This window comes from Kiloniella sp., assembly GCF_965205715.1.
In the GTDB taxonomy this organism is placed as follows: domain Bacteria; phylum Pseudomonadota; class Alphaproteobacteria; order Kiloniellales; family Kiloniellaceae; genus Kiloniella.
In genome coordinates this window covers 2,250,001-2,305,833 of record NZ_CBDBHW010000014.1, presented here as the reverse complement: position 1 = coordinate 2,305,833, position 55,833 = coordinate 2,250,001, and the positions used below count along the sequence as shown (strand labels likewise).

The 55,833-nt window shown below is 47.0% G+C and carries 46 protein-coding genes and 1 pseudogene; 28 read left to right on the top strand and 19 right to left on the bottom strand.

The features are described 5' to 3' along the window. From ACOGW3_RS28150 to ACOGW3_RS28125, 6 genes and pseudogenes are all read right to left on the bottom strand, one after another. Nucleotides 1-525 (bottom strand): hypothetical protein (locus tag ACOGW3_RS28150; protein ID WP_419905943.1); only part of this gene is annotated, 525 nt, incomplete at its 3' end. Between the two features lie 23 nt (nt 526-548). After that, nucleotides 549-2,603 (bottom strand): annotated as a pseudogene (locus ACOGW3_RS28145) (TonB-dependent hemoglobin/transferrin/lactoferrin family receptor). Between the two features lie 139 nt (nt 2,604-2,742). Next, nucleotides 2,743-2,853, bottom strand: coding sequence for a hemin uptake protein HemP (gene hemP / locus ACOGW3_RS28140; RefSeq protein WP_419906015.1), 111 nt, complete (start codon nt 2,851-2,853; stop codon nt 2,743-2,745). Between the two features lie 241 nt (nt 2,854-3,094). Continuing rightward, the gene (gene cobT / locus ACOGW3_RS28135; RefSeq protein WP_419905942.1) at nt 3,095-4,948 is read right to left on the bottom strand and encodes a cobaltochelatase subunit CobT; all 1,854 of its coding nucleotides are present in this window, start codon (nt 4,946-4,948) and stop codon (nt 3,095-3,097) included. A 33-nt stretch (nt 4,949-4,981) separates the two neighbouring features. Then, complete coding sequence (gene cobS / locus ACOGW3_RS28130; protein WP_419905941.1) at nt 4,982-5,977, bottom strand: cobaltochelatase subunit CobS; 996 nt, start codon at nt 5,975-5,977, stop codon at nt 4,982-4,984. 50 nt (nt 5,978-6,027) lie between these two features. After that, nucleotides 6,028-6,633: a J domain-containing protein gene (locus ACOGW3_RS28125; RefSeq protein WP_419905940.1), complete on the bottom strand. Its 606-nt coding sequence runs from the start codon at nt 6,631-6,633 to the stop codon at nt 6,028-6,030. A gap of 170 nt (nt 6,634-6,803) precedes the next feature. Between ACOGW3_RS28125 and ACOGW3_RS28120 the strand changes: the two genes are divergently transcribed. Together ACOGW3_RS28120 and ACOGW3_RS28115 are read left to right on the top strand one after the other, a co-directional pair. After that, a complete protein-coding gene (locus ACOGW3_RS28120; RefSeq protein WP_419905939.1) occupies nt 6,804-7,187 on the top strand; it encodes a BolA family protein in 384 nt (127 codons plus the stop codon). Nucleotides 7,188-7,323: 136 nt separating this feature from the next. After that, complete coding sequence (locus tag ACOGW3_RS28115; RefSeq protein WP_419906014.1) at nt 7,324-7,578, top strand: ribbon-helix-helix domain-containing protein; 255 nt, start codon at nt 7,324-7,326, stop codon at nt 7,576-7,578. Between the two features lie 40 nt (nt 7,579-7,618). Here ACOGW3_RS28115 and ACOGW3_RS28110 read toward each other — a convergent pair whose 3' ends face one another. From ACOGW3_RS28110 to ACOGW3_RS28095, 4 genes are read right to left on the bottom strand one after another with little or no spacing between them, the layout of a single operon-like run. Then, entirely contained in the window at nt 7,619-8,206 is a 588-nt protein-coding gene (locus ACOGW3_RS28110) for a DUF2889 domain-containing protein (RefSeq protein WP_419905938.1), read from the bottom strand. 28 nt (nt 8,207-8,234) lie between these two features. Continuing rightward, complete coding sequence (locus tag ACOGW3_RS28105; RefSeq protein ID WP_419905937.1) at nt 8,235-9,503, bottom strand: HlyC/CorC family transporter; 1,269 nt, start codon at nt 9,501-9,503, stop codon at nt 8,235-8,237. Between the two features lie 34 nt (nt 9,504-9,537). Then, nucleotides 9,538-10,674, bottom strand: coding sequence for a 3-dehydroquinate synthase (gene aroB, locus ACOGW3_RS28100; protein WP_419905936.1), 1,137 nt, complete (start codon nt 10,672-10,674; stop codon nt 9,538-9,540). Between the two features lie 56 nt (nt 10,675-10,730). Beyond that, nucleotides 10,731-11,282 carry a shikimate kinase gene (locus ACOGW3_RS28095; RefSeq protein ID WP_419905935.1) on the bottom strand — a complete coding sequence of 184 codons (552 nt, stop codon included), beginning with the start codon at nt 11,280-11,282 and terminating at the stop codon, nt 10,731-10,733. A 446-nt stretch (nt 11,283-11,728) separates the two neighbouring features. Here ACOGW3_RS28095 and ACOGW3_RS28090 point away from each other — a divergent pair, with 446 nt between their 5' ends. The 5 genes from ACOGW3_RS28090 (at nt 11,729) to ACOGW3_RS28070 (ending at nt 17,898) form a co-directional block, all read left to right on the top strand. Next, nucleotides 11,729-12,517 carry an SDR family oxidoreductase gene (locus ACOGW3_RS28090; RefSeq protein WP_419905934.1) on the top strand — a complete coding sequence of 263 codons (789 nt, stop codon included), beginning with the start codon at nt 11,729-11,731 and terminating at the stop codon, nt 12,515-12,517. A 289-nt stretch (nt 12,518-12,806) separates the two neighbouring features. Continuing rightward, nucleotides 12,807-14,624 (top strand): hypothetical protein, encoded by a 1,818-nt coding sequence (locus ACOGW3_RS28085; RefSeq protein ID WP_419905933.1) that lies wholly within the window; start codon nt 12,807-12,809, stop codon nt 14,622-14,624. 3 nt (nt 14,625-14,627) lie between these two features. Further along, entirely contained in the window at nt 14,628-15,551 is a 924-nt protein-coding gene (gene xerD, locus ACOGW3_RS28080) for a site-specific tyrosine recombinase XerD (RefSeq protein ID WP_419905932.1), read from the top strand. Nucleotides 15,552-15,739: 188 nt separating this feature from the next. Further along, nucleotides 15,740-16,729 (top strand): HpcH/HpaI aldolase/citrate lyase family protein, encoded by a 990-nt coding sequence (locus ACOGW3_RS28075; protein ID WP_419905931.1) that lies wholly within the window; start codon nt 15,740-15,742, stop codon nt 16,727-16,729. Nucleotides 16,730-16,941: 212 nt separating this feature from the next. Beyond that, a complete protein-coding gene (locus ACOGW3_RS28070; protein WP_419905930.1) occupies nt 16,942-17,898 on the top strand; it encodes an acetyl-CoA carboxylase carboxyltransferase subunit alpha in 957 nt (318 codons plus the stop codon). Nucleotides 17,899-17,997: 99 nt separating this feature from the next. On the opposite strand, the gene ACOGW3_RS28065 is transcribed toward ACOGW3_RS28070, so the two are convergent. Both ACOGW3_RS28065 and ACOGW3_RS28060 read right to left on the bottom strand, forming a co-directional pair. Next, nucleotides 17,998-20,046, bottom strand: a complete 2,049-nt coding sequence (locus ACOGW3_RS28065; protein ID WP_419905929.1) for a molybdopterin-containing oxidoreductase family protein — start codon at nt 20,044-20,046, stop codon at nt 17,998-18,000. Between the two features lie 162 nt (nt 20,047-20,208). Beyond that, the gene (locus ACOGW3_RS28060; protein WP_419905928.1) at nt 20,209-21,102 is read right to left on the bottom strand and encodes a LysR family transcriptional regulator; all 894 of its coding nucleotides are present in this window, start codon (nt 21,100-21,102) and stop codon (nt 20,209-20,211) included. A 125-nt stretch (nt 21,103-21,227) separates the two neighbouring features. Here ACOGW3_RS28060 and acdA point away from each other — a divergent pair, with 125 nt between their 5' ends. Both acdA and ACOGW3_RS28050 read left to right on the top strand, forming a co-directional pair. Beyond that, entirely contained in the window at nt 21,228-22,508 is a 1,281-nt protein-coding gene (acdA, locus tag ACOGW3_RS28055; protein WP_419905927.1) for a 3-sulfinopropanoyl-CoA desulfinase, read from the top strand. Nucleotides 22,509-22,631: 123 nt separating this feature from the next. Next, nucleotides 22,632-24,245 carry a thiamine pyrophosphate-binding protein gene (locus ACOGW3_RS28050; RefSeq protein WP_419905926.1) on the top strand — a complete coding sequence of 538 codons (1,614 nt, stop codon included), beginning with the start codon at nt 22,632-22,634 and terminating at the stop codon, nt 24,243-24,245. 16 nt (nt 24,246-24,261) lie between these two features. On the opposite strand, the gene ACOGW3_RS28045 is transcribed toward ACOGW3_RS28050, so the two are convergent. Beyond that, nucleotides 24,262-25,020 (bottom strand): hypothetical protein, encoded by a 759-nt coding sequence (locus ACOGW3_RS28045; protein WP_419905925.1) that lies wholly within the window; start codon nt 25,018-25,020, stop codon nt 24,262-24,264. A gap of 142 nt (nt 25,021-25,162) precedes the next feature. Beyond that, entirely contained in the window at nt 25,163-27,835 is a 2,673-nt protein-coding gene (gene secA, locus ACOGW3_RS28040) for a preprotein translocase subunit SecA (protein WP_419905924.1), read from the bottom strand. 233 nt (nt 27,836-28,068) lie between these two features. Between secA and ACOGW3_RS28035 the strand changes: the two genes are divergently transcribed. The 5 genes from ACOGW3_RS28035 (at nt 28,069) to ACOGW3_RS28015 (ending at nt 32,614) form a co-directional block, all read left to right on the top strand. After that, nucleotides 28,069-29,367, top strand: a complete 1,299-nt coding sequence (locus ACOGW3_RS28035) for a peptidylprolyl isomerase (protein WP_419905923.1) — start codon at nt 28,069-28,071, stop codon at nt 29,365-29,367. Nucleotides 29,368-29,488: 121 nt separating this feature from the next. After that, nucleotides 29,489-30,430, top strand: a complete 942-nt coding sequence (locus ACOGW3_RS28030) for a foldase protein PrsA (protein ID WP_419905922.1) — start codon at nt 29,489-29,491, stop codon at nt 30,428-30,430. Between the two features lie 87 nt (nt 30,431-30,517). Continuing rightward, nucleotides 30,518-31,750, top strand: coding sequence for a bifunctional glutamate N-acetyltransferase/amino-acid acetyltransferase ArgJ (gene argJ / locus ACOGW3_RS28025; RefSeq protein WP_419905921.1), 1,233 nt, complete (start codon nt 30,518-30,520; stop codon nt 31,748-31,750). A gap of 37 nt (nt 31,751-31,787) precedes the next feature. Continuing rightward, on the top strand, nt 31,788-32,225 hold the full coding sequence (gene mutT, locus ACOGW3_RS28020) for an 8-oxo-dGTP diphosphatase MutT (protein WP_419906013.1): 438 nt from the start codon (nt 31,788-31,790) through the stop codon (nt 32,223-32,225). 119 nt (nt 32,226-32,344) lie between these two features. Then, the gene (locus tag ACOGW3_RS28015) at nt 32,345-32,614 is read left to right on the top strand and encodes a ribbon-helix-helix domain-containing protein (RefSeq protein ID WP_419905920.1); all 270 of its coding nucleotides are present in this window, start codon (nt 32,345-32,347) and stop codon (nt 32,612-32,614) included. A 49-nt stretch (nt 32,615-32,663) separates the two neighbouring features. Here ACOGW3_RS28015 and ACOGW3_RS28010 read toward each other — a convergent pair whose 3' ends face one another. Then, on the bottom strand, nt 32,664-33,563 hold the full coding sequence (locus ACOGW3_RS28010) for a methyltransferase domain-containing protein (RefSeq protein ID WP_419905919.1): 900 nt from the start codon (nt 33,561-33,563) through the stop codon (nt 32,664-32,666). Nucleotides 33,564-33,717: 154 nt separating this feature from the next. Here ACOGW3_RS28010 and ACOGW3_RS28005 point away from each other — a divergent pair, with 154 nt between their 5' ends. The 3 genes from ACOGW3_RS28005 to ACOGW3_RS27995 all read left to right on the top strand — a co-directional run bounded on the left by ACOGW3_RS28005 (nt 33,718) and on the right by ACOGW3_RS27995 (nt 35,731). Then, nucleotides 33,718-34,470 (top strand): ComF family protein, encoded by a 753-nt coding sequence (locus ACOGW3_RS28005; protein WP_419905918.1) that lies wholly within the window; start codon nt 33,718-33,720, stop codon nt 34,468-34,470. Nucleotides 34,471-34,646: 176 nt separating this feature from the next. Further along, on the top strand, nt 34,647-34,916 hold the full coding sequence (gene grxC, locus ACOGW3_RS28000; protein WP_419905917.1) for a glutaredoxin 3: 270 nt from the start codon (nt 34,647-34,649) through the stop codon (nt 34,914-34,916). Beyond that, a complete protein-coding gene (locus tag ACOGW3_RS27995; protein WP_419905916.1) occupies nt 34,913-35,731 on the top strand; it encodes a carbon-nitrogen hydrolase family protein in 819 nt (272 codons plus the stop codon). The genes grxC and ACOGW3_RS27995 overlap by 4 nt, the downstream gene beginning before the upstream one ends. Before the next feature lie 51 nt (nt 35,732-35,782). Here the strand turns inward: ACOGW3_RS27995 and ACOGW3_RS27990 are convergent, their stop codons facing one another. Further along, nucleotides 35,783-36,295, bottom strand: coding sequence for a class I SAM-dependent methyltransferase (locus tag ACOGW3_RS27990; protein ID WP_419905915.1), 513 nt, complete (start codon nt 36,293-36,295; stop codon nt 35,783-35,785). Nucleotides 36,296-36,450: 155 nt separating this feature from the next. Between ACOGW3_RS27990 and ACOGW3_RS27985 the strand changes: the two genes are divergently transcribed. Continuing rightward, complete coding sequence (locus ACOGW3_RS27985) at nt 36,451-36,870, top strand: DUF1178 family protein (protein ID WP_419905914.1); 420 nt, start codon at nt 36,451-36,453, stop codon at nt 36,868-36,870. Nucleotides 36,871-36,967: 97 nt separating this feature from the next. Here ACOGW3_RS27985 and ubiG read toward each other — a convergent pair whose 3' ends face one another. Beyond that, nucleotides 36,968-37,762, bottom strand: coding sequence for a bifunctional 2-polyprenyl-6-hydroxyphenol methylase/3-demethylubiquinol 3-O-methyltransferase UbiG (gene ubiG / locus ACOGW3_RS27980; RefSeq protein WP_419905913.1), 795 nt, complete (start codon nt 37,760-37,762; stop codon nt 36,968-36,970). A 209-nt stretch (nt 37,763-37,971) separates the two neighbouring features. Between ubiG and ACOGW3_RS27975 the strand changes: the two genes are divergently transcribed. The 9 genes from ACOGW3_RS27975 (at nt 37,972) to ACOGW3_RS27935 (ending at nt 50,188) form a co-directional block, all read left to right on the top strand. Then, nucleotides 37,972-39,195 carry an aspartate kinase gene (locus tag ACOGW3_RS27975; protein ID WP_419905912.1) on the top strand — a complete coding sequence of 408 codons (1,224 nt, stop codon included), beginning with the start codon at nt 37,972-37,974 and terminating at the stop codon, nt 39,193-39,195. A gap of 110 nt (nt 39,196-39,305) precedes the next feature. After that, the gene (gene ptsP / locus ACOGW3_RS27970) at nt 39,306-41,603 is read left to right on the top strand and encodes a phosphoenolpyruvate--protein phosphotransferase (protein ID WP_419905911.1); all 2,298 of its coding nucleotides are present in this window, start codon (nt 39,306-39,308) and stop codon (nt 41,601-41,603) included. A gap of 118 nt (nt 41,604-41,721) precedes the next feature. Beyond that, nucleotides 41,722-42,930, top strand: coding sequence for a RodZ domain-containing protein (locus ACOGW3_RS27965; protein WP_419906012.1), 1,209 nt, complete (start codon nt 41,722-41,724; stop codon nt 42,928-42,930). Between the two features lie 279 nt (nt 42,931-43,209). Next, on the top strand, nt 43,210-44,343 hold the full coding sequence (ispG, locus tag ACOGW3_RS27960; RefSeq protein ID WP_419905910.1) for a flavodoxin-dependent (E)-4-hydroxy-3-methylbut-2-enyl-diphosphate synthase: 1,134 nt from the start codon (nt 43,210-43,212) through the stop codon (nt 44,341-44,343). 145 nt (nt 44,344-44,488) lie between these two features. Further along, the gene (gene hisS, locus ACOGW3_RS27955; protein ID WP_419905909.1) at nt 44,489-45,733 is read left to right on the top strand and encodes a histidine--tRNA ligase; all 1,245 of its coding nucleotides are present in this window, start codon (nt 44,489-44,491) and stop codon (nt 45,731-45,733) included. Between the two features lie 62 nt (nt 45,734-45,795). Then, a complete protein-coding gene (gene hemA, locus ACOGW3_RS27950; RefSeq protein ID WP_419905908.1) occupies nt 45,796-47,154 on the top strand; it encodes a glutamyl-tRNA reductase in 1,359 nt (452 codons plus the stop codon). 2 nt (nt 47,155-47,156) lie between these two features. Continuing rightward, nucleotides 47,157-48,233 carry a peptide chain release factor 1 gene (gene prfA, locus ACOGW3_RS27945; RefSeq protein ID WP_419905907.1) on the top strand — a complete coding sequence of 359 codons (1,077 nt, stop codon included), beginning with the start codon at nt 47,157-47,159 and terminating at the stop codon, nt 48,231-48,233. 76 nt (nt 48,234-48,309) lie between these two features. Further along, on the top strand, nt 48,310-49,152 hold the full coding sequence (prmC, locus tag ACOGW3_RS27940) for a peptide chain release factor N(5)-glutamine methyltransferase (protein ID WP_419905906.1): 843 nt from the start codon (nt 48,310-48,312) through the stop codon (nt 49,150-49,152). Nucleotides 49,153-49,432: 280 nt separating this feature from the next. Next, on the top strand, nt 49,433-50,188 hold the full coding sequence (locus ACOGW3_RS27935) for a DUF4167 domain-containing protein (protein ID WP_419905905.1): 756 nt from the start codon (nt 49,433-49,435) through the stop codon (nt 50,186-50,188). 42 nt (nt 50,189-50,230) lie between these two features. Here the strand turns inward: ACOGW3_RS27935 and ACOGW3_RS27930 are convergent, their stop codons facing one another. Beyond that, on the bottom strand, nt 50,231-50,986 hold the full coding sequence (locus ACOGW3_RS27930) for an MOSC domain-containing protein (RefSeq protein WP_419905904.1): 756 nt from the start codon (nt 50,984-50,986) through the stop codon (nt 50,231-50,233). Between the two features lie 579 nt (nt 50,987-51,565). Between ACOGW3_RS27930 and clpB the strand changes: the two genes are divergently transcribed. Continuing rightward, entirely contained in the window at nt 51,566-54,157 is a 2,592-nt protein-coding gene (clpB, locus tag ACOGW3_RS27925) for an ATP-dependent chaperone ClpB (protein WP_419906011.1), read from the top strand. Between the two features lie 127 nt (nt 54,158-54,284). Here the strand turns inward: clpB and ACOGW3_RS27920 are convergent, their stop codons facing one another. Continuing rightward, nucleotides 54,285-55,718: a M23 family metallopeptidase gene (locus ACOGW3_RS27920; protein ID WP_419905903.1), complete on the bottom strand. Its 1,434-nt coding sequence runs from the start codon at nt 55,716-55,718 to the stop codon at nt 54,285-54,287. Nucleotides 55,719-55,833 lie beyond the last annotated feature (115 nt).

The window sequence follows — 55,833 nt, the reverse complement described above, 5'->3', positions numbered from 1 at the left end:
CAATACTTCTTTGGGTGAAGAAGACGGACTTGTTTTTACGGCTTGTACAGGGGAGGGCAACGTCTTCTGTCCGGGCTGGCTATCTAGTACGGCAATAGAAGGTGTTTTTGTTTTTACCTTTGGTAAGGGTGTTTCGACCTTATTGCGTACAGGGGGCAGGGCTTTCCGTTTGGGTCTAATTTGGATCTGTTTTAGCGTGGACTTTGTTATTTTTGCGATAACTGGTTTTGCTGTTATCTGCTTTTTTTGTGGTTCTGGTGATTCGTTAGATTCCGGCTGAGTTACGTGTTCCCGCTTCATTATTTGAGGGGAAGGTAAGACCGGAAGTATAGAAGGTGGGGCTAGGTTTTCCTGATTTACAGGAGCCAATTTTGATGAAGTGATCTGGTTTGTTGCAATCGTAATTGCTAGACGCTGAGATCGTTGGCTTTCTGAAATGTCAGGGGGCAGGATCTGATCAGCCCAAAACCAACATACGGCATGCAATATTATTGCTGTCAGTACGCTGCTTGACCATCTGATCATTGTTGCCCCCTTCATGGCTCGTCCTAAAACTTTAAACTGGCAGTAACTTTGAAATTTCGGCCGGGTTCATCAAGAACGGCTGCACCGCGTCGATAATTCGTGTCCAGAATGTTATCGATACCGGCATTAATCTTTAGCCCAGGGACGTAGTCATCTGCATTCCAGGTACTAAAGACATCGAAAGTCGCATAGCCATCAATTTCATCATCCCCATCGGGGACACGGTTTTGCCCACGGACAAATAAGCTCCGACCACCGACATCAAGTCCGATATCATTGAAGTGGTAACCGAGAGATACGGACGCTTTATCCCCGGCAATGCCGGAAAGAGGTTCGTTGGTGTCGGTGTTCTTTCCACGTATACGGGCCGCGGTTAGAGATCCGAAGACGGTTTTAGTGTCGTAGTGAACCTCAGCTTCAAAGCCTTAAATTCTGGCTTTGGTTACATTGCTGCTCGTGGTTGTTCCGGCTGCGACATCAACATCAAGGGCAATAAAATCATCGACATTATTTCGGAAATAGGAAACCTTTGCCCGTAAGGCGTCATCCTCTGTAAAGAGGCCGTCGTGTTTAAAGTTTGTCCCGATTTCCCAGGTTTTTGCCGTTTCAGGTTTAAGGTTCGGGTTTGCGACAAAAAAGTTGTTTGGAATGGGGCCACCGCCAGGAAAGTGAAGGCCTGTCGCATATGTTTCAGAAAGGGATGGTGCTCTGAACGCCTCGGCATAGCTTACATATGGCTGCATAAACGGAAGGAGGCGATAGCTTGCTGCAAAGCGAGGGGAAGTAGAGGTTTCGTCGGTATCATTTTGTCCGTCGGCTTCTAGCGAGTATGAATCATATCTCAAGCCAGCGGTAAGTTCTAAATCATCAAATAGTGTCAGGGTGTTATCGATATAAACACCGTATATATTTCTTTCGGCATCAGGATAGCCCCCGATGGCGGCACCATCGCGCTTGCCTTTTTGGGTGTCTTGGAATATTTCACCGCCGAGTGTCAGGGCCAGTTTAGCATTATCGTGAAAATCAAAGCGTGAAGTGTTGAAAGCTTCAAGGCCAAGGGTCTGTAAATTTCTTTCATCGTGCCGACCATCGGTAATTCTGACCTCGTCGATGTCTGTCTCATCGTAGTAAGCTTTTACTGATGAATCGAACCATGTGTTCTCGGGATTTTCATAATCGTAATCGAGAACGATACTGTTTTCTTTGCTTTCTCGTTCAACAATGGAACTGGTGCTAAGTCCATCGGGAGTGGCGGGAAGGTTATGGTCATCGTTATAGACGCGGTATGATAAACCCACCCTGTGAAAATCTGCGATATCAATGCCACCCTTTACCAAGCCTGAAACCAAATCATCATCTGTGTAAGCGCGCTTTTTTCCATCGCCAGCATCATAATCATCGGTTTTCCGGCGCGTGATACTGGCCATAAGATCGATGTTTTCCAGAGGACGTGCATAGCCCGTTAGATTGCCGTGAACCCCGTTATCTACCGAGCTAAATCCAGTGGTAACTTGTGCGCCGTACTTTTCTCCTTCTTCCAGGAAATCATCGGCCCCTTTGGTTTCAAATGCGACCACACCGCCTAAAGCTCCGGTTCCATGGATTGTAGAGGCGGGTCCACGAAGAACCTCGACCTGCTTAAGAAGGGCGGGATCGATAAAGAGGCCGCCTTTATGGCCAACATTAAAATTGTGACGGGCTCCATCGATTCTGGTTACAACACGCTGTCCACCCAATCCACGAATAGAAGGGGTCATAACTGTATTTCTCGTGCCTCCTTCTAACTCTACTCCAGGAAGGTCCTTGAGCAGGTCGTGTACGGTTTCTGCCTGTCGTCGTTCTATTTCTTCTTCGGTAACAATGGAAATTGATGCAGGTGTATCAATAGCTAACTTCTCATCATGAGAAGCCGTTACAGAGATCGTATCAAAACGAAAAACAGGTGACTTGGTATCCTCTTCGGCATTCTTTGTTTTGGTTGTATCAGGAGACGAAACATCCTGCGCATAAAGAGATGTTGCCGAAAGGAAAGTTGCTACCCCGGTTATGAGGAAACATTTAAACGTGTTGTATTGCATGATGCATGCACCTTGTCTTTGAACCGAACCTGTGAATGTTGAATTAACATTGCTGGCTGGCTGGCTAAGTGCCTTAAAGGCAAGGTGGCGAGCTGGCTGGCTTCCTGCCCCGCTAAATAATAGGGGGAAGGTATCTTCTTTACTTAGTTAGTATCAGCTTTTCGTTAGATGTTATGCGTAAACGGTAGTCATTTCCCTGATATTCAATCACAATTTCCCGACTATTCTGCATGAGGTCTTTTGCAGAAATGCGTGGAGTTTGAGTTTGATGGTCCTGACCTTCCTAGTCTGGATGTGTAATGGAGATCATAATCTCTAGCCGATATTGAAAATCATTCGCAACAAATAATCGAGCAATTGATCAAAGTCAATAGCTATGCGAACGATTCTCAATAAATATGGAAAGTAATGAATATTAAAATATGAGTAATGGGAATTTGTATTGATTAAGGTGTTGTAGGGGATCTTAATCAATACAAATTATGCGTGCATTACTTTCTGCCGATTACTTCCTGATGTTTGTCGCCACTTCGAGGCGTTTCGGCAAAAAGTTCGGCAAGTTTCTCCATCATGATTCCACCAAGCTGTTCGGCATCGCTGATTGTGACCGCGCGTTTATAATAGCGGGTGACGTCATGGCCGATACCAATGGCAAGTAACTCTACTGGGGAGCGTTTCTCGATGTGCTCAATTGCATCCCGCAGATGCTCCTCCAGGTAACTACCACTATTTACAGATAGAGTTGAATCATCAACAGGCGCACCATCGGAAATGACCATTAAGATCCGGCGATGCTCAGTTCTGCTCATCAAGCGGTTGTGGGCCCACAACAATGCTTCGCCATCGATATTTTCTTTAAGAATGCCTTCACGCAGCATTAGACCAAGATTTTTTCGGGATCGACGCATAGGGGCATCGGCTTTTTTATAAATGATGTGACGAAGATCATTAAGCCTGCCGGGATTTGTAGGTTTTCCCTGTTCAATCCATTTTTCGCGAGACTGCCCACCTTTCCACATCTTAGTTGTAAAGCCAAGGATTTCGACCTTAACGCCACAACGTTCCAGTGTTCGTGCAAGAATGTCCGCACTCATTGCCGCGATGGTGATCGGGCGTCCTCGCATAGAACCTGAATTATCGATGAGAAGTGTGACAACAGTATCTTTAAACTCCGTGTCACTCTCTTGTTTGAAGCTTAGGGAATGTAACGGGTTGGTTACAACCCGGGTAAGGCGCGCGGTATCCAGAAGGCCTTCTTCGAGATTGAATTCCCAGTTTCTGGTCTGCTGAGCCATTAAGCGTCTTTGTAATCGATTGGCAAGTTTGGAAATTACACCTTGTAAATGGGATAATTGTTTGTCGAGAAGCTCGCGCAGACGCGTTAGCTCTTCATCTTCGCAAAGGTCCTGTGCTTCAATGGTTTCATCAAAATGAGTGGTGAATGTTTTATAGCCATGAACAGCATTAAAGTTATGATTGGGGTCGAATTCAGGTGACTGATCAGGGGAGCCCGCAGAATCCTGCCCCTGGCCGTCCATCTGTTGGCCTTCACTATCCCCGCCATCATCAGGCGCACCTTCAGCTTCTCCCTGATCACTGCTATCAGCTTCCATTGGAGCTGATTTTTCCGAAGTTTGCTGTTGCTCCTGGTCATCAGAATTTTCATCCTGCTGGTCTTGATCTTCTTGCTCTTCGGTCTCAGCTTCGTCGTTATCTTCTAACTCAAAATCGAGTTGTCCGAGAAGGTCCTGTAACGTTTTTGCAAACTTGGCCTGATCGGCGATATGGTCGCCGAGGCTATCGAGAGTCTCAAAAATCTCAGGGCTAAGGTTGGGGCGCCAAATCTGAGCAACTTTTGAGGATGTGTTTTCTGCTGCTCTCCCGGTCAATGCTTCCCTTGCCAGTATGGCCATAGCTTCGTTAAGGGGAACATCGTCTGATGTTATGGCGTGGTTGTAGCCCAACTGAACCAAACTTTCTTCGTGCAGGGCTTCGAGGTTTTGGGCCACACCTTCCATCCGTCGCATGCCAAGTGCTTCGCAGCGTGCTTGCTCTACAGAATCAAAAATCGCAGCAGCTTGAGTGTCGATAGGTTTCAGTTTTTGGTGAGATTTGGCATTGTGATAACGAAGTCGTAAGGCTGTAGAGTCAGCATGGCCACGGATGCGTTGAACATCTTCAGCCGGAAGATCCCTTGCCGGTGTCGGTAGTCGTAGCTCATCACCGTTTAACCCCCTGCCATTGGCAGAAAAAACGACACTAAGCTCGCCGTTTTTTGCCATTGCTCTCGCTGTGGACGAGGTCGCTCTTTTGAACTGCTCTAGGGGTGTTTCAGCCTTACTCATACTCGTTACTTACCGTAAATTTACCTGGTCAACCTAAGCTGCAGGCTTTGCCGCACCATCAACTAATTCCCGCCCGAAACACCTTTGGAAATATTCAGCAACAAGAGGGCGTTCCATTTCATCACATTTGTTTAGGAATGTAAGGCGGAAGGCAAAATCAATATTGTCGAATATTTTGGCGTTTTCTGCCCAGGATAGAACTGTACGTGGGCTCATCAAAGTAGAGATATCCCCATTGATGAAACCGCTCCGTGTCAAATCAGCAAGGGAGACCATATTGGCGATTAGCTCGCGATCTTTTTCGTTATCGTATTCCGGGTGTTTAGCCAGAACGATGTTCATCTCATCCTGATGGGGCAGGTAGTTCAGGGTTGCAACAATGTTCCAGCGGTCCATCTGGCCTTGGTTCAGTTGCTGTGTTCCATGGTAGAGGCCTGTTGTATCGCCCAAGCCAACGGTGTTTGCGGTAGAAAACAAACGGAAAGAAGAGTGGGGTGTTATCACTCTGTTTTGATCGAGTAGGGTCAAGCGACCTTCGACCTCAAGAATACGCTGGATAACAAACATTACGTCGGGACGACCGGCATCGTATTCATCAAACACGAGAGCAACGGGACGCTGTAGCGCCCACGGCATTAATCCTTCGCGGAATTCGGTAACCTGCTTGCCTTCTTTTAGAACGATGGCATCTTTACCGACGAGATCAATACGGCTGATATGACTGTCGAGATTGACCCGTATACAAGCCCAGTTCAAGCGCGCAGCGACTTGTTCAATGTGAGTTGATTTACCAGTGCCATGATAACCTTGGATCATCACGCGTCGGTTAAAAGCAAAACCAGCTAGAAGTGCCAATGTTGTATCAAGGTCGAATTGATATGTTGGATCAACTTCAGGAACATACTCATTTCTAGTGCTGTACGCAGGGACCTGCATATCGCTATCAATACCAAAAACTTCGCGTGCTGAAACCGTTGTGTCGGGGCCACTCATGATCATTTCACCGTGGCTGATTACTTTAGAGGACATCGTCGCATCCGTACTGCTGTTTGGGTGTAGTTAATTTCTTGGACGTTACACTATGACGTCAGTTCCGTTTCTTGAAGCGTTTCTTTTACAAAAGTGCTTTTTTTAAGAAGGCTATAGGCCAAGTTGACCTTTTTTAGCCGATCTTCCGCGCTTTTTAGTCCGCCGTTGGTGTCTGGATGGAGCTCTTTCACCAATTCCAAATAACGTTTTTTGATAATTTTCCACGATTCTAATGATTGGAGTCCCAGGTCGTGAATAGCCTGACGTTCAGGCTCGGGGATGTATTTTTGAGATTGTTTAGCCTGTGCCTCGTCTTTGCCGGCAAAGTTTTGCCATGCCTTCCCTAGTTCATCCATTCTGTGAGCATAAGTTCCTTGACTGGCGCCGTTTAAAGGCCAAGTTGGCTTGCCCCAAACCGCGTCATTTCGACGAAGGTTATCGACTTCTTCAATTCCCATGTCCTTACAATAATTCCACTTGGCATTATATTCGCGGACATGATTAAGGCAGAACCAGTAATAACTATTTAAATTTAACCGGGATTTGGGTGCTCTGAATTCACCTGCATCAGGACAACCTTTTACATCGCAACAATTCTGTCTTTTTTTGCTGTCCCAAGGAGTTTCTAAGTGATGATCAAAAGCGGTTTTTTTCATTCTTCAATTATGGGGGGGATAGCTGCAGGTTACAAGAGGGGGAAGGGGGGCAGAGCGTGTGAAAAAAAAGATGGAAGCGGGCATATGTTCCTATGATCGTCCTCGTGTCATGAAAGCACCCCTTGTGATAATGGGTTGGCCTCGGGAGTGTGAATTTATCGTGAAAAAGGGTGCGCAGTGTTCAAATCCTACAAAATTGGTTGGAAAAGCAGAAGTTTGAACGTTACTATGATCGCTATCCGAAAAGAATGACTATGGAAAGTATAGGTAGTACCATGGGAATGGCGGAAATAATTGATGATAAGCTCCAAGTCGGTTTATCACCTGTAAAATTAGTTGTAGTTGATGATTCTCATCATCATGTTGGGCATGCTGGCCACAGAGAAGGCGGCGAAAGTCATTTTTCAGTTACGGTAGTTTCAGAGAAATTTACGGGCGTTAATCGTGTTAACAGACAACGAATGGTCCATGAATTGTTAAAGGATGAACTGGCTTCAACTATCCACGCATTACAGATCAAAGCAAACACACCCGACGAGGTGGTTTCTAGATGACGGAAGAAATTGATAATGTGTCATTTCTTTCTCAAAGTCGGCGGGATCTCCATCGGGAGCTGAAACGTCTCGACGGAAAGAATGGGCTCGTCCTTAAAAATGTCATTATCTCGGGGCGTAGAACTTCAAAAATGTCATTATCTCGGGGCGTAGAACTTCACTGCGTCTTGAACCAATGATGTGGAAAGGGTTGTCTGAGATATGTGCTCGTGAGGGCCTGGCCTTGAACGAGGTTTGTACGTTAGTGGAAAATCGGCGTGTTCAGTCTAGTTTGACTGCGGCGATTCGAGTTTTCACTTTGTCATATTTTCGAACAGCAGCTCAGGAAAGACGCGGCTGGAAAACTTTCTCACTGGCTCAAGTTTCTAATATTTCCAAGACGAAAAACTAACTCAAAGTCTAATATTGCGCATAGAATGCCTTCGTAGACTTCAGTCTTGGCCCGTGAAAAAGTCTGGCCATTCGGATCGAACGATCTCTCCTTCAGAACTATAAGCGTGACATGTATCAATAATGCCAGGGCGTTTTCTCTCTTTTGCAGAGGTTTCCCCATCGATTGATTTTTGTTTAGCTCTTTCTTCCTGACGCTTAATCATTGCAGGATATAATGTTTGAAAAGTGACCGTTGCCATTGCACCCAGCATTTCGACCAAATGGGTACAGCCCTCGGTACCACCCACGGCACGTCGGACGGCTGCGCGCCAACCAGGGCCAACCTTTAACCCGATAATTTTTTTGAAATTAGGGGTTATCGAAGGGCAAATGCCATAGGGACTTTCATCAATACTGGCCTCGATGTCTTGTACAATAAAATCGAGATCTACGGTAAGGCGAATAGACATGTCATGCAACGCTTCCCCTGCCTCGATCTGTCCTCGATATTGATTGGGGAAAGAATAAGACTTTACGTCAGTAATTCGGCCTTCAATGTCCCATAAATCATCCTCCCGCTCATACCCCTGGAAGTCGTAAAGCCGTTGATGCAAGTGTTTCCGGCTTCCCGGAGGAGATAAAGGCATGATCTTGGTCTCGATTGATCTTGTAAAATTATTCAGACAGCGAGGATACGCGAATTGATGTTAACTGATGCCGCTTCCGTTCCAATATTTCAAAGCGCATGTTGTGGAAAACAAACGCCTGGCCAACTTGTGGGATCTGCCGAGCTTCAAAAAGAATTAATCCGGCAAGGGTTGCGGCTTCGTCGTCTGGCAGCTTCCATTCAAACTGTCGGTTAAGGTCACGAATTGTAACTGTACCGTTTATAACAAACTCATTCTCGCTGATAGTTTGGACACCTTCAATATCCACATCGTGTTCATCTGAAATGTCACCCACGATCTCTTCCAAAATGTCCTCAAGGGTTACGATACCTTGAACCTCACCATATTCATCGACCACAATCGCAAAGTGAGCATGTCGATCACGAAAGGCATGGAGTTGTGATAAAAGACTGGTTGATTCTGGAATGAACCATGGCTCACTGGCGATGGATAGCAATGTTTCCCTGTCGAGTTCCCCTTCTTGGGCGCGGAGGGCGCGCAACAAACCTTTGGCGTGCAGAACGCCCACAATGTTATCTGGTCGCTCCTGCCACAAGGGAATGCGGGTGTAGGGACTTGAGAGGACATCCTTGATAATTGCAGCAGGGTCCTGATCAATGTCGCTGGAATTGATATCCTGACGATGGGTCATGATTTCATCAACCTCAACATCATCAAGATCAAGGATAGACCTGAGCATAGCCCGTTCATGCTTTACTTCTTCGCCTTCTCCTTCGTGTAAATCAATCGCACCCCGAAGCTCTTCTTCGGCAATGTCACTGTTATCTAAGTCACGTTCTTTTGCCGTAAATAAAGTGAGTAAGAGATGTACGATTGTTTCAACGGCTAGGGCGATTGGGCCAAGGATAAAAACGATCGGGCGTAGTATAGGTGCAGAAGCTAGTGCAGCTTTGTCTGAATGTCGCAAGGCATAGGTTTTTGGCAGTACTTCGGCAAAGATCAGAATTAGGGCCGTCATTGCCAGTGTCGCGTAAATCACGCCTGCTTCACCGAATGTTCTAATCAGGACGGAGGTGGCAAGTGCGGAAGCCAGAATGTTGACAAGATTGTTCCCCAGCAAGATCGAGCCGATCAAGCGTTCCTTGGCACTCCAAAGCTTGTTCACAACTTTGGCTTTGTTATCGCCACTCTGTTCGAGTGTGTGCATGCGGGGTTTCGAAGATGCAGTCATTGAAGTCTCTGCACCTGAGAAGAAGGCGGATATGATCAACAGAACCACAATGGCACTGATAGAGAGTATTAACTCGGTTTCCATGGCCCTTTCAGGGGTTGCGAATAGGGCATCGATATCACTTCGTTACTGCGCGTTCTAAAAATTCAGTAACGGTAGTCATATCTACTGCGTTATCCAGATAAGCCTGACCAATACCTTTTGTCATGACAAAGGTCAGACGTCCATCACTCACTTTTTTATCTCTGCTCATGTGATCCATCAACCTTGATACTTCAAGTCTTTTTCCACCGAGCGCATTAGATGACACAAACGAAGTTTCGACAGGTAAACCGATTTTCTCAAAGTGTGACCTAACAATTTTGGCATCTTCTGGAGCACTAAGCCCAAGCTCAACAGAGATGTCGTGTGCCATTACCATACCAATAGAAATAGCTTCCCCGTGCAAAAGAGAACCATTGTACCTGGCTTCGGCTTCAAGAGCGTGACCAAAGGTGTGGCCCAGATTGAGCAGGCCACGTGCACCAGATTCTTTTTCATCTAACGCAACTATGTCGGCTTTTGCCTGGCAACTTGTTATCACGGCTTTGGTTTGGGCAGAGAGGTCACCCTTAATGACATGCTCTCCATTTTCTTCGAGCCATGTAAAGAAAGCCAGATCATTAATTAATCCGTATTTCACGACTTCTGCATATCCAGCAAGGAGTTCTCTATGGGGCAGAGTTTTGAGCATCCCTATGTCAGCGAGGACAATGCGGGGTTGGTGAAAACTCCCGACTAAGTTTTTCCCACGAGAGGTGTTAATGCCTGTTTTCCCCCCGACGGAACTATCGACTTGAGAAAGAAGTGTTGTGGGGATTTGGATGAAATCAACACCACGCATTACGACGGCTGCAGCAAACCCTGCGAGATCCCCGATCACACCACCACCAAATGCAATGATTGTCGCTTTGCGGTCGATTTTGTTTTCCAACAGGAAGTCGATAACTTTTTCAAGCTGATTAAAGCTTTTTGTCTGTTCACCACTCTCAAGGGTTATTGATTTAGAGGTGACACCCTCAGATGAAAGCGCGTCTTCCAGTGTGTTCAAATGATGCCGGGCCACATTTTCATCTGTAATGATGAAAGCCCGTTTTTGCCTCAAGAAAGGCTGAATAAGTTTACCAGCATTCGCGACCAGATTTTCTCCGACTAGAATGTCATAGCTGCGATCATCGAGATCTACAGTTAGGCGTTCAAAAGTCTCTTTATTCATGTGTTGTTTCTTCTTTGTTCAAGGCCGTCTATTCGATTATCAATCTGGTGATATCGTTAACTCGTGGGGTTGCCACAGAAATCTCTTATTCCCTGGAGAGCATGCTCCGTAGTGATATCGGCAGAGCCTTCAGCCGATTCTGTTGTGATATCTGCTTTGGCATAAATAGGATATCGCTCATCAATTAATCCGGAGAGGATCTCACGGTGATTACCGTTTCTGAGCAAGGGGCGGTGGGTTCGGCGCGATGTTCTCTCAACCAGAATGTCCAAATCAGCTCTGAGCCAGAGAGATATTCCTTTTTCCAATATCGTCGTCCTGGTGCCTTCATCCATGAAGGCGCCTCCCCCGGTGGATAAAATTTGCACGGGATCTTCGAGCAATCGTTGAATCACCATTCTTTCGCGGTCCCGGAAATAAGTTTCTCCGTGTTCCTCAAAGATTTCGGCAATAGAGCATCCAGCAGCCTTTTCGATTTCAGCATCAGCGTCAACAAACGGCAAATTCATGGCTTGTGCCAATTTTTTGCCGATGCATGTTTTACCTGCGCCCATTAAGCCAACAAGAACAACAGTTTTGGGGATGGAAAAATTCCCGTTTATGGACATAGTACCTTTTACCGAATCACATTACGTATCTTGGCTTAGCCTATAGAAATGATATCGGTGAAACAAAAAGAAAAGTCATGAAACCATAAACTAACCTATGGATTGGGCCTTACCTGAGTCTTCTGACCTTTGTAATTGAGGGCAAGTTAGCCTTGCGGGCGTTCCTTCGTCCGAACTTTCATGTATAGCGACTTATCATTTTGCGTATTTTTGAAGAGGGAATATTCAATGTACTTCTTTGAATATATTGTGATTTTAACGTTCTATGCTGTCGAAAGGCGTTTGAGTTAATTCACGCTGTTTATACTTTCATTTACCGGTTTGATGAAACTGACGTTTTTTGTTTTTAATTGCAGGAATTATGTATCGTTTTCGATTTTGAAAACCCTAAGCTTGGAAGCTAATGATAATAAAATCTTGCTTGTGAATTATGGGAGTTATGAGCAATGGGAAATGAACTTGATAACTGCAGAGTATTGGTAACTGCAGGTGCCGCGGGTATTGGACGGGCAACCGCAGAGGCTTTTCTTCAAAAGGGAGCGAGAGTTCATATCTGTGATATTGATCAGACTGCTCTGGACGAATTCGAACCTCAAGGTGAAACGGGCAATCGTTTAACGAAAACTCTTCTGAATGTTACAGATGAAGAAGGCGTGGCTAATCTGTTTGAGGAGGTGTCCAAGGAATTTGGGGGGCTGGATGTTCTGGTCAATAACGCAGGTATTGCTGGACCTGCAGGGGCACTGGAAACTTTGAATTATGGCGAGTGGCAAAAGTGTGTTTCGGTAAATATCGATTCACAATTTCTTTTTTCTCGGGGGGCAATCCCAATGATGAAAGAACAAAAAAGCGGATCGATTATCAATCTTTCCTCAACAGCAGGGATGTTTGGCTTTCCGCTAAGAACCCCTTATGCCGCAGCAAAATGGGCGGTCGTTGGTTTGACCAAGAGTATGGCGATGGAGCTTGGTCCCTATGGAATTCGTGTGAATGCAATAGCTCCGGGATCCGTGTCAGGTCCCCGCATGGATCGGGTAATAGAGGCGACGGCGAAGGCACAAGGCCTCTCCGATGATGAGGTTCGTTCCCAGTTCGAAAGCCAGGTGTCGATGAGGACATTTGTCTCGCCAGAAGACATTGCAAACATGATCGTGTTCGCCAGTTCTCCTAATGGAAACAAAATATCGGGCCAGGTTCTGGCCGTAGACGGGCATACCGAAGGGCTGTCGAGTTAGGGGCCGGGCCCTGGATAAACTTTATCAAAGGGGTATGAATTCAACAGGTTGTTTACAGATTGGGGGACAAGGTTTTAGACTGTCCCAATCTTGCCACACTCTAGTGATAGATCTGGGGCAGTGTGATGAATTTTTTTGACCCCTTAGATAGAGTTAATCTAGCGCTCCATGCAGAAATTTGCCCTTTTCCTATTTGTCGTTCTTATCGGTGCCTTACTCGCAGGAGGGGTATTCCTTCTGACGTGGGACATTCCTGCACCTTCTTCCAAAGTGGAAAAGGTTATCCCCAATGACCGCCTTACGAATTAGTATGATCAGGCGTATTTCAAAATATTTTCTTATGGGAACTGCGCTGACGCTTTCCATAGGGACGTCGGTCGGTTTTATGGGATCTGCCTTGGCGCAGACGCAATTGATCACAGAGCAACCGACAACTGTTTTGCCTCTGGCGGGGACCGGTTCTAATGATATTCCGAGTTCAACAATAGATACGGAAACCATTAGCTCTGGCGGCATTCAGGTAAATAGCCTTGGTGGGCTCGATCTCGATACCATTGGCACCCTTGGTCTTGGCCAGGGCGGTCTCGGGTATGACATGTGGCGGCAGAGTTCGCTTCAGGATGTATACTCTCTGATTTCTCAGATGCCTGTCCGCTATAGTTCTTCAGTAGGGAACTCACTCGCGCGGCGGCTTTTGCTTTCTAGCGCCGGCCGCCCTATTGATGACAGGCCGTTGAAAGGGGAGCAAAGTTTGCTCTCTCGACGGCTGCAGAAATTGGCTGAACTCGGTTCTTATAGCGATCTTGAAAATCTCTTTCAGCGTGTGCCCTCTCGTTCCGACAGTGAGCAGCAAGCAAAACTCCGCAGCGATAGTCTTTTAATGACAGGCAAGTCTACGGAGGCTTGTCAGGTAATCCAAAATATGGCTTCGACTGGAAGTGATAATTTTTGGATACAGGGAATGATTTATTGTCATTTCCTGCAAAAACAAACGGATCAAGCCCTCCTTGGTCTCGACCTGTTGAGTGAAACAGGAGCGGTCTCGGATCCGCTATTTGCTGAACTCGTGCTCGCCGCTTCCGGTGTTGATGTGAAGTTCAGTGGTACCAGTGCAGGTACAGTTGAGCCATTGCATTGGGCCTTGTCCCAGTTATCAAATTCATTGATCCCTGTTGAGTTAGATAATTTTCTTAATCCCGGTGTTCGTATAGGGGTAATTGCCTCTGAAGATTATCCTCTTGAACGTCGAATTTCAGCGGCAGAAAGCGCTGTGTTTAGCGGGGAAATCGACGCGATTAATCTGGTTAACCTCTACAGTCGATATGAATTTGAACCTGAAGAGTTGGATAGTGTTGTAGGAGGGCAAGTTAGCCGTGAGGGTGCAGAAGCGCGCGCCCTGTTTTTGCAGGCTGCCCAGTTGCAATCCGTTCCGGCCGCACGTGCTGAAATAATCAAAGCAGCGCTAGACCACGCTGGAAATGACGGACTTGCCTTGTTGATGACACGTGTTATCGCTGGCTTGGTAAAAGAAATCCCTCCTTCAGCAGATTTAACCTGGTTTGCGTTGCCTGCAGGTCGGGTGTTGTATGTAACAGGAAATGCAGAAAGAGCGGATGCCTGGTTGATGCTCGCTCGCCAGTATATGCTGAGTGAGCAAACGGCAGCGGCGAGTATTACAGCTCTGTGGCCCTATGCGAGATTGGCGGGTCTTGAAGGTGGTGAGCGTTATGGCACTCTCAAGGGATGGGCTTCCGCACAAAGTGATGTTGGGCCCGAAGTCATCAACCAGCAATTGGTGCTGCTGCGTAGTTGTATGCAGGCTCTTGGAGAGAATGTACGGTTGAGTTGGGGTGAGTTAGCTTCTCTCGAGATCTCTACACCTGGTTTGGCTCCTTCTGCAGCTCTTCTCTATGCCCTCAAAGATGCCCAAAATGGCAGCCGATTAGCTGAAGTTGTCTTGTTAAGTTTGATCATACTCGGCGAAGAAGGGCCGGGTGATACCCATAGCCTGGCTCTTAGTAGTGTTGTCGAGGCGCTTTATTCTGTGGGTCTCCAAGATGAAGCAAGGGCACTTGCAATAGAAGCAACGGTGCTTAGTGGTATTTAGGTAATGGTCGGTTCGTCCAGGATTTCTCTCTTTCTTGAGATGATGGCAGCGGAACGAGGCGCAAGCTTAAACACTCTGCAGGCCTATCAACGTGATCTCGAACGTTTTGCTGACTTCCTGAAAGGGCAAGGCCAAAGACCTGATCGGGCTACTCCTTCTGATGTCAGGAGCTATCTAGAGGATTTAACGGCTGAAGATCTAAGCCCGAGAACCCAGGCCAGACATCTTTCAAGCCTAAAACAGTATTTTCTGTTTCTGATGGAAGAGGGAATACGAAACGATAATCCCGTTGGTGAAATCAATCCTCCCAAAATAGGTCAGTCGTTGCCAAAATTTCTCTCTGTGGATGACACAGAAAGACTTTTGGATACAGCGAGAGATGCAAAGGATAAAGAGGAGGTCCGTCTCCATGCCCTGGTTGAGTTACTTTACGCGACTGGGTTGCGTGTAAGCGAGTTAGTATCTTTAAAAGCTTCCCAGACCCAACGCGATCCAAGAATTTTGACGGTCCTCGGCAAGGGTAATAAAGAAAGGATCGTGCCTCTGAGCTTATCGGCGAGAGAGGCGTTGGATACTTATATTGCTCAACGACAGACTTTTCTGTCATCTGGGGATCAAGTCGCAGGTCATGATCAGGGGTGGCTTTTTCCTTCCCGTGGGAAAAGTGGTCACTTAACGCGACATAGGGTTGGTCAGCTTCTTAAAGAACTGGCGATAAAAAGTGGTATTGATCCCAAGAAAATATCGCCCCATATTTTGCGGCATGCTTTTGCAACGCACCTATTGGAAAATGGGGCCGATTTGAGGTCTGTTCAAAAAATGCTTGGGCACTCAGATATATCAACAACCCAGATTTACACCCATGTATTACAGGACCGGTTACAGCGCCTGGTTTTGGATCATCACCCCTTATCTAATAAGGGGTAGCAGCCTTTCGGCTGAGCCTTTCTGTATTCTCTTAGTTTAATGTCGTAACTCTGGTCTCTTCGGACTTGGGTATCCTTTGATATGGAAAATTGACAGTTTAGTTGACAGATCAAATATCTCCGGGCAAAGTTTATGCTGCAGTGCACAATAAAAATATAACGCATAAAAATGCATAGAGGGAGCAAGTAATGAGCTTTACGATTCCAGAAGAGGCGACATCTCGATTAAACCGCAGTGAATTAGCTGTACCCGGTAGCAATACTGTTCTGTTTGAAAAGGCAGCTGCGTCCAAAGCGGATGTCATCTTTCTCGATCTGGAAGATGCAGTTGCTCCAGACGATAAAGAGCAAGCACGGAAGAACGTGATTGAAGCAATCAACGATATTGATTGGGGAAACAAAACGCTGTCGGTTCGGATCAATGGCCTGGATACACCTTATATGTATCGCGATGTCATTGATGTATTGGAACAAGCTGGCGATCGTATTGACCTTTTTATGATCCCTAAGGTTGGGACCGCTTCTGATATCTATGCGATCGATATGCTGTGTACCCAGATTGAGACTGCAAAGAGACGAAAAAAACGCGTTGGTTTTGAAATGATTATCGAAACTGCCCTGGGGATGCAGAATATCAATGAAATAGCTGCAGCTTCAAAACGCAATGAAAGCCTACATTTTGGCGTTGCTGATTACGCAGCATCAACAAAAGCAAGAACAACAGGTATCGGTGGGCCCAACCCGATGTATGGCGTGCTGACTGATATCGATGGCGATGCTCCCCGTGATTTCCATTGGGGTGATATGTGGCATTATGCAATCGCTCGCATGGTGGTTGCTGCCCGTGCAAATGGTCTTCGGCCGATCGATGGTCCTTTTGGTGATTATTCTGACCCCGAAGGATTTAAAGCCCAGGCAAACCGCGCCACTATACTTGGCTGCGAAGGGAAGTGGGCCATTCATCCAAGCCAAATTGGTATTGCGAACGAAGTAAACAGCCCCTCCGAGGCCGAAGTAACCAAAGCCAACAGAATACTCGAAGCGATGGAACAGGCGCAGCGAGAAGGCAAGGGCGCTGTATCTCTCGATGGACGTTTGATCGATATAGCCTCTATTCGACAGGCCACAGTTATGGTTGATAAAGCTAAAGAGATTGCTGCTGCTGATCAGGCTATATAATTATTTACTTACTTTTGAAGTGCAGTAACTTCTCTACAGGCGGCCTCCATGGGTCGCCTGTACTGTGTTTGGGCGTCATCTTTTGTGAGGAAAGCATGGAAATCGCATTAAGTGGCCTCTTTCTATACTAAAGCTTGAATATATTCTTTTTCCCGGGATCATTATTCACTATATTTGTTGACTGAATTTGACTTTGTGATAGACAACGCTTCATGCAAAATTTCCTAGATTTCGAAAAACCGATCGCCGAGCTCGCAGGCAAAATTGAAGGCTTGCGACATTTGTCTGATAGCAGCAGTGATGTGAACATCGCTGATGAAGTTTCCAAATTGGAAGCAAAAGCAGACAAACTGTTGCGCCAAACTTACACCAAGCTCAGTGCATGGCAGAAGACGCTTGTTGCGCGTCACCCTGATCGTCCACATTGCAAAGACTACATCGCGCACCTGATAGAGGATTATACTCCCCTCGCAGGAGACCGTGCCTTTGCCGAAGATTTTGCGATTCTTGGTGGCCTCGGGCGGTTCCGTGGGCAATCCGTTGTTGTAATCGGCCAGGAAAAAGGCGCGGATATGCACAGCCGGGTTAAACATAACTTTGGCATGGCGCGTCCTGAAGGTTATCGTAAAGCCCAACGCCTTATGGATATGGCTGAGCGTTTTAATTTACCCGTGATTACATTGGTTGATACCGCTGGCGCCTATCCAGGGGTTGGTGCCGAAGAACGTGGTCAGTCAGAAGCAATTGCCCGTAGTATTGAAAAATGCCTTGCGATTAAAGTTCCCTTGATCTCTGCCGTTATTGGTGAGGGTGGTTCCGGTGGGGCGATTGCACTTGCCGCCGCGAATACAGTTCTCATGCTCGAGCACTCAATTTACTCAGTGATTTCTCCAGAAGGCTGTGCATCTATTCTTTGGCGTTCTGGTGATCAGGCAAAAGAAGCTGCTGAGGCTCTTAAATTGACAGCACAAGATCTTGAAACCTTGGGTGTGATTGATGAAGTCATCAGCGAGCCTTTGGGTGGAGCTCACAGAGCCAAAGAAGACTGCATGAACGCCCTGGGTGATAGCATTGAAAATCACCTCAAAGGGCTTCTGGAATTTGACGGTGCTGAACTTCGTCAAAAACGACGTGATAAATTTCTCGAAATGGGTCAGAATGGTCTTTAAAGGCTATTCCTCATAGAAATAGAAAAGGGCAACTGAAAAAGTTGCCCTTTTTTTTGTTCTCAATGGAGACGTGCTGACCTTGAGTAATATTACCGCGAGTTATATTACCGCAATATCAACAAAGGTGTCGTTGTAACAAGCGCCTTCCATGATATCAGCTTTTAAGTCTGCATTTATGAGTGCATTCACAGTTTGGTTGCTACCACTAGACCCAAGCCAAGTCCCTTTGGGCGAATAGATTGTCCCGGGTTTAACTTTGTCAGTGATATCAGCACTCAAATAGACTTCGCCCAGATCATTCCAGATTTTGATTTTATCGCCCGCTTTTATATTTCTATCCCGGGCATCAGTCGGGTGAATTTCGAGTTTCTCAATTCCCATTGATTCTCTATTGCCGCCAAAAGTGGCATTGGTTCTCTTGCTTGAAGAGGGTGTTATCAGTGTTAGGGGATACGATTTGGGAACTTCAGCGAACCTCGGTAATCCGTAGCCGAATTTATTTTCAAGATCCTGTGAAAAGAGCTCTATCTTTCCGGTTTCTGTGGCAGGAAAAACCGTTTTGCACATAACAAGTTCCTGATCGTTCTCAGCCAACATGGGAAGGGATCGATCGAGTGGTATCTCTCTTGGTTTCATGCCCTTCATTTGTGGGGATTTCCCATCATATGCATCATCCATGAGCTCATAGTCATCGGCTTTAAACAACAAGTCATCCATGCCAAATTTTGCCGCGAGACGACGGAATATTTCGGTATTGGCAAGTGATTGACCTACCGTCGGGATTACGGGTTCTGCGCGCTGTAGGTGCGCTTGGCCGTAAGCTGCATAGATATCCGGGAATTCAAAATGGCTCGCGGCTGGAAGTATGATATCAGCGAAAGCCATGCTGTCGTTCATCTCCACATCACAGCCAACAATAAAGACGTCCTCCCGGCTGAGGGCGCGGCGCATCCGGTTTTGATCGGGATGGGTGCACACAGGGTTGTGGTTATATATGAAGACGGCTTTGATTGGGGGTGCCAAGCTATCATCAAGGATGTGTTTTGCCACCTCGACAATGTTCAGCATCCTTGTCCCCTCGGGAGCAAGATCTGGTCTTCGTAGCTTGGCCGATGTTGCTGGAAAGGCGAGCCCTTGTTTGGCTATGATTCCAGCTCCTGGGCGGCCCATATTGCCACTAAGGACTTGCAGGGCCATTGCTGCCCGGATGGATGATCCGCCATTGATCCCGCGTTCCGCACCGTTACCAAACGACATCGAAACATTTTGGGCGGCTGTGTAATAGCTCAAAAATTCTTGAATTTGACTGAGAGGCAGCTGGCAAATATCTGAAGCATCTTCTAATGAATACTTCCTTGCTGCTTTCATATAGTCATCAAAATCATGGACCCAGCGGTCAATAAACGCATCGTCCAAAGCTCCACGTTTTTCCAGTTCTGCTGCCAAGGCGAGGAAAAGAACAATATCCGTACCCGGCTTTATCTGTAGATAGAGATCTGCCTGTTCTGCAATCTTGATTTTCTTTGGATCGATTACGATCAGCTTTGCCCCATTCTTCTTGGCGGCCTTGATGATGCGGGCGAGGTGAAGGTTAGACACTGTGATGTTGTTGCTGGCGATCACCAGAAGATCTGATTTCTCAGCTTGTTCCGGCTCCATACCTGGCGCATTTCCAAAGAGGCTGGTGTAGGCCGTACCCCTGACGGCGCCACATAGTGGTCCTCTGTCGAGTTGTGTCGCTCCCAGTTTATGGAAAAACCGAAAGTCCATAGATCCCCCTGCGAGCTGTCCATGAGGGCCTGCATAATTGAGAGGCAGAACGGATTCCGGGCCGTGCCTTTCTATTGCTTGAGTTAGACCAGCATGGACACGATCAAGAGCTTCTTCCCAGCTTATCGGGCTGTATTCTAATGAGCCACGGGGACCCGTTCGAAGAAGAGGTTGTGTTAGTCGACGGTCTCCATGGATAAAGTCTGGATAATAGCTCGACACTTTTTTACAAATGGCACCAGCTGTATAGGGGTTGGCTTTTGATCCGCGAACCTCAATGACTTTCTCTCCATCAGTTAAGACTGACAGGCTGCATGTATCTGGGCAATCGAGAGGGCATACGCTCGGTTTTTCTTGTATGTTTGTTGAGGTCGTCATGTTGGTACGGGCTCCATGCGCTTTTGGTCAAACGCTATAATATTCTGTCCTGACAAATATCTCGTTCCACGAAAAGAAGAAGATAGGGTCAGCATAGAACCAATCTGTACTATTCGTAGGTCCGTTTGTGAGAAGTTGATGGAGCCATTTTTCTGGTTAGCATTATAAATTTGTCGTTAGAGCATCCTTCAGAATTTCAGTGAGTGCACTTGTCAGATCAGGCCTTTGTCCCCGGTGCTTTTCAACTAGGGAGACCTTTCTCGTGGCAACAGGTTTACCAAAAGGACGAATGAGTAAGTTAGAGCCTTCTTCTAAGCTGCTCTCTGGAATGATTGCGGCACCCAAACCCTTGGCGACCATACGCTGAATAGCTTCGAGAGAATCAAGTTCCATAACTTCGCGTAGATTGGTTCCTCTATTCCGCAAATGTTGTTCGATCACCCGGCCTACCCCAGTGAGATGATTGAAGCGTACAAATGGTAAGTGATCAAGAAGGGCGATGTCGCCGTCTTTTGAACGGGAAATTTTCTCATTCTCAATATTCTTCTGGGCGATAACCACAAGGCGTTCTTCGCGTAGAGCCGTTGATTTGAGAGCGTCATCCAAACGTTGAGCTTGGGTAATAATAATGCAATCGAACTTTCCCTGAAGAAGTTCCCTGGTTAATTCTGTACTCAGGCCGCTTTCAAGGCGAACTTGAAGTCTTGGATGTTTTTGACCCAATTGTGCTAAAGCTTCAGGTAAAAATGAGGTTGTTGCGCTTGGTATCGCCCCCAAGCGAAGAAGGCCTGAAAGATCATCTTTGTTTGATCCGGCCTCTGTAAGGGAATCGTAGAGAGAAATGATCTCTTGTGCCTTTTCCAGCAGGCGCAGGCCTGTGGGGTTGAGATCAGGAGGTCGACGACTTCGATCAAATAGTTCTGTCTGTAATTCTTCTTCCAGCGCTTTCATTTGCATGCTAACCGCTGAATGGGTTAGCCCCATACGTTCAGCTGCAGCCTGGAAGCTACCAGTCTTTGAAATTTCCAACAATGCACGTAGATGGCGAATACCCATGGTTATATCAAATAGCATCAAATAAATTGAAGTAAGAAGTTATTTTAATTCGTTTGATTTGAAGAAAGCAAGCGCGAGATAATTAAGGAACCAAAAGAACATATAATTCATTGGAGTAAAATCTCATGCTTGCTGACCTAGATCGGATCTCCGCTCTTGAAGGTGCTGATATTAAAGATAAATCGAGTACTTTTCGTTTAGAGGGTGTTCGTGAGCGAGCCAGAGATCTTGCCCAAAACGTTTTTGCTCCCCGGGCTGCTTCTATCGACACGACAGAGATCTATCCCTGGGAAAACTGTTTTGCACTAAGAGATGCCGGTTTCATGGGGATGACTATTCCCAAAGCTTATGGCGGCCAAGGGCTCGGGTATCGCGAAGCCGTTGTCCTTGTTGAAGAAGTTGCCAAGGCTTGTGGTGTAACAGGGCGAATTGCCGTTGAAGCCAATATGGGGGCCGTTGGGGCCATCATGGCTTATGGTTCTGAAAAGCAAAAAAAGCTTGCAGCAGAACTTGTTCTTGATGGCGATAAGCCTGCGATATGTATTACAGAACCTGAAAGTGGATCTGCTGCGACCGATATGACCACACGCGCTGACAAAGTTGGTGATGGCTATGTGTTAAATGGGAAAAAGCACTGGATTACAGGCGGCGGCGTTTCCCGTTTACACCTCATTTTTTCCCGGGTTTATGAAAACGATCAACCTCAGGGTATCGCAGGTTTTATCGTGGTTCGAGGTGAGCCCGGTGCAGAGGGATTATCCGTTGGTAAGCGAGAGCCGACCATGGGGCTGCGTGGAATTCCGGAAACTGAAATTTACTTACGCGACCTCCATGTTCCCGCGGATATGATGTTGCAACCCCCTTCCGGCATTCGCAAAGGCTTTGGCGATTTAATGACCGCCTATAACGGCCAACGTGTCGGGGCGGCGGCTGTTGCCCTTGGTTTGGCTGTAGGAGCCTATGAACAGGCTGAAACCTTCATTCAAAAGCGTGAACAGTTTGGTCGTCCCATAAGTGAGTTTCAAGGATTACAGTGGATGCTGGCGGATATGTCCGTTCAAATAAGTGCGGCTCGGGCTTTGATCAATGAAGCAGTATCCGGTGAAGGTTTCCCTGATAAAATGAAAGCGGCTCAAGCTAAACTTTTCACATCTGAGATGGCGGTGAATGTAACCAATAACGCACTACAAATGCATGGTGCGGCGGGCTATTCTCGGAACAATCCGGTTGAACGCATGGTTCGTGATGCACGGATGTTTACGATTGGTGGCGGTACAGCACAAGTTCTCAGAAATGTGATCGCTTCTGACCTGTTAGGACGTAAATTCCCACAGACAAGAGATGGCTATATGTCTTATCCTGCCAGCCAGTCGCCTGTTGATGATCTTCGCGAAAAGATAAAATAGAAACTTATCTTATTCGCGTAGTCTATTTAGCGACCAATGATTCTAATCTTTAAACTGCTTGTTCCCTTAACTGGAAGCAGGCAGGTATAGTTGTGTGTAATAAATAAATTTGAAAGTACGCTCATGAGCTTAACCACTGCTGATATCTTGGCCCAACGTCTTTTTGATGCGGGTTGTCGCCATGCTTTTGGCATTCCCGGTGGTGAAGTGTTAAGCGTTATGCATGCTCTGGATCATGCCGGCCTTGAGATTATTTTGACCAAGCACGAAAATGGTGCCGGGTTTATGGCCGAAGGCACTTATCACCGTACGGGCGCTCCCGGCGTACTATTCGCAACACTGGGACCTGGCATGGCCAATGCCTACAACGTCATCGCCAATGCTCACCAAGAGCGGGTGCCATTGGTGTTTTTGACCGGTCGGGTCGATGATATTGATGCAGCCAGCTATACCCACCAGGTTTTTGACCACGTAAAAGCCTTGGAACCCGTCGTTAAAGGAAGCTTTACCCTTGTGGATGGTGCGGTTGATCGCATTGTCGATAAAGCCTTGTCCCTTGCCCAGTCTGGCCGCCCGGGCCCGGTGCATATCGATGTTCCAATTTCACTTGCGGCAAAAGTGCAAGAGAGTGCCTCTAAACTATGGCAACCAAGCTATCTTTTATCAGCACCTGCTGAGAGCCCTGAATTTAAACTCGTTCGTGAAAAATTATCACAATCCAAACGCCCTCTTGCTGTCCTCGGTCTGGAGATTTTGAGCGAAGGTTGTGAAGCCGAAGTTAAGGCGTTTCTCCTCAAGCATGGAATTCCCTCTGTTGCGACCTACAAAGCAAAGGGAATCGTTCCTGATGATCATGAATTATCTCTAGGTGGAGCAGGGCTTTCTCCAAAGGCTGACAAGACGATCCTCCCCTTACTCGAACAAAGTGATTGTCTGTTGCTCATAGGTTATGACCCCATTGAGATGCGTCATGGCTGGCAGGATGTCTGGCAACCCGGTAAGCAGTTTGTTGCCGAGTTTACTCTGGAGCCCAACCTTCACGGCATGCACCGCTCAAGTCATACTTTTACCGGGTCAATAGCTCCGGCAATTGCGGCGCTTGAAAATGGTTTAAATCTTGGACCTGTTTGGGTTGAGGGAGAGATTTCTTCTGCAAAAGCTGAGTTGAAATCAGTTTTCCCCAGCGATGAAGACTGGGGGCCTGCTGCAATCGTCGATGAAGTTCGCAAGGCAATGCCCGATCATGGTGTCGCGTCGGTAGATTCCGGGGCGCACCGAATTTTGCAAAGCCAACTCTGGGTTTGCCGAGAGCCACATACACTGATCCAATCAAGTGCTCTATGCACGATGGGGTGCGCATTGCCTCTTGCCATGGGGGCAAAGGTTGCTGCGCCTGATGTTCCTGTTGTGGCTTTTACCGGCGACGCAGGTTTGGAGATGATCCTCGGTGAACTCTCTACGCTCAGGGATTTAAAATTGCCTGTAGTTGTTGTCGTTTTTGTTGACCAGTCATTGGCTCTCATCGAACTGAAGCAAAGGGGCAGTGGACGTGAAAATCTTGCGGTGGACTTCGGGGGGACTGATTTTGCAGCTCTGGCTGATGCTATGGGAGGCAAAGGTATCAATGCGCGGAGCCGTGCTGAAATGGTATCTGCTTTAGATGGTGCTTTTGAGGGAGATAAGTTCACCTTGATCGCAGCACATATCGGCCGAGAATCCTACGATGGTAAATTTTGATATCTAGACCTTAGGCCTAGGAAGCAAAGAGTTCCTGTTCTGTATAACCAACTTTTCGGCAAGGCTGGCCCTGTAGGGAATACAGGGTCGTTGTGCCTTTTTGGTAATGCAGAATGTAGGAACAGACGGTTTGGCTGTAAGTGTGATTACAAATACCTGTTTGTGTCCCGTGTGTGGTGTCTGCATCGTGTGAAGCCAGCATTGCTTTAATATCATTAATGCGATTAATGTTATCTAACCGTCCTGAGCCCCAGTCAAAACGTCCATAACTATTGCTGTTATTGTTCTCCAGGCCATCATTCGGCCCATGGAGGTGCTGGTGGTTTGTACGAAGTATTCTGGAAGGATTACGGATCACTTGTAGCTGGCTATCACGCACTTCAATGGCGGCAGTGCCGGATGCATCCGCCAAAACAAGATTGCCCCACCAGCTTGGATTTTCAGTGATACGTATTCTTAAGGCGGTTAGGGCGGTTTCTATATCCTGGCCAAGTTCGAGTGCTGTCTCTACCAAAATGTCGTAATTACTAGCAGAGGTTCCCGTTATTTGAACGTGCGAGTCTGCAACGAATAATCCATGTTTGTTTGCGCCGATGGATAGGCCAGAATAGATATCTTCCTCATTTGGGTCGGCAGAGAATGTTTCTAAACCTTCAGCGCCCCAAAGGTGATCAGTCCTTTTGATTCGGTCAGTGTATTCAGGACGGCTAAAATCTTTGTTCTTAAACAGAAAATGTTCATCCTCAGAGATATGAATAGCACCGATAGTACACATAAATTATTCACCCTTGTCTGATCAGAATATTGTGACTTAAGGCACGAGAAACTCTTATGATAAGACTAAGTGTTCTTATGAGTTGAGGGAACAAAAAAGGGCGGCAACAGCCACCCTTTTTTTAGCGAATTACGAGGAGGGCTTAATTCAGCTTCCCGTGGCAATGCTTGTACTTTTTACCTGAGCCACAAGGACAGGCAGCATTCCGACTGGTTTTACCCCAGGTAGAAGGATCTTCCTGATCAAAGGGCAGAGCCGAAGCCGGAGCAGTTTTGCTAAAACTCTGATCTTGATGAGATTCGTGCATTTCCTGTTCCTGACGTGGAACTTGCGCAGAATCCGGAGATTGCAATTCGAAACGGTGCATGAGCATTGTCAGTTCATCGCGAACTGCATCAAGCATAGATTCGAACATCTCAAAGGCTTCGCGTTTGTATTCGTCCAATGGATTTTTTTGTCCATAAGCGCGAAGGCCAACAGCTTGTTTGAGGTGGTCAAGGGAAAGCAAATGGTCTTTCCACTGCTTATCCAGAACCATCAATAGCAATTGTTTCTCAAGAGAGCGCATGACCTCTGGGCCATAGTTAGCCGCTTTAGCTGCCATCTTTTGATCACTGGCTTGAAGGATGCGATCAAGAATTTCCTGATCAGCAATGCCTTCTTCTTCGGCCCAATCTTTGACAGGAAGATCCATGGCAACGAGGCGCATAGCTTCTTCGTGCAGGCTATCTAGTTCCCATTGCTCTGAATAGGCGTTTGCCGGGATGCAGCGGGTGACGAGATCTTCAAGGACTTCGTGGCGCATGGAAGCGACGGTATCTTTTACCTCTTCAGAGGACATGACTTCTTTGCGCTGTTCATAAATGACCTTACGTTGGTCGTTCATGACATCATCAAACTTGAGGATGTTTTTACGAATTTCAAAGTTACGTGCTTCGACTTTCTTCTGAGCTTTTTCCAAGGCCTTGTTAACCCAAGGGTGGATAATGGCTTCACCATCTTCAAGGCCGAGCTTTTGCAGCATAGAATCCATGCGTTCAGAACCAAAGATGCGCATGAGATCATCTTCGAGGCTGAGGAAGAACTTAGAGGCACCAGGGTCAGATTGGCGACCAGAACGGCCACGTAGCTGGTTATCAATACGTCGGCTTTCATGACGCTCGCTACCAATCATAAAGAGACCGCCAGCTTCATTCACAATCACTTTGTTTGCTGCAACTTCAGCAATGATTTCGTCTGTTTTTGTTTTGCGTAAAGCTTCATCTGGAATGGAGTTAGCCTCTTGCTCGATACGCATATCCTCATTACCACCGAGCTTGATGTCGGTACCACGACCGGCCATGTTTGTGGCAATGGTAACAGCACCGGGAGCACCTGCTTGAGAAACGATAATCGCTTCTTGCTCGTGGTATCTGGCGTTCAGAACTTTATGAGGAATTTTCTCTTTGGTCAGCAAGTTTGCAAGATATTCCGATTTCTCAATCGTCACGGTACCAACCAATACAGGCTGCTTACGGGCATGACATTCTTTGATCTGTTTGACGATCGCCGTATCTCGTTCCAGGCCTGTACGGTATACTTCGTCATCATGATCAACACGAATACAAGGCAGATTTGTGGTCATGGAAATGACATCTAGCGTATAAATTGCAGAGAATTCTTCCGCTTCTGTCATCGCTGTACCGGTCATACCTGCAAGTTTTGGGTAGAGACGGAAATAGTTCTGGAATGTGATCGAAGCAAGAGTTTGGTTTTCTTGCTGAACATCCGCGTTTTCTTTTGCCTCTAGCGCTTGATGCAGACCCTCAGAGAAGCGGCGACCTTCCATCATTCGTCCTGTGAACTCGTCAATGATGACAACTTTGTTGTCTTTGACGATGTAATCTTTATCCACTTGGAAGAGTTTATGAGCCCGTAGCGCTTGATTGATATGGTGAAGGGTGCTGACGTTCTCTATCTCGTAGAGCGAGCCAGTCATGACGCCGTCATCATTCAGCTTTTTCTCTACAAATTCGACACCTTCATCGGTAAGGGTCACCGAGCGAGATTTCTCGTCGAGCTCATAGTGTTCTTCCGCAAGGCCTGGAATGTATTTGTCGATCGTAATGTAACTCTCGGAGGAGTCTTCAGCCGGACCAGAGATAATCAGAGGTGTTCTGGCTTCATCGATCAGGATGGAGTCAACTTCATCGACAATCGCGAAGTTAAATTCACGTTGTACCATTTGGTCGATCTCAAACTTCATATTATCGCGAAGATAATCAAAGCCGAGTTCGTTATTGGTAGCATAAGTGATGTCAGAACTATACGCGTGGTTACGCTCTTCTTCACCTTGTCCAGGTGTAACACAGCCGACAGTCATGCCAAGGAACTGATATATTTGTCCCATCCATTCAGCATCACGTTTGGCGAGGTAGTCGTTCACAGTAACGACATGGACACCCTTGCGTTCGATCGCATTAAGATAAACAGGCAATGTCGCAACAAGGGTTTTACCTTCACCCGTTGCCATTTCACTGATCATACCGCGATGAAGAACGATACCACCCATCATCTGTACATCAAAGTGCCGGAGGCCAAGGGTCCTGCGTGAAGCTTCACGCACGGTCGCAAAAGCTTCAGAGAGAATGTCATCAAGAGTTTCACCCTGCTCAAGGCGGGTACGGAACTTCTCTGTTTGTCCTTTTAGGTCATCATCGGATAGAGCTTCGATTGTTGATTCAAAGCTGTTAATTGAAAGGACAATAGAGTTTAGGCCTTTTAGGTAACGGTCGTTGGCAGTGCCAAACATCCGTTTCACAAGCGCGCCGAGCATAGAGGACCCCTTGCGTGAAAACGCAGTTCAAGAATTAGTTATTAAAAGTCAATGTGAGACATAGGGCTCACATGGGCTCATGTCAATGTGAAGCTGTTTTCTGGGAGTGAAATTTAAGTGTCAGGACCTTAATATTATGAATGAACAAGAATAGTTGATAGGTGCTTTAGGTTGTAGCAACTTTGTTGTACTAAAGACGGATACTTTTTCTCTCCCAAACCGGAGCCCTTTATTTGACTAGTCGCCGCATAAGTATTTTGGCAGTTGCACTGTTCATAGCCCTGTCGTTTTCTCTACCAGTTACGGCTGAACCTGAGAAGGACGATGCTGATAAAATTGAACAACGCAAAAGTGGTGGAAATCTATTAAAGTTCATTTTCGGTGATGAGGAGGAGACCGACGATGAAACTGAAAATCCCGATCCGGAAGAAAAGCAACCCAAAGAGTTAAACTCTGAAGAAGCGAAACCTTTGGTGCCCCCTAAGGAAGAGGGTATCACGACGGAAGAGCTGGGAGGGGCGTCCTTACCTTCAGCCGTTAATGCGCCTATAGTTCAAGAGACGACAGAACAAAATGAACCAATCATAATCCCCGGACAAGCTCGAGAAGGTCTTGCGCCGCCTCCCGGTTTTACAGAGGAAGCTCCGGAAGATCAGCCTGGAAAAACAATTGTTGTCGAGCAGTTACCGGCTTCATCGACGACTTCCAGCGCTTCGACGGTAAAAGGCGTAGTTGTCTCTCAAGAGGACACAGCGGAAGAAGCAACGCCGGAAGCAACCGAATTGTCACGTTTGGCCAAGGAAAATCCAGTTGTTGCAATCGTTGAAGGTGATCGTATCTATTGGCAAGACATTATGCAGGCAGCACGTAAGCTTCCTGAGCAGTATCAAGGTCAATTGGAAACTATGTTCCCGCTTCTTTTAGATCGGGCGATTGATTTGAAGTTATTAGCACACGCGGGCGCCGATGCGGATGTTGATCGTAATGATGAAGTAAAAAGAAAGCTGGCATTAGCTGAAGAGCAGATCATACGTGACGCCTATTTGGAACAACAGCTCGATGAGATGATTTCCGAAAGTATGTTGAAAGAGCGCTATTTTGCACTTTTGCGCGATAACATAACCAATGCAGAGATTCGCGCTCGACACATTCTGGTTGATACACGTAATGAAGCCTTGGCTTTAATTATTGCCCTTGAAAATGGCGCAGAATTTCCTCTGCTTGCCAAGAAATTTTCACGTGGACCATCCTCAGGTAAAGGTGGTGATCTCGGGTGGTTTCGACGCAAGGATATGGACCCTGAATTTGCAGTATCGGCCTTTGAGTTGAAGAGGGGGGAGTTTACAAAAACGCCTGTTTCAACAGAATTTGGCTGGCACGTTATTAAACTGGAAGATAAGCGCGAAGTTAAGCAACCAACGTTCGAAGCAATGCGTGGGGAAATAAAAGAGATGGTTAGTCGTGATTTGGTCGCAGTTATGGTGAGAGATCTGAGAAAAGAGGCTGACATATCTGTGTTCCCTGCTAAATAATCAAAAAAACATGAGCGGTCTTTCTCTTGACACAGTCTTGAGATTATCTGCTGGTCGACAAAAGGGGGGAATGAGGCTAAAAGCCATCCCCATAATATATATAACTAGGAGTTATCTCTAAATGTCTGCAAAACAGATTTTGTTCCCATTAATTGGCGGTGCGGCCCTGCTCGGTGCAGCATATTTTGGCTATTCTTATGGGCAGCAGGGGGGAACTCTTCCATTCTTGGACGCCATGATGGCTTCAGAAACAGTATCTGATACTGGTGCAGAAACCCCAGCAGCCGATGATCCTGTTATGGCTAAAGTGGGTGATCTCGAAATTCGTCGTTCCGAGGTTCTGAAATTTGCTGAGAGTATCCCGAATATACCTCAGGCTCAGATCGAACTTATCTTGCCTGAATTGGTAGGGCAGGTTGTTGATCTTAAACTTATTTCTCAAAAAGCGGATGCTTCTGGCCTGGAAAAGGATCCAGAGGTACAAAAGCGTATCAGCGATATCAAAGAGAGAATCCTGGTAGAGGTTTATCTCAATCGTGAACTTGAAAAAGAAGTAACCGACGCTGCTGTTGAAAAAGCGTATCAGGATTACCTGTTGGAAAACCCTGCAGTACGTGAAGTTTCTGCCCGCCACATTCTTGTGGAAGATGAAGAAACCGGAAAAGATTTGATCAAGCAATTGGACGCGGGTGCCGACTTTGTTGTCTTGGCACAAGAACACTCTACAGGCCCGAGTGGCCCAGGTGGCGGTGACCTTGGTTTCTTCCGTGCAGAGCAAATGGTTAAACCTTTCTCTGATGCAGCCTTTGCGATGAAGCCAGGCGAACATTCTGCAGCTCCAGTGCAATCGAAATTCGGATGGCATGTAATCAAAGTTGAAGATGAGCGTGATTCTGAACAGCCCGCCAAAGAAACTCTCGATGGACAACTTCGTGGTGAACTTTCAAGAACGGCCTATGAGGCTATTGTTGAGGGGCTTAAAACCGGCGTCGAAATCGAAATTGTTGGCGCTGAAACTGAAGAGCCAACTCCAGAAGAAGCTGACAAAGCTGTCAGTGAATAATATAAAAAGGGCCCGGGTTGAAATCCGGGCCCTTTTTGTCTCCGGATTATGATAACCGGGTGTTTTATTTGATTTGAGGATGATGCAATGGAGCTTCAAAAATCTCCACTGGCTCCAGCGAGCTTTCCAGAAATGCCTGTGATTGATGGCGTACAACTCGCGACCCGAGCTTGCGGTATCAAGTACCAAGGACGTACCGATGTCCTGTTGATGGCCTTCGATGAAGGGTCGACAATTGGGGGAGTTCTTACGCGTTCTTTGACCCGGTCTGCCCCTGTTGAATGTTGTCAGGAACACCTCAAATATGGACAAATCCGGGCGCTGGTTGTCAATTCAGGTAATGCAAATGCCTTCACTGGTCGATTGGGTAGTGAATCCGTAGCTCGCACTGTAGATGCAACGGCTACAGAACTTGGTTGTGCAAAAGAAAATATCTACATTGCTTCCACCGGTGTAATTGGTGAGCCTCTCCCTGATGAGAGGTTAACCTCGGCTCTGGGAGACCTTAAAGTAGATTTGTCTTCCCAGAACTGGAAAGCCGCAGCAGAAGCAATTATGACAACGGATACCTTTGCGAAAGGGGCTAGCGTCGTAACCCAAATCGATGGCAAAAAAGTAACTATTAATGGTATTGCCAAGGGCTCGGGGATGATCGCGCCTGATATGGCAACCATGTTAAGCTTCATCGCAACTGATGCAGCTCTCCCTTCTGCTGTTGTGCAGTCTCTTATTTCACGCGGAGCTGATCTTTCTTTCAATGCCATAACAGTTGATAGCGATACGTCCACAAGTGACACGGTTTTGCTTTGTGCAACTGGTAAGGCGGGCAATGAAATTTATCATGACATTAACGCTCCGGAATTGTCTGATTTTGTCGACGCGTTGAATATCTTGCTAAAGGACCTCGCTCACCAAGTGGTTCGCGATGGAGAGGGCGCAACTAAGTTTGTGAGTATCTCTGTCTCTGGTGCGGAGAGTGATGCGGCAGCAAGAAAAATCGGACTCGCAATAGCTAATTCTCCTCTGGTTAAGACGGCTGTTGCTGGCGAAGATGCTAATTGGGGACGTGTCGTCATGGCTGTTGGTAAATCAGGGGAACATGCCGATCGGGACAAGCTATCGATTGCTATGGGCGGTGTTACGATCGCAAAAGATGGCCAAAGAGTAGAGGATTTTGACGAAGCACCTGTCGCTGCACACATGAAGGGGCAGGATATCGACATTGCCGTTGATGTCGGGGTCGGTTCCGGTATTGCTACTGTCTGGACATGTGATCTAACCCATGGATACATCGAAATTAATGCCGATTATCGAAGCTAGTTAGAGATAAATATCCATGAGTTCTACAAAAGAAGATATGGGCTGCTGGGCAGCTGAGACGAGAGATGCCTCGGCAAAGCCGATTGTCCTTGTTGCTGCCGCAGCGCTGGTTGATGTCGACGGACGAATATTGCTGGCTCAACGACCCGAGGGGAAATCCATGGCGGGTCTTTGGGAGTTTCCAGGGGGCAAAGTTGATCCCGGAGAAACGCCTGAACAAGCCTTGGTCCGAGAGTTAAAAGAGGAACTCGACATTGATACGAGGTCCAGCTGCCTCGCTCCAATAGCTTTTGCCTCTCATAGCTACGATGATTTTCACCTACTGATGCCCCTGTTTGTATGTCGGATATGGGAAGGTCAGGTTACGGCTTTGGAGGGGCAAAATTTTGTCTGGGTGCGCCCTCTACGCCTTCGGGATTACGAAATGCCCCCTGCGGATGAGCCTCTGGTAGCATTATTGCGAGATTTACTGTAAAATACCCTCTATGGAGCTTGTAAGTTATTATATTTGCCGATGTATGAACTTGAACAAGCTGCTTAATTAATTATCTGGAGGGGAGCTTTTAGCCGTCGCAGCTAAGAGCGCAGGAATAAATGTCTACGCTGGTAAATAAAAATATTACCTTGAAAGGGCGACGTACGTCCTTACGCCTTGAGCCTGATATGTGGGAAGCTCTCTTTGAAATTTGTGTTCGAGAGGACTGCCATATTAGTAATCTCTGCACTACAATCGACGATGTCAAAGAGGGATCGTCGTTGACCGCTGCCATAAGAGTTTTCATCCTCATTTATTTCCGGAATGCAGCTTCGGCAGCAGGTTTTGAAGAGGCCGAGGAAACTAATCTGATCGGTGAAGCCATTTAGGCATCAGAATTCAGTGCGAATGGGGGCTGAGTATGTGGTCAGGCGATCTCTAATTTAATTTTGTTTCATCCGTATCAAGAAAATCGGCTAGACGAGTAGCTGCCGTGCCCGGTCTTAGGGGTTGTTGCTGCGATTCATGAGGAGCCCAACCTGCAAGGTAAATGACGTCAAAGGTCGCGTTTATGCGCCCTTCTTCATCTAGGAATTTTTCTTGGTAAATTTGAGCCGCTCTTAAGAGTGTATCCCGTCGGGTAAAGGTTTTCCTCCGATTGTGAACCGCGTTTGTTTCCCCCATTCCCCTGAGTTCTTTCATGAGCTCAAAAGCAGAGGCATAACTTACTTCTATGCGGTCATAATCAGTGACAGGAAGGGCAAAGCCCGCGCGCTGTAAAAGAGCACCGGCATCTCGGACATCAATGAGTGGTGAAACTCTGGGGCTGACACCGCCTTCAATTTCCATCTCGGCTTCCATGAGAGCAACTCTAAGTTCCTTGAGAGTTTCCCCCCCCAGCATCGCAGATAAAAATAATCCATTGGGTTTTAGGCAGCGGTTAGCCTGAACGAGTGTGCCGGGTAAGTCATTAACCCAGTGGAGGCAAAGATTACTGATAATTAGGTCGTAGGCCTGAGGTTCGAAGGGGAGTATTTCTTCAACGATTTCATGGGTACCTTCCTCAGAATCAGGGTTCCCAATTTGAGAGCTGCTGGCGCGGTACTTCGACGCGGTAAATTTTTCGATTCCCCCGCGCTCCCCAAGAACTTCTGTGAGAATATTATGCTGAGAGCCGAGGTTTAACGCTTCAGGAAATTTTCGGGCAATATCCAGAAGACGATCACCGAGACGATCAGCGACTTCCCTGTACAGGAAATCGTGTTTGCTCAGGTCTCTTTTTGCGCGATCATGATGGAGATCAACTGAATTGCGATCAAAGATATAAATATCGGCCATCGAGTATCTACTTTTAAAGATTAAGGGATTTTTCTGGTTATAACAGATTGCATTTTAATGACCAGTCTAATCACTGTTTGTCTCGATTTCACTGGGAGCGTAAAAGCGCACCCAAAGCTTTGCCAGAAAGCAATTATCAAGTTAGATTCGCCCTATGGTGGATATTCCATTCTTTTTTTCAAATTTATGGGCTGGTGCTATCGATTATGTTCTGCCGCCGGTCTGTGGAGGCTGTGGCGAGCCAGTGATTGACAACGCAGGAATTTGCGGAACCTGTTGGGCTGATCTGACCTTCATATCAGCGCCTTGTTGTTCTTGCTGTGGCTATCCTTTTGAATTGTCTGCCGGCGATGAAGCCTTGTGTGGAGAATGTTTGAGGGTACCAAAGTCATTCGATAGATGTCGTTCGGCAATCTCATATGATGATCATAGCAGGGATATGATCATTGGTTATAAGCACGCTGATAGAACACATCTCGGCCAACTCTTTTCAACGTGGTTAGCACTTGTTGGTAAAGAAATAATTCAAGAAACCGACTTTATAGTTCCAGTTCCTCTCCACCCCAAAAGACTTTTCCTTCGACGGTATAATCAATCGGCCCTGTTAGCACAGAGAATTGCTAAGGAGTATGGGAGGAAATATCTCCCCGATCTGTTGATAAGAGTGAAAAACACCTCTTCTCAAGGTCACTTATCCAAAACAGGGAGGTGGGAAAATGTCCGGTCTGCTTTTCAGATCAACCCGAAGTATAATGAGATAATCGTCGGTGAAAAAATTACCCTGATAGATGATGTTTATACCACGGGTGCGACTTTAGAGGCCTGTAGTCGTACCCTGCAAAAAGTGAATGTCGCCCGGGTTGATGCGCTTGTTGTTGCACGGGTTCTTGCCCGAGTACCCACCTAGCTCTCACCTAAATCCCATCTAAATCTACGGGGATAGCGAAAGTTGGATTGATAAAAAAAACGTTACAAGCTCTGTACATTTTGAAAATATCACCTAAATATTTCTTCTGACGGGCAAGTAATGTAGAGCTTGCCTATATTTTTGAGCCTATTTTGTTGGGAAAGAGGATCGTTCGTATGGCTGAGGTCGTTGTTTATTCAAGCATGCTGTGCCCTTACTGCATTCGTGCAAAGAAGCTTTTGAAAGCCAAAGGCGTAGAGTTTGACGAAATCGATATTATGATGCAGCCTCGCCGCAAGCCTGAAATGATGGAAAAGGCTGGTGGGCGAACTTCTGTTCCTCAAATTTTTATCGACGGCGAGCATGTCGGTGGGTGTGATGAGTTAATGGCTCTTGAAAGTACGGGACGTTTAGATGCAAAGCTTGAAACCCGGAAAGCTTCTTGAGTAGTTTTCGGGCGGCCTGCGTTCAGCTTACCGCTGGAAGAGAAGACGAAGTTACTCTTGTAACAGCGTGTGATCTTATCCGTCAGGCGCATGCTGGCGGGGCTGACTACGTACAGACACCAGAATGCACAACCATGATGGAGCCTAACAAGCATCTAACGCTTAAAAAGGCTTTGCCCGAAAGTGAACATCCGTCGGTTAAGGCATTTTCTGCTTTGGCTGCGGAACTCGGGATCTGGCTACATATCGGTTCCTTGATTGTTGGTACCGAAGAAAAACGTGCCGCCAACAGAGCCTTCCTCTTTGATCCAAAGGGGGAGGTCAAAGCGCGCTACGATAAAATCCATATGTTTGACGTTGAAATCCCCGATGGGCAATCGTACAGGGAATCTGCAACGTTCAAACCTGGTGAGAAAGCCGTTGTTACGGCATTGCCATGGACCCAATTGGGTATGGCAATCTGTTACGACGTGCGTTTTCCATACCTATTTCGTGCGCAAGCCAAACAAGGTGCTGGTATCCTAACGGCGCCTGCTGCTTTCACTAAATTTACAGGGGAAGCGCATTGGCACACCCTGTTGAAGGCAAGAGCAATTGAGAACGGTTGTTTTGTCATCGCTGCTGGACAGTGTGGTGTCCATGCCGAAGGGCGCGAAACCTACGGCCACTCTCTTATTATCGCGCCATGGGGCGAAGTCCTTGCCGATGGCGGCAGTGAACCGGGTGTGATTTTTGCTGACATTGACCTTGAGCGTGTACAGCAGGCACGGGACATGGTGCCGTCAATAGATCATGATCGGGAATTTTCTTTTTAGATCGATTGTTTGGGTTAAAGATAATTAGAGAAATTCATTTTGTGAGTTTCTCTACTTTACGCGTATTGCACAAATCCGCTGAACTACGGCAGGTTTAGGGTCGTTGATGATGACTTCTTCGTAAGCAACAATATTAAGCTTTCCGTGATAGCTGTTGATAAGTTCTTGTGATCTCAGGAGAAAGTTTGGATTTCTGGGGCGTCCAAAGCGCTCATTCCCATCCATGAAAGTTTCATAAATAAGAGTTCCACCCAGACTTAATAGATCGGGCAAAAGCGGTAACAAAGGGCGATGAAGGTAATTGGTTACGACGATGCCGCCATACTGTTTTCCCATTAAAGGAAAAGGGCTGCCGTCCTCCAGATCAGCACTGATGATCTCTGTTCCTGGGTAGTTTTCAATATCAGCTAGTTTCTCAGTGTTTTTGTCCACGGCAGTCACATAATGGCCAGACATCAAGAACAGGCGGGCATGGCGCCCGGAACCGCACGCCAAATCTAAGACATTGGAGCCTTCTGGTATATGTGATGCAAAACGGAGTACCCACGGAGAAGGGTCAGTCATAAGTCGTAACCAAAACAGTTAATATATGGTAGTTTCTAGTTACTCCTGGATAACAAATAGAGCAACCACTTCTCTTAAGTCTTACTTGACCAAAGAGGAACTCTGCGGCAATAAACTCTGGGTATGGACGTTGGTATGTTTGAAACGGATTTAGTATGATTCTTTTCGATTTGAAATGCGAAAACGATCACGTTTTTGAAGCTTGGTTTAAAGACAGTGAAGCTTTTAAAAGTCAGTCAGAGAGGGGGATTGTATCTTGCCCTAGCTGTGGATCAACGTCGGTTAAAAAAGCCTTGATGGCTCCTAATGTCAGCCTTGCCAATAGCGACAAGAAAAAAGCCACGACAAGTGACTTGGCCAAAGTGCAACACTTGTTGAGTGAAGCCCAGAAAACGGTTGAAGATAATTTTGACTATGTTGGTAAGGACTTCGCCAAAGAAGCCCGAAAAATTCATTACGGTGAATCAGAGAAAAAGAATATCTATGGTGAAGCCAGTGAAACCGATAGCAAGAGTTTGAAAGAAGAGGGGATCGCTTTTAATCAGATCCCCTGGAAGCCGAAGGCTGACGCTTGAGCCCCCGGCCGAAGGCTGACGCTTAAATGGCAAACCGCAGGCTCACGCCAGATTCAATATCAATATATCGTTTGTTCTCCTGTCGAAAATTTCTAATTTATTCGGCCTTTTCTGCGACCAGCATATAGTTCACATCGAGATCTTTTGCATCGTGGAACCATTTGTCTAAAACCGGGTTGTAGACAATTCCCATCAAATCCAGTGTCTCTAGTCCGTTTCGACTTAAGACATCAACGAACTCTGATGGCCTGAGAAATTTTTTCCACTCGTGCGTTCCTTTGGGGACCCAGCGCAATAGGTATTCAGCCCCGATGATCGCAAGAAGGTAGGATTTTTTGGTGCGGTTCAGGGTCGATCCGAACATGACGCCACCTGGTTTTACCAATGCAGCGCAAGAGGTTGTGTAGGCCTCTACATCCGCCACGTGTTCAATGACCTCCATATTGATAACCGCGTCATATGTGGCGCCGGTTTCAACAAGATCTTCGGCAGTCATGTGACGGTAGTCCATCTTCAAGTCACTGTCTTCTGCATGAAGTTGGGCAATTTCGATATTGCGGTGAGAAGCGTCAATACTAGTAACTTTGGCGCCAAGTCTTGTAAGTGGCTCAGAAAGGAGACCTCCACCACAGCCAATATCAAGAATAGTCAGTCCTTGAAGTGGATTGATTTGCTTAATGTCTCGGTTGTGCCGTTTGGCAAGATGATCGCGAATATAGCTAATGCGCACTGGATTGAGCTGATGTAGGGGTTTGAATTTACCGAGAGGATCCCACCATTCATCGGCCATAGCTGCGAATTTCGAAATTTCCTGCGGATCGACGGTGATACCTGCCGCATCATCTTTATCAGGAGTTTCATTGGGGGTAGTTTTGTTTTTAGCCATCATCATCCGGTACGCTTTGGTATTTTACGTTCTGAAGTCGTAATCAAGTGAATTCTACGTCTGTCATCTGTGAATTGAGTCGCTTTTTAGCACGCATTGCTTGATTCGCCGTGCCGTGCAGAGTATGGATATGTCCAGCCTCTAGAGCAACCGTTTGAAGGCGGTTTTTCGAGAGCTTTAGCTAATTTTAGAATTTCCTCACAGGATGAGTCCCGATGGCCCGAGTCGTAATGAAATTCGGTGGTACCTCGGTCGCGGATCTCGATCGAATCAGAAACGCAGCACAGCGCGTGAAGAAAGAAGTCGAGTCCGGTAACGAGGTTGCGGTTGTTGTTTCCGCAATGGCTGGTGTAACCAACCAACTTGTCGATTATGTTTCAAATGCTGGATCGCTCTATGATCTGCGCGAGTATGATACAGTGGTATCATCCGGCGAGCAGGTAACATCTGGTCTGCTTTCAATTGTGCTTCAGGACATGGGCATTAATGCCCGTTCTTGGCTTGGTTGGCAGGGGCCGATCGTTACCAATGGCGCCCATGGTAGCGCGCGTATCGAACGCATAGAAGTCGATGATATTGTTCGTCGTTTTGGCGAAGGGCAGGTTGCTGTTTTCGCCGGTTTCCAAGGTGTCGGTCCTGATGGACGGATATCGACTTTGGGACGCGGTGGATCAGATACATCGGCAGTAGCTATCGCCGCAGCGCTAAAAGCTGACCGGTGTGACATTTATACGGATGTGGATGGTATCTATACGACCGACCCCCGTATTGTCGCCAAAGCGCGTAAAATGGATAAGATCACCTATGAAGAGATGCTTGAACTTGCGTCTCAAGGTGCCAAAGTATTGCAGACCCGCTCGGTCGAAATGGCCATGAAGCACGGGGTGCGTGTACAGGTTCTCTCAAGCTTTGAAGAAAAGCCGGGAACACTAGTCGTAGACGAGGATGAAATCGTGGAACAGGCAATTGTTAGTGGTATCGCCTATAATCGTGACGAAGCAAAAGTTACTTTGCGTAGCGTTAGAGATACTCCTGGTGTAGCCGCCAGTATTTTTGGCCCGCTTATGGATGCGGCCATTAACGTTGATATGATTGTTCAAAATATTTCTGCGGACAAAAAGACCACAGATATGACTTTCACCGTTGCCAAGGCTGATCTAGATCGCGCCATCAGCGTGTTGGAAAACAAAGACAACGGACTTAAGTATGATAGTCTGGATTCAGATCCTGCCGTTGCCAAAATCTCTGTCATTGGTGTGGGAATGCGATCTCACGCTGGTGTGGCTCAGAAAATGTTTTCAGCATTAGCTGAAAAAGGCATCAATATCGAAGTCATTTCTACTTCCGAAATCAAGATCTCTGTTCTCGTTGCCGAAGAGTATACTGAACTTGCTTTACGGAGCCTTCATACTGCTTATGGTCTGGATTCAGAAGACTAATTCTGGGTTTCAGATTGCAAGCAAGAACAATAGGATGACTAAATATGATCAGGTGGTTGGCGGTGCCTTCTGCCTGATTTCCATATGGTACAGCGAGGAAGCGGTATCTCATGAGCGCTAAAGACAAAAAAACTTCTGCTTGGGGTGGATCTCGCCGCCTGTTGAAGCTTTTGCGCGACCAGATGAAGGGTAAGTCGACCAACCAGGAACGCCTGGCCCATACTGTTGATCTTATCGCGCGGGATATGACTGCCGAGGTCTGTTCCATCTATGTCATGCGCCGTGGGGACCACCTTGGCGGTGAATTCCTGGAACTTGCTGCTACTATGGGCTTGAAACCTGAAGCCGTTTACAAAACGAGACTTCATAAGGGGGAGGGTATTGTCGGGCAATGCGCTGCTCTTGCTTTACCCATGGCGGTATCAGACGCACCAAGACATCCAAATTTTGCCTACAGACCGGAAACTGGTGAAGAGCCTTACCAATCCATGTTGGGCGTTCCTATTCTTCGTAGCGGCCGGGTCCTGGGTGTTATCGCAGTGCAGAACGTTAATCAGCGCCACTATGACGAAGAAGAAGTCGAGGCGCTGGAAACCATCGCCATGGTTTTGGCGGAACTGATTGCAGGCGGAGCTCTTTCCGTGACGGCACTTGAAGCCGGCAGTTCACAAGAAGAGTTAGAAAAACCCGATAGAATTAAAGGCCTATGCCTGAATGAAGGTATAGGGATCGGTAAGGCGGTATTCCATAATCGTGGCATCGTTATTAACCGTATTATTGCTGACGATATTGAAGAAGAAGTCGAACGACTTGAGCTGACGGTCAAAGAGATGCGTTCGTCAATCGATGAAATGTTGACCAGAACGGACATTGCCGCCTTGGGTGAGCAACGTGAAGTTCTCGAAACGTATCGCATGTTTGCTGAAGATCGAGGATGGGTTGGTAAAATTACCGAAGCTATCCGGGTTGGGGGGATGACAGCGGAAGCTGCCGTTCAAAAAATCCAGAATGAAACCCGTTCTCGGATGAGCAAAATCAGTGATCCTTATCTCAGAGAACGCCTTGCAGATCTGGATGATCTCGCAAATCGCTTGTTACATCACCTGCTTGATTTGGGGGAGGATAAACCAGAATTACCGGATGCGTTTATTCTTTTGGCCAGAACCCTCGGTCCGGCAGAATTGCTTGATTATGACTGGGATCGACTAAAGGGAGTCGTTCTTGAAGAGGGGTCCCCAACAGCCCATGTCGCGCTGGTCGCCCAGGCATTGGAACTTCCCATTATCGGACGTTGTCGAGATGTGCTGACCCGTATTCGAGAAGGGGATACTGTCGTTCTCGACGCCTCGAATGATCAGGTATTTGCGCGTCCGAAAGATGATGTCCTGCGTACCCTGAGAACAAGCGTTAAAGATAAAAAACTTCGCTGGGCAGAAACCTCTGCTGTAAGGGATCTCGCTCCGGAGAGTCTTGATGGTCAGCGGATATCATTGAATGTCAATGTTGGCCTGCTGATGGATCTTCCTCATATGCATGCCTCGGGTGCTGACGGGGTCGGGTTATATCGGACCGAAGTTCCCTTCATGGTACGCAAATCTTTTCCTGGCGTGTCGGAGCAGGCTGAACTCTATCGTAAAGCGATGGATCGCGCCGAGGGTAAGCCTGTTGTGTTCCGAACTCTTGATGTCGGGGGGGATAAAGTTCTGCCCTATTGGTCAAGTGTAGCGGAAGAAAACCCTGCAATGGGGTGGCGAGCAATTAGAATTGGTTTGGACCGCCCCGCCCTCTTGAGGCAGCAGCTTCGCGCTTTGATAAGGGCCTGCGAAGGTCGACAACTCAACGTTATGTTCCCGATGATTTCAGAGACTGCTGAATTTAAGTCGGCAAAAGCCCTTCTGAATCGAGAATTGGAACGAGAGAAAACTATTGGCGGCGTACTTCCTGAAGAAATTCGGGTTGGGGCTATGTTGGAAGTCCCTGCTTTGATATGGCAATTGCCTGCTCTTTGTAACGAAGTTGATTTTCTCTCCGTCGGTAGTAATGATCTGTTGCAGTTTATATTTGCGACCGACCGTGGCAATACCCGGCTGGCCAGGCGATATGATGCGCTTAGTCCCGGCGTGCTCAGGCTGATGTGTAATATCGCTGAGAATACACATAGAGCTGGAGTGGACTTGTCTCTTTGCGGGGACATGGCGGGACAGCCATTGGAAGCCATGGCTTTGATAGGGTGCGGATTCAGATCCCTCTCTATGCCCGCACAACAGGTCGTCGCAACCAAGAAAATGGTCCGCTCTTTGGATGTCGATAGTATTACTGAGTTTGTAACAACCTTACTTGATCGGCCAGATCATAGCCTCCGCAGTGAATTGGAGAACTATGCAAAATCTTCAGGTGTTGTGATATAAAACAGAACTGTTTGTTGTTTGTTACTGAATTTGCTACAACTTTCCCCAACGCGCCACAGGTAGTTACGTCTTATAAGAGATCCGTGCTACGGCTTGCAGGGAGGGGATTGTGGAAGCGATGCAGGAAACACGGGATAAAGCGTCCGGAGATGATGCTCCAGAATTTGACCAATCAAGAATAACCGTTGCGGAAATTCTCCGTACTGGTCGGGAAAAACGTGGTCAGGATCTGCGTTCCGTCGCGAATGTTCTTCGGATCAGATATGTCTTTCTCGAAGCCATTGAGCGCGGGGATTTTGCCAGTTTACCCGGTGATACTTATGCCTATGGATTTGTCAGAACCTATGCAGGGTATCTGAGCCTGGACAAAGACGAGATCGTTCGTCAATTCAAAGAAGAAGTTGAAAGCTACGGGGCAAGGAAAACTCTGGTATTTCCGACACCTGTTCCCGAGAGTAAAACACCAGGTCTTGCAATCCTTTTAACTTCAATCTTGTTGCTTGCACTTGCCTACGGTGGTTGGACTGCGGTCTCACGCTTTGATATTGAGCTTCCTGATTGGGTGCCTTTTATATCTGATAGTAAGTCCGGTGATGCCGCCGAAACTTCTGATGCCACCCCGAGTGAGGTAAATGTTGTTGAAGAGACTTCATCTGGGGAAGTGTCTGAAATAACCAATCAGCAAAATAACAGCACTGAAATCACTGATATCACGGATGTTTTACCCCCCGCAGTTGAGCAGCCTGAAGAGGTTGTAACAGAAGTAGAGCAAGCTGCTGCGGTCATTTCAGAGAATGTGGACAACGTTACAAATGAAGTAAGTTCTGATACTGAAACTGCTTCGGTTGAAGTGCCAGCAGAGCCTGTATCCGAACCGGCAGAACCTGTAATGGCTGCAGATAGCTCTCTGAGCGGTAGTGGTGAAAGTAGTTCGGAAACAACGGTCGACGCCGCTGAAGTAAGTGAGGAAATTCCCTCAGATGCTGAAAATGAAGTTGCTGCCGTTATTACACCTCCACCACCTCCTGAACCCGAAGTGTTCGGAGATGAAGGCGTCGCTTCGGCAATTTCGATTTTAGCTGAACAGGATTCCTGGGTCCATATTGTTGACCCATCAGGGGAAGCTATTTTTAGCCGGGTATTGCGTGCAGGATCAGTTTACAATGTTCCTAAACGGGAAGGTTTGATTATGACGACTGGTAATGCTGGCGGCATAATTCTAAAGATTAATGGGCAGGATCTTCCCAAAATTGGGCCTATTGGAGATGTTAAACGAAATATCGTGCTTTCTGAGGATGGGTTATTGCCGTCAATTCAATCAGAATGATGTCTGGTATTATATAATTCTCTGAGAACTCTTTAGAAAAGGCGCGTAAGTTTATGCGCCTTTTCTTATTTCTGACACCTTCCTTATGTATGAAATTTGGGCTTCATGTTTCAGGTTGGTAACTGCAGTGAGTGTTCATTCGTCAGGACTGGAGCCTATAATCCATTGCCATGCAAATTGATTATGGCTGATCGTTAGGTGAATCTTGGCTTGTAGCTTGAATTTTGTTTCGGAAAAGCGCATGTTGCACCTGCTTCAGAAGGGCACAGAGAGAGTTATATGAGTATAAGGCCTTGGCGTGATGTGATCCGCCGGAAATCTAGACAGGTAATGGTTGGTAACGTTCCTGTTGGTGGCGACGCACCGATAACGGTTCAGTCCATGACCAATACGCTAACGACTGACGTAAAGGCGACGGTCGAACAGATCCTGGCTATGGAAGAGGCTGGGGCTGATATCGTACGTGTGTCCTGTCCTGATGAGGCATCATCTCGTGCTCTCAAAGACATCGTCCGTGAAGTGAACGTGCCTATCGTCGCCGATATTCATTTCCACTATAAACGCGCGATTGAAGCTGCGGAATCTGGCGCGGCCTGTCTACGAATTAATCCAGGTAATATTGGTAAGCGCGAAAAGGTCCTCGAAGTCGTTAACGCGGCAAAAGACCATGGTTGTTCTATGCGTATTGGCGTCAACGCCGGGTCGCTAGAAAAACATCTCTTGGACCGTTTTGGCGAACCTTGCCCCGAAGCCATGGTAGAATCGGCCCTCGGCCATATTCGAATTCTCGAAGACCTGGATTTCCGTGAATTTAAAATCTCCTGCAAGGCATCAGACGTCTTTATGGCTGTAGCTGCTTATATGCAACTTGGCGAAGTCTGTGATTATCCCCTGCACATTGGGATCACAGAAGCCGGCGGTTTGAGAACAGGGACAGTTAAATCTTCAATCGGTCTCGGGAACTTACTATGGTCCGGTATTGGGGATACTTTAAGAGTATCTCTATCGGCAGATCCGGTTGAAGAAATTAAGGTTGGTTTTGATATCCTTAAATCCATGGGGCTTCGTCACCGTGGTGTGAATGTTATTTCCTGCCCGTCTTGTGCGCGCCAACAGTTTGATGTGATCAACACTGTCGCCATTTTAGAAGAAAGATTAAGCCACATTACGACCCCCTTGACGGTTTCGGTTATTGGCTGTGTGGTTAATGGCCCGGGTGAGGCAACAATGACAGATATCGGACTAACGGGTGGTGGCAAAGATACTCATCAGGTTTACGTCGCGGGTATGCCTGATCACCGCCTCAAGGATAAAAGTATCGTTGATCATCTCGTTGGCATGATTGAGACCAAAGCCGAAGAGATAGAGGCGGCGATAGCTCGCGGTGAAGAACCTCAAGTGATGGGTCATTGATTTACGGGCTTAATATAAAAGACTTTTAAGTTTATCCATATCGATTACCTGCCATTACGGCTATATACTTTTACGGGACTAATCCCTATAACCATTCCGGTTATTTGTTCAAATAAATTCAGGCTATTTCAGGAGAACCCAAGCCATGTCTTCTCTGCAACCAGTACGCGGAACGCACGACCTTCTACCGGAAGACATGCGTCGACATCGTGAGGTTCTTGAAACCGGACGCGCTGTGGCCAACCGGTTTGGCTATGATGAAATTGCCACGCCTATATTCGAAAAGACCGAAGTCTTTAAGCGTACTCTTGGGGATACATCAGATGTTGTAACCAAGGAGATGTATACCTTCGCGACCAAGGGCGGCGAAGAGATTACCCTGCGTCCTGAAAACACAGCGGGCGTTGCGCGTGCCTTTATGTCGAACGGCTTGAGCCAGCAGCTTCCGGTTAAATACTTTTATGGCGGTCCAATGTTCCGTCACGAGCGTCCACAAAAGGGACGCCAACGTCAGTTCCATCAGGCGGGGGTCGAGCTGCTGGGGGTTGAGAAACCACAGGGTGATGTTGAAATTATTGCTTTGGGGGTTCACTTTTTAAAAGAGCTCGGTGTTTATAAAGACACGGTCTTGGAGTTGAATACTCTCGGGGATGTTGAGAGCCGTACGGCCTACCGGGATGCATTAGTCGAGTACTTCTCTAAATTTAAGGATGAACTGTCTGAGGATAGTTTAGATCGTCTTGAGAAAAATCCTCTTCGTATTCTTGATTCAAAGAATGAAGGAGATCGAAAGCTAGTCGCTGATGCCCCCGTTTTCTCTGATTACCTGAATGATTTCAGTAAGGACTTCTTTGCCCAGGTCAAAACTGGTCTTGATGATTTGGGTATAGCCTACGAAATCAACCCGCGTTTGGTCCGTGGCCTGGATTATTATTGCCATACCGCATTTGAGTTTACCACCACAGCGCTGGGAGCTCAGGGAACTGTATTGGCGGGCGGCCGTTACGATGGCTTGATTAAAATGATGGGTGGTCCAGCTACTCCTGGGGTCGGCTGGGCTTCTGGTATAGAGCGTCTTTCCATGTTGATGACCCGTGAAGTTAGTGCACCAAAACCAGTTGTTATTATTCCTATGGGAGAGGTTGCTGATAAACGAGCCCCCGTATTAGCTGATGAATTGCGCTACGCGGGATATCGTACTGAGCTTGGTTATAGTGGTAATTTGAAAAAACGTCTTAATCGGGCAAACAAGCAAAATGCCTGTGTTGCCATCATTATGGGCGACGATGAACTTACAGAGAATTCAGCCACCGTCAGGGATCTCGTAAGTGGAGATCAAAGCCTGGTTAAGCTAGATGAATTAGTGGCGAAGTTGTCAATTTATCGCTGAACTGTACAGTTGGGGTGAAAGGGGCCTAAAATGGCCCCTGTTACCTTTATAAGTGATATCGCATGATCTCAGTTCCACCCTTTGTCCCCGAGCACGCCTTTATCGAACGATCCGAACAGTTTGATAAGTTGGCGGTCATTGGTGTGAGCGCCCGAACCGTAGGGAGACGACTGCGTGACAGTCTCTTTGTTGAAGAGGCTGATTATGAGAAAGTACTCTCAGCCTTAAAAGTTCAAGAAAAACGAAGTGTTGTCCTTATTGCCACATGTGAACGATTTGAATTTGTTCTCGGGGATGTGCAGCCGGGCGACACAGAGTATTACCTCTCGATTATTGCTTCAGAGGCGAAGATAGACATCGAAAATGTTCGTACGCAAAGCTATGTGCACGAAAGTTTTAACGCTCTCCGACATCTGTTTGCCGTAGCCTCTTCTCTAGATAGTATTGTCGTTGGTGAGCCTCAAATTCTGGGGCAGGTAAAAGATTGCCATCGTCAATCACGATCCCTGGGATTAACGGATAATTTTCTTGATGATGTTCTTAACGCAAGCCTTATTGCTGCCAAGCGTGTTCGAACTGAAACCACTATTGCGCAACAGCCTGTAACGCTTACCTCATCTGCGCTTCAGGTCGCGAGAGGTGTTCATGGAGATCTCTCGCGCTGTAATGTTTTACTCGTGGGGAGTGGCGAGGTTGGCGAGCTCCTTTGTTCAGAGTTTAAAAGTGTTGGTATTTCAGCTTTAAAAATTACACACCCCAGGACGGGACGAAGTGAAACCGCTGCTTTTCGACTTGGGGGCGAAGCGGGTGCTTGGTCTGAGTTGGAAGCTTTGTCTGTAAGTAGTGATATCATAATCTCTTCTTTAGGGGGAGGCGAGATGCTCTTTACCAAGGAATTGATTGGCACCTGTTTGAAGCAAAGGAAGCGTAAACCTATCTTTATAATTGATACCACGCCCTCGAGAGATGTTGGGGAAGATATCAATGAACTAGATGGCGCTTTTTCCTATAATTTGGAAGATCTTGAGAACGTGGCGAAGCAGGGGAAAGTGCTTCGTGAAACTGCGACTATGGCTGCCTGGAAAGTCCTTGGGCAGGAAATGCAGTCATTTATTCGAAATAAGGTTGAGCGACAGGCCGCCCCAACGATATCAATGATCCGCAAGCATTTTGACACACTTCGCCAGCAAGTTGTCTCTGAATGTGGGGGGGATGTTGACGCTGCGACGAGATTATTGGTTAATCGACTATTGCATAATCCTCAGGTCGTTTTAAAAGAGACGGCAAGAGAAGACCCAAAAGCTCATTTGGTATTGGAAGAAACGCTATGTCGTTTATTTCGTATCGAAAATGCAGAGGTGAATTCCGAGACAAATCTTGGAATTAATACTGTGAGCAGTGATGAAGTGAAAGAGGACTGAACGTGAAGTTCGATGATAAACTAGATGCTGTTGTGGCCCGTTACGACGAATTAACGGCAGTCATTTCTACTCATCCAGACCCAGGATCTGATGAATATACTAAATTGCTTCGGGAACTCTCAGAGTTAACCTCCGTCGTGGAAACAGTTCAAGAACTTCGGTCTTTGCAGTCTGAGATGTTTGACCTTGCAGAAATGTTAAACGATCCCGATGCCGATCCTGAAATGAAGGACCTGGTTCAAGAGGAGTTTTTAGAACTTAAGCAAAAGCTTCCAGAAATGGAGCAACAGGTACAGATCATGTTGCTGCCAAAGGACGTCGATGGAGAGCGTAATGCGATCCTCGAAGTTCGCGCGGGAACGGGCGGGGATGAAGCTGGGCTCTTCGCAGCTGAACTCTTTCGTATGTATCAACGCTATGCGGAATCTACCGGGTGGCGCTTTGAGGCCCTGGATTATTCTGAAAATGGTATTGGCGGTGTAAAAGAAGCAACCGCCCTGATTACCGGAAGCGGAGTGTTTTCTAATCTTAAGTTTGAATCTGGCGTACACAGAGTTCAAAGGGTGCCCGTGACTGAATCTGGAGGACGGATACACACCTCTGCAGCGACTGTCGCGGTAATGCCGGAAGCTTTGGCTGTCGATGTTGCAATCAACCCGAGTGACTTGCGTATCGATACATATCGTGCTCAAGGTGCTGGTGGTCAGCATGTTAATACGACCGATTCAGCTGTTCGTATTACCCACGTTCCAACAGGTGTCGTTGTTCAGTGTCAGGATGGGCGTTCTCAGCATAAGAATAAAGAACAAGCGATGAAGATGCTGCTCACACAGATTTACGATAATCAGCGCAGAGACCAAGAAGAAGAGCAGGCCGCCAACCGTAAATCACAGGTTGGGAGTGGTGATCGGTCCGAGCGAATTAGAACTTATAACTTCCCCCAGGGACGAGTTACAGATCACCGAATTAATCTCACCCTTTATAAGCTGGATAAGGTTATCGCAGGTGAAGCTCTGGATGAAGTTATCAATTCGCTGATCGCTGAAGATCAAGCCGCGCGTCTCTCTGAAATCCAATAGGCTAATGGTGTCAGGCAAAGACATATCCAGCCAAGTTGGGAGTGTTAATACAGACTCCTTAACAATAGGCGGTTGTTTGCGTGAAGGAGCTGAGCGTTTAAGCGCTGCTGATATAGATGGTGCACGTATAGATGCGCGGCTTCTTTTGGCCGAAGCGATAAATAAGGATACCTCATATCTTTTCGGCTATCCTGAGAAAGAGGTTTCTTCTGAAAATTGGGTTTCATTTCAGGAGATGATTTCGCGCAGAATTGCCCGGGAACCCGTTTCACGAATTGTTGGATGTCGAGAATTTTGGAGCCTCAACTTTAATATTTCTCCTGAAACGCTAGATCCCAGGCCAGATAGTGAAACACTTATTTCTGCTACACTTGAATTACTTGAAGACAAAACTCAACCACTCAAAATATTGGACCTCGGAACGGGGTCGGGGTGTTTGCTCCTTGCCTTGTTAAGCGAGCTTCCCAATGCGACAGGTCTGGGTGTTGATATAAACCAGGCCGCTACTGAAGTTGCGGCCCTTAATGCTGATAACCTGAGCCTTGGTCACAGGGCACAATTCCAAATAGGAAATTGGTGTGAAGGTCTATCGAACGAATGGGATATCATTATTTCAAACCCACCTTATATCGGGCAACACGAAAAATCAGAGCTGGAGCCTGAGGTTCTCGATTATGATCCTCCTTCTGCCCTTTTTGCCGATGATAAAGGGATGAAGGACTATCGTACGCTTATTCCTCAAGCCGCAATGATCCTAAGGGTTGGTGGGCTTTTGGTCGTAGAGGCGGGTAAAGGCCAGTCTGATGAAATAAACAGTGTCATGACCGACGCCAAATTGGTTTGTAAAGCCGCGATTAAAGACCTTGGAGGGGTGAAAAGGGCCTGTGTTGCCAGTAAAGTCTCAGAACAAATCGTATAAAATTAACATTTAGGGGTTGGAAACCTCGAGATATAGCTTTACGGTGTATCTATAGCAGGGGCTTAGGGGTGCCCCGGGGGTATTCGCCGACAATTTAAAAATTATATCGTCAGGGTTTTATACCTTTGACGATTGTCGATACCCGATATTTAGCACTTAATTTAGCTTGCGAATGATGAGACAGCAAAACACAAACAATTCAAATAATTCAAATCGTCGCCCACGTGGTCGGTCAAACAACAACAGCAGTAACCGCAAGCCGCAGCAGTCGCGGAACGGTGTGTTTGATAGTAATGGCCCGGGTGGACGAATTCGTGGTAACGCGTCACAGTTAAAAGAAAAATATCTCCAGATGGCGCGGGATGCGACTGTGAGTGGTGATAGGGTTCTGGCTGAATCTTTACATCAGTTTGCCGAGCATTATTTTCGTGTTGTGAATGATTCGACTGATCCTCAGTCTCAATCACAAGCTCAGCCCCAGTCTCACTCGAGATCTTCTTCTGATCAGCGTAATAATCAGTCTGATAATCACCGTCACAGAAACTCTCGTTCTAATGCAGATCAAGAGAACAGAGCGCCCGAAAATTCCAGAGAGAATGTTCGTGGGGATCGAGCGGGTGAAGCGCCTGCTTCGATTTCTCCCCAGCTTGATAGTGTGGCTGAGGGCGGCAATGTGGATACTGAAACACGAAAACCTGCCCCGCGAAGTAGAGTTCGTTCCCGTCGTCCACGGTATGAAGAATCTGACGTAAAAACTGAGAGCTCTGTGAATAATGAGCCTGCTGCAGAAATAAAGCCTGTGGCAGATGTTCCGGCAGCTCCAGTGACGACAGACGTTGAGTCAAAGCCCGTCGTAGCTGAATTGCCGCTAAGCATTGATGATACGCCGGTAGCCGAAAAGCCAAAGCGGAAACCTCGGACACCTAAAGCGGCACCAAAGGCCGCAACTAAGGAAGTTAAAACACCTCGACCTCGTGGACGGCCAAGAAAGGTTGTTGCTAAAGTTGAAGATGGTAGCTCTACCGAAACGGCTTAAGTCTTAATTGCTCATCTATTCGTTCTTTAAAAGCGCTCTTGGCTAGATAATAGTCAGGGGCGTTTTTGGTTTTACTTCTCCGGTATTTTTAACGGTGGCATAGACACCCATGTTGCGGTGCTCAAATCCTGATTGCAGACTTTTGGGAATGTTCATATCTACCTCGGCACTATCAAGATTAACATTTGTCGCAGAGCACCGACCAATGGGGGAGACTACTTCCAGGCTGACGTCACCAATTTTGATTTCTTTGCCAATCCAATTGTTTTCTTCCCATGCCGCGAGCCCTTCAATATAAAGATTCCCTCTGAACCGCATCGGGTCAACTGGCTTGCGTACAACACGTTCTAGATCTTTCACACTGGCGAGATTAATTAGAGAGATTTGTTGATCCGGTATATCGGTAAAAGCTGTTGTTCTATTTTCGACAATTTTGGGTAAGCCCCGGGATTCGCTTCCCAAAAACCCTACCAAGAATTGCTCTAACAGCATGCGTCCGGTTAAATCTGTAAGTTTGCCTCGGGATACTCTTTTTCCTTTTCGTTCTAAAGTTAGGATTTCGGTGTCGTTGTCAAAGTGAGATACAAGCTGTGCCAGTTTCGGATTTTTGGCCAGCATCAGAAAATGCATCTTGGACACCCAAGTGGGACCATCAGGGAAATCTGTTGAGCCATGCGCAATTGCGAATCGTCTGTCATTTGGGATTATTTTGTTGGCGACAAGAGTTACTTTGTCCATGGACTCGGGGCTAAGGCCCTTCACAGGATAACGGTAAATCGCATTTATTTGAGCAGACATAGATCTTACCTCTTCTTTTTTTACCATTCTCGTGCTTCATTATTATTTTTCAAGGCCTTAATAATATATGACTGGCAGACCGCATTTTTACCTAGGTTTGCTTAGCTTTCTACTGTAAGGCGAAAGGGGTTATTTTTAATTTATAAAAATTATTTTCAAATAAGAATGATTATCAGTTGCATGGTGATATTTTCTCGGCTAAGTTCCTTCTCGTAGTTCCTACCGAGGAAGACAACGCAGACATCCAGGCGTTATGCCTTTTAGATCGTTTGTATTTTTTCTGGGTATGTACTCATCTCTCCTGACGTAACTATGGGATTTCCCAACCCTGCCTTCGGGCAGGGTTTTTTTTATCTCGTAAAGTAGTCATTGAGATTTTACCTTTGAATCTACTGCTTCTTTTAGTGGAAAATGCAGCGGCTTTGCCTTGCATTACTCTTCTTGTTTTCCCATATATTTTAATGACGGGTGATTAATATCAACGTCAGAGTGCCATCATGCTGCTAATGTGGGTGATGGGTGGTTTTGTCATCAACGGTTATGTGCTGCCCAGCAGGCATAGCGGAGAAGGCTGAAGAAATGAACGTAAATAATTACACAGAACGTACGCAGGGATTTATTCAAACAGCGCAAAGCCTTGCGCATCGTAGCGATCACCAAAGATTGACTCCTGAGCATATGCTTAAAGTGATGCTCGATGATAGTGAAGGGTTAGCTGCAAACCTTATATCAGCTGCAGGCGGTAACCCTGGTAAAGCTTTGGAGGGAGTTGAGCGAGAACTTGCAAAACTTCCAAAGATAAGTGGGCAGGATGTCGGACAGGTGTTCCTTGCCCCTGAAACGGCAAGGGTATTTGAACAGGCTGAGCAGATTGCCAAAAAAGCTGGTGATAATTACGTCACGGTAGAGCGCCTTCTTATCGCACTCGCCCTTTCCAGCGAAGCGGCTTCGGGCAAAATACTAAAAGACGCTGGTTTAACTGCGCAATCTCTTAACGCAGCAGTTAATGATTTACGCAAAGGACGCACTGCGCAATCGGCTTCTGCCGAAGACAGTTATGAAGCGTTGAAAAAGTATGCGACCGACTTAACCGAACTCGCGCAAGAAGGAAAGTTGGATCCGGTTATTGGTCGGGATGAAGAAATAAGGCGGACGATACAGGTCCTTTCCCGGCGTACAAAGAATAATCCTGTCCTCATTGGTGAGCCTGGCGTTGGTAAGACTGCTATCATCGAGGGTCTTGCGCTTCGAATCATCAATGGGGATGTTCCTGAGAGCCTGCGAAATAAGAAGTTAATGTCTCTCGATCTCGGGAGTATGGTTGCGGGGGCAAAATATCGGGGTGAGTTTGAAGAGCGGCTCAAAGCTGTGTTGCAGGAAGTCACAGAAGCCAGTGGGGAGATCATCGTCTTTATTGATGAACTGCACACATTGGTGGGGGCGGGGAAAACTGACGGCGCAATGGATGCGTCAAATATGCTTAAGCCTGCCTTGGCGCGGGGCGATCTGCATTGTGTTGGTGCAACCACTCTGGATGAATATCGCAAGTACATTGAAAAAGATGCAGCACTGGCGCGCCGTTTTCAGTCAGTTGTGATTGCAGAGCCAAACGTTGAGGATACGGTATCTATACTCAGAGGGTTGAAAGAGAAATATGAGCTGCATCACGGTGTGCGAATTACGGATTCAGCCCTTGTTTCCGCAGCTTCGTTATCCAATCGCTATATTACCGATCGTTTCTTGCCTGATAAGGCTATCGATCTTGTCGATGAGGCTGCCAGTCGTTTGCGTATGGAAGTCGATTCCAAACCGGAAGAAATTGACGAGATGGATCGTAAACTGATCCAGCTAAAAATAGAACAATCTGCCCTACAGAAAGAAAGTGATAAGGGCGCAAAGGATCGATTGGAAAAACTAAAGTCTGAAATTGCCGAGCAGGAAGAAAAAAGTAACGTTCTTACAAGTCAGTGGAAGTCTGAGAAAGATAAGCTAGCTGGCGCCCAGAAGATCAAGGAAGAGTTGGAACATGCCCGTTCTGAGCTTGATCGTGCGGAACGCGATGGGCACTTGGAAAAGGCGGGTGAGCTTAAATACGGTCGATTGCCAACTCTCGAACGCGCTCTGGTCGAAGCAGAAGAGGCTGGCGAAAATCATATGCTTAACGAAGAAGTTCGCGAAGATGCCATTGCGGCAGTAGTTTCGCGTTGGACAGGAATACCCGTCGATAAGATGTTGGAGGGCGAGCGCGATAAGCTCTTGAAAATGGAAACCCTCCTCGGGGATCGGGTCATCGGGCAAAGCGAAGCAATCGTCGCCATTTCAAATGCCGTACGTCGTTCACGTGCTGGATTGCAAGATCCCAATCGTCCCATGGGGTCTTTCCTCTTCCTGGGACCTACCGGTGTAGGGAAGACGGAACTAACCAAAGCTTTGGCTTCGTTTTTATTCGATGATGATACAGCCATGGTTCGTCTTGATATGTCTGAGTATATGGAGAAACATGCGGTTTCCCGTATGATTGGCGCCCCCCCAGGTTATGTCGGCTATGAAGAAGGCGGGGCCTTAACCGAAGCTGTGCGCCGACGTCCCTATCAAGTCGTGTTATTTGATGAAGTCGAGAAAGCACATCCAGATGTTTTCAACGTACTGCTTCAGGTCCTGGATGATGGCCGGCTGACAGATGGTCAGGGGCGTACGATAGATTTCAGCAATACCCTGATAATCATGACGTCTAACTTAGGATCTGAGGTTCTGGCTAACCAGCCAGAGGGTGAGGACAGTACAGCTGTTCGCGAACAGGTTATGGAAGTGGTACGTGCTTCCTTCCGGCCTGAGTTTCTAAACAGGTTGGATGAAGTGCTCCTGTTCCATCGTTTGGAACGAAGCCACATGAACGCAATCGTAGGTATTCAGTTCGTGCGATTGCAGAGCCTTCTTCGGGATAGAGAGATCAAGGCTGAGCTGGATAATGCTGCAATCGAATGGCTGGCAGATAAAGGCTATGATCCGGTTTATGGTGCACGCCCTCTTAAACGCGTTATCCAGCGAGAGCTTCAGAATCCACTTGCTTCATTAATTCTGGATGGGTCCGTGCGCGATGGTGACAGCCTGAGGATATCTGCTGATGACGCGGGATTAAGTATCAATGGAAAGAATGTCTCTTCATCATAACTCGGGCGTCATAACTCCGGCTTCCATAACTCCGGCGGTTGTAGGCAATAAAAAAGGACCGCGGTTTTGGCGGTCCTTTTTTCATTGAAGAGATAAGATCCTCTGTTTGAGGATTGTTACCCAGGTTTTAGTTGGTTTGTAATCCTGCGATAGCAGCAGGCTTTTTCAACTCATTCATCATGCTGTCGATTTTCTGTTTTTCGACTTTGAATTTTTTAAGATCAGCACTTTTGAGTTTTTCGCCAGCGGGAAGTTTTACGCCCAGGGGATTAACCTGACGACCGTTGAACAGGACTTCATAGTGAAGATGAGGCCCTGTTGAGCGCCCGGTGGTTCCAATGTAGCCAATAACCTGGCCCTGGCGAACGCGTTTGGACTTTTTCATCCCTTTGGCAAAGCCTTTTAGATGAGCATAGGCGGTTTCATATCCACTGTGGTGCCTGATTTTTACATAATTGCCGAAACTACTAAAGCGGTTGGCACGAACAATGACCCCATCGCCCGCAGCGTAAATTGGTGTGCCACGCGGTGCGGCAAAATCAACGCCCTTATGGACCTTGTTGTAGCCCAGAACGGGATGTTTTCTTTTGCCAAAGCGGCTGGAGAGGCGGGCACCGTCAACGGGTGTACGCATCAGTGCTTTTTTCGCGGACTGTCCCTTTTCATTGAAGTAATCGGTAAAGCCACTGGACGGGGTGTAGCGATATAACTGTAAGTCATCTCCTGACAGTGTCAGGTTGCCATAAATCATTTCCCCGGTTCGGGCGAGATTATTATCTTCGTCGTAATAGGCCTCATAGACCACTTCAAAGCTATCGCCCTTTTGAATCTCGCGTTGGAAATCGACGTCAAAGCTATAGGCGCGAATAAGCTTGATCATGATGTCGTTGGGGACACCGACATTTGTCGCCGCCAGATAGAGGCTGCTGGTGATTTCATTTGTACTGCGTCCCACTCGCATGGTCAGAGGACGTTGGATTTCTTCTGCAATGTATTTGCTTGTTTCCCCCTCCGTCGTGCTGACTTTTACGATCCGCTCAACACTTGGTTGGAACTGCATGGCTCTTAAAGGGCCTACATCACGCGCGGTTTCAATTTCTTCCGCGGCGATGGGGGGGGCAAATGTGAGAGCAATATCCAGACCCGGGCGAATTTTCCGAGGAGAATAGACATCACTCAGCGCTGTAATCGCCCCGTGAGCTTCAGATCTTGTCGCGCCAGCTGTTACCAGAAGGCTCATTAGTGTATCGCCAGAAGAGACGGTAACAAGCTTCTCTATATCACTTGGGATAAGAAGTTCTGGAGCGATCTCTGTAGGGACGGCACCAACGGCAACATATTCACTGGTCATGTGATCAGTTTTAAGTGTTGCGATGATTTCAGGTGATGCTTCCGCATTCTCTGTTGTTGGGGCTGAAGTGTTTGTTGCGACTTCAGCTTCCCCTTCTATAGGTGTGCTACCCGATAACCATATATAGATTCCCCCAAGGGTGAGAATCGATAGGCTAGCACCGAGTGCTGCTTTAACCATAAAAGTAGGTGTGTGGAATCTATTGTTCACACATAGTGCTCCGGAATCCGAGACGACATACGGCCGTGTTCATTGTTGAAATTAAGGGAACCTCAATAACTCTGCATCGCCAAAATGATGTATTTCTCGATTCCTGTCAATATTT

Bases quoted from the DNA above. Each gene is read 5' to 3' on its own strand.
- ACOGW3_RS28065 (WP_419905929.1), bottom strand. From the start codon at position 20,046: ATGACGACCTCAACAAACATACAAGAAAAACCGAGCGTATGCCCTCTC.
- clpB (WP_419906011.1), top strand. From the start codon at position 51,566: ATGAACGTAAATAATTACACAGAACGTACGCAGGGATTTATTCAAACA.
- ACOGW3_RS28060 (WP_419905928.1), bottom strand. From the start codon at position 21,102: ATGGGTATTCGCCATCTACGTGCATTGTTGGAAATTTCAAAGACTGGT.
- ptsP (WP_419905911.1), top strand. From the start codon at position 39,306: ATGAGCGCTAAAGACAAAAAAACTTCTGCTTGGGGTGGATCTCGCCGC.
- ACOGW3_RS27990 (WP_419905915.1), bottom strand. From the start codon at position 36,295: ATGACTGACCCTTCTCCGTGGGTACTCCGTTTTGCATCACATATACCA.
- secA (WP_419905924.1), bottom strand. From the start codon at position 27,835: ATGCTCGGCGCGCTTGTGAAACGGATGTTTGGCACTGCCAACGACCGT.
- argJ (WP_419905921.1), top strand. From the start codon at position 30,518: ATGGAGCTTCAAAAATCTCCACTGGCTCCAGCGAGCTTTCCAGAAATG.
- ubiG (WP_419905913.1), bottom strand. From the start codon at position 37,762: ATGATGATGGCTAAAAACAAAACTACCCCCAATGAAACTCCTGATAAA.
- ACOGW3_RS28110 (WP_419905938.1), bottom strand. From the start codon at position 8,206: ATGCCTTTATCTCCTCCGGGAAGCCGGAAACACTTGCATCAACGGCTT.
- ACOGW3_RS27930 (WP_419905904.1), bottom strand. From the start codon at position 50,986: ATGTCTGCTCAAATAAATGCGATTTACCGTTATCCTGTGAAGGGCCTT.
- ACOGW3_RS28030 (WP_419905922.1), top strand. From the start codon at position 29,489: ATGTCTGCAAAACAGATTTTGTTCCCATTAATTGGCGGTGCGGCCCTG.
- ACOGW3_RS28085 (WP_419905933.1), top strand. From the start codon at position 12,807: ATGACCGCCTTACGAATTAGTATGATCAGGCGTATTTCAAAATATTTT.
- ACOGW3_RS28095 (WP_419905935.1), bottom strand. From the start codon at position 11,282: ATGTCCATAAACGGGAATTTTTCCATCCCCAAAACTGTTGTTCTTGTT.
- ACOGW3_RS28010 (WP_419905919.1), bottom strand. From the start codon at position 33,563: ATGGCCGATATTTATATCTTTGATCGCAATTCAGTTGATCTCCATCAT.
- ACOGW3_RS28070 (WP_419905930.1), top strand. From the start codon at position 16,942: ATGCAAAATTTCCTAGATTTCGAAAAACCGATCGCCGAGCTCGCAGGC.
- ACOGW3_RS28050 (WP_419905926.1), top strand. From the start codon at position 22,632: ATGAGCTTAACCACTGCTGATATCTTGGCCCAACGTCTTTTTGATGCG.
- cobT (WP_419905942.1), bottom strand. From the start codon at position 4,948: ATGAGTAAGGCTGAAACACCCCTAGAGCAGTTCAAAAGAGCGACCTCG.
- ACOGW3_RS27965 (WP_419906012.1), top strand. From the start codon at position 41,722: ATGCAGGAAACACGGGATAAAGCGTCCGGAGATGATGCTCCAGAATTT.
- hemA (WP_419905908.1), top strand. From the start codon at position 45,796: ATGATCTCAGTTCCACCCTTTGTCCCCGAGCACGCCTTTATCGAACGA.
- cobS (WP_419905941.1), bottom strand. From the start codon at position 5,977: ATGTCCTCTAAAGTAATCAGCCACGGTGAAATGATCATGAGTGGCCCC.
- ACOGW3_RS28045 (WP_419905925.1), bottom strand. From the start codon at position 25,020: ATGTGTACTATCGGTGCTATTCATATCTCTGAGGATGAACATTTTCTG.
- ispG (WP_419905910.1), top strand. From the start codon at position 43,210: ATGAGTATAAGGCCTTGGCGTGATGTGATCCGCCGGAAATCTAGACAG.
- ACOGW3_RS28090 (WP_419905934.1), top strand. From the start codon at position 11,729: ATGGGAAATGAACTTGATAACTGCAGAGTATTGGTAACTGCAGGTGCC.
- ACOGW3_RS28015 (WP_419905920.1), top strand. From the start codon at position 32,345: ATGTCTACGCTGGTAAATAAAAATATTACCTTGAAAGGGCGACGTACG.
- aroB (WP_419905936.1), bottom strand. From the start codon at position 10,674: ATGAATAAAGAGACTTTTGAACGCCTAACTGTAGATCTCGATGATCGC.
- ACOGW3_RS28075 (WP_419905931.1), top strand. From the start codon at position 15,740: ATGAGCTTTACGATTCCAGAAGAGGCGACATCTCGATTAAACCGCAGT.
- ACOGW3_RS27985 (WP_419905914.1), top strand. From the start codon at position 36,451: ATGATTCTTTTCGATTTGAAATGCGAAAACGATCACGTTTTTGAAGCT.
- ACOGW3_RS28105 (WP_419905937.1), bottom strand. From the start codon at position 9,503: ATGGAAACCGAGTTAATACTCTCTATCAGTGCCATTGTGGTTCTGTTG.
- ACOGW3_RS27975 (WP_419905912.1), top strand. From the start codon at position 37,972: ATGGCCCGAGTCGTAATGAAATTCGGTGGTACCTCGGTCGCGGATCTC.
- ACOGW3_RS28125 (WP_419905940.1), bottom strand. From the start codon at position 6,633: ATGAAAAAAACCGCTTTTGATCATCACTTAGAAACTCCTTGGGACAGC.
- mutT (WP_419906013.1), top strand. From the start codon at position 31,788: ATGGGCTGCTGGGCAGCTGAGACGAGAGATGCCTCGGCAAAGCCGATT.
- acdA (WP_419905927.1), top strand. From the start codon at position 21,228: ATGCTTGCTGACCTAGATCGGATCTCCGCTCTTGAAGGTGCTGATATT.
- hisS (WP_419905909.1), top strand. From the start codon at position 44,489: ATGTCTTCTCTGCAACCAGTACGCGGAACGCACGACCTTCTACCGGAA.
- ACOGW3_RS28005 (WP_419905918.1), top strand. From the start codon at position 33,718: ATGGTGGATATTCCATTCTTTTTTTCAAATTTATGGGCTGGTGCTATC.
- xerD (WP_419905932.1), top strand. From the start codon at position 14,628: ATGGTCGGTTCGTCCAGGATTTCTCTCTTTCTTGAGATGATGGCAGCG.
- grxC (WP_419905917.1), top strand. From the start codon at position 34,647: ATGGCTGAGGTCGTTGTTTATTCAAGCATGCTGTGCCCTTACTGCATT.